Source organism: Evansella vedderi (assembly GCF_030813435.1).
Taxonomy (GTDB): domain Bacteria; phylum Bacillota; class Bacilli; order Bacillales; family Salisediminibacteriaceae; genus Evansella; species Evansella vedderi.
On sequence record NZ_JAUSUG010000006.1, the window covers coordinates 115,343 to 173,013 of the forward strand.

Consider the following 57,671-nt stretch of genomic DNA (forward strand, 5'->3'; position numbering starts at 1 on the left):
AGGATGTATCAGCTGGAAGGTCAAAATTAGGGGCATGGCAAAACCGCCTAGAGCATACTATCAATAACCTTGATAATGCATCTGAAAACTTACAAGCTGCAGAATCACGTATCCGTGACGTTGATATGGCTCGTGAAATGATGGAAATGACTCGTGCGAACATCCTTTCTCAAGCTTCTCAGTCAATGCTTGCACAAGCAAACCAAGCACCACAATCCGTATTACAGTTACTAGGATAATTATTATTTATAAGGAGACCTTAGATGTTCTAGGGTCTCCTTTCTAGTATCATCACAAATTTATTAATTATTCTTTCACATTCTTATATAAAAGTAATATAAGTGAATGGGTATAAATACCCATATTTAACTAGTCCTATTGACACATTTTGCCACTAAGAGTACTATAAAAGTAGAAATATATGACAAAATATCTAGTGAAAAAGGCAAATCATGGGAAACTATGAGACGCAAAGCCAAGGGCCTGTACTACCTATGGTGGATGGCAGCCGGTTACCACAAGGTGATAGATTCCTAGTCTAATTATCTTGTTAGGCTATTTTTATTGCTCTTTTTCCTAGAAAGAGGAGGAAGAATGGATGTCAAAAGTATCAAGTAAGATCGCGTTGATGATGACTTTAGTTCTAGTTCTTCAGATGCTTCTTCCGATTGCCGAGGCATTTGCTTCAGAAGAACCCCTATCTGCACCAACAAATTTGAGTGCTACTCAGTCCTTTCCAGGTGATGTAAGGCTTACATGGAATACTGTTTCCGGTGCTCAAAACTATAATGTTTATCAATTGGTTGATGGGGAAAAAGAATTAGTTGGTAACACAAGCTTAAGTAGATTAATAATAAGAGACTTATCGGAAGGAACTTACATATTTGCATTAACGTCGGTGAGCACTTCTCAGGAATCTGCTTTATCTGAATCGTTGTTAGTGGAAGTGGAATATCCCGTGATGCAAGCCCCAGTGGGATTAAATGAAAGAATAGTCAATGGAAATGATATTCAATTAAGATGGAACGAAGCCGAATTTGTTACGGAATATCGAATTTATCAAGTGAATGATGAGCAGCGAGAATTAGTAGCAATAACAGATCGAACAAACCAATGGTTTAGAAATATGCCAGAAGGTGAGTATGTATTTGAAGTAACATCCTACAGTGACCGCTTTGGTGAGTCGGTAGAAGCGTCACGTTTAGAAATTGATCTAGTTTATCCAGAAATGCAAGCACCAGAAGGTTTAAACGAAAGAATAACAAACGGTAACGATATTCAATTAAGATGGAATGAAGCAGAGTACGTAACAGAATATCGAATTTATCAAGTGAATGATGAGCAACGAGAATTAGTAGCAACAACAGATCGAACAAACCAATGGTTTAGAAATATGCCAGAAGGTGAGTATGTTTATGAAGTAACATCTTATAGTGAACGATTTGGGGAATCTACAGAAGCTTCACGTTTAGAAATCAATTTGATTCATCCAAAAATGCAAGCCCCAGAAGGGTTAAATGAACGTTTAGCAAACGGAAATGACATACAATTAAGATGGAATGAAGCAGAGTATGTCACAGAATACCGAATTTATCAAATAGAAGATAGTCAGCGAGAATTAGTGGCCAAAACGGATCGAACAAATCAATGGTTTAGGGATATGCCAGAAGGAGATTATGTATTTGAAGTAACCTCCTATAGTGATCGTTTTGGTGAATCCGCTGAAGCTTCACGATTAGAAATTAATTTAGTTCACTCCAGTATGGAGTCTCCACAGAATTTACATGAAAGAATAACAAATGGAAATGACATCCAATTAAGGTGGAACGAGGTTGATTACGCAACAGAATATCGTATATATCAATGGATCGAAGGTGAACTTAAGTTAGTAGACACAACCGATCGAACAAACCGATGGTTCAGAGATATGCCAGAAGGAGAATATGTGTACGAAGTTACTTCCTATAGCGACCGTTTTGGTGAATCAAGACCGTCTATTTTAGAAGTAAATTTAGAGCACCCTGTAATGGAAGCTCCTGGTGGATTAAATGAAAGAATCACCAATGGGAATGACATACAGTTAAGATGGAATGAAGCGGAATATGCAACTGAATATAAGATTTATCAGTGGATTGATGGAGAGCGTCAATTAGTTGAAACAACCGACCGTACGAACCAATGGTTTAGAAATATGCCAGAAGGAGAATATAGTTTTGAAGTAACCTCCTATAGCGACCGTTTTGGAGAATCAAAAGCTTCTTCTTTAACAATTAATCATATTCATCCGATTATGGAGCCACCTACTGGATTAAATGAAAGGTTTGCAAATGGAAATGATGTGCAGTTAAGGTGGAATGAAGTGGCATATGCTACTAAATATAAGATTTATCAATGGATTGATGGAGATCGTAAGCTAGTAGCTGAAACAGATCGTACAAATCAATGGTTTAGAGACCTTGACGAAGGATATTATTCATTTGAAATAAACTCTTATAGTGACCGTTTTGGGGAATCTGTAAATGCAAGTGAATTAAATGTTACTGTTAATTTCCCTGAGATGGAAGCTCCAGTAATTCGTATAGGGGCGGAAAATGAAAGTGACATTAGAATCAATTGGAATGCCATTGAATATGTGGAGAAATATAATATTTACGAATTAGTAGGTGCCGAAGCTATTTTATTAGGTTCAACAGATCGAACGAACTTTTGGGTGAGGGACATTACAGATGGTGTTCATGATTATGTTGTTACAGCAGTTAACGAACGATTTGGTGAATCTGTTTTTTCAAATACAGTTACTATTGAAATTATCAGTGACATCACCCCACCAGAGACAATCTCTAACATCGTTGAAAAGTGGGTTAATCATGACTTTACAGTTGAACTAACAGCAACAGATACTGAAAGCGGAGTAGCTGCAACCTACTATTCTGTAAATGGTTCAGACTTCACCGAGGGAACGAACGTTACCATTACAGAAGAAGGGGTAAATGAAGTTTCCTATTATAGTGTAGATAATGCAGGGAATGTAGAAGAGGTTAAAACAGAGAAGGTGAAGATTGATAAGACAGCACCAGAAACAACCTCTAATATCGTCAACGAATGGGTAAAAGATGATTTTACAGTAGAACTAACGGCAACAGATTCAAAAAGCGGAGTATCTGCAACCTACTATTCTGTTAATGGTTCAGACTTTACTGAGGGGACAAACTTTACCATTACAGAAGAAGGGGTAACTCAAGTTTCCTATTATAGTGTAGATAATGCTGGCAATGTAGAAGAGATTAAAACAGAATATGTGAAAATCGACAAAACAGCACCAGAAACGTCTTCTAATATTGAAGAGAAATGGTTTAAGGATGATTTCACTGTAAAATTGACAGTAACAGGTGCCAAAAGCGGAGTAGCTGCAACCTACTATTCTGTAAATGGTTCAGACTTTACTGAGGGGACAAACTTTACCATTACAGAAGAAGGGGTAACTCAAGTTTCCTATTATAGTGTAGATAATGCTGGCAATGTAGAGGAGATTAAAACAGAATATGTGAAAATCGACAAAACAGCACCAGAAACCATCTCTAATATTGAAGGCGATTGGTTAAAGAATAATTTCACTGTGGAACTGGCAGTAACAGATACGAAAAGTGGAGTGGCAGTTACTTACTTTTCTGTAAATGGGTCAGAGTTTAAGGAAGGAACGAACTTTACCATTACAGAAGAAGGAGTAAATGAAGTTTCCTATTATAGTGTAGATAAAGCTGGAAATGTAGAAGAGGTTAAAACGGAATATGTGAAGGTTGACAAAACAGCGCCTATAGTGTCTTGGAACTATAGCGATGAGTACGTGTTAGGTACAGAGCTTCCACTAGTTTATGAAGCTTATGACTCTATTTCTGGAATTAAGTATGAGACACTATTCTTAAATGGGGAAGAAATTAATAATGGAGATGTTGTAACTTTAGAAAACCCAGGAGAATATACCCTTAAAGTTTCTGTAGAAGATCATGCAGGATGGATAACCACTCTTGAACATAAATTTGTCGTATACCTACCAGCTACTATTGAAGTTACACCTGGAATAATACAGGGAAATAATGGGGTATTCACAGTTAGAGTAACAATACTAGAGGCTTTTGATATGAGTAAAATTAAGCTAGAAACTGCTAATTTAAATGGAACAGCAGCTATTGCAGGAAGTAATGGAAACGCAAATCAAGCTAAGCAAGGTCAGTTCAAATTTAATCGTGAAGACTTTGTTTGGGGAGAAAACGAAAAACATTTAGAATTTCGTGGGTATGTTGGAGAACATTTAATTGTTGGTTCTACAACAGTTAAAGTTATAAACAACAATAACCAAAGTAACGGAAAGAGTCTTCAATCCAACAATGGAAATTCCAGAACAAAATAAAAAATATAGAAAACAGAGAGGGTATAGTTAGTACACTCTCTGTTTTTTTGTTTAAATCTATTTTCTATTTAAAATTAATATAAAAAAAATGAATTTTTTACCGATATTAAAAAAAACAATATAGAGGAGTGGATGGCACATGGAAGTGAAGTCCCTTGGTAATTTATCAACCGCACAACAAAACTTTTTTGGCAAAGATTCTCCGAAACCTTCCAATAATGAGGAGAGTAGATTAGAAGAATCTATTCAAAATAATCAAGGACAGAAAAAAGAAGCGTCGAAGGGGCTAGTTAAAGAGAAAGTTAATGCTATGAACGAGCTTGTTGACCTACAATTTACTAGTATAAAATTTCAATTTCATGAACAATTAGATCGTTATTTTGTTCAAGTTGTTAATCGTCATACTGAGGAAATAGTTAAGGAAATTCCTCCCGAGGAATTTTTAGATATGATTTCTTCTATGCTTGAATTTGCAGGAATAATTATTGACAAAAAAATATAATTTTACATGGCATAGCAAAATGAAGCTATGCTTTTTTAATATTACATAATTAAACATTTCTTATATATTGTCGATATAACTAGTAGGTTATCTCTTAAACTAGGGAGTGAAGTAGATATGCGTATCGGTGGACTAGCTACTGGAATGGACACTGAAAATATGATTAAACAATTAATGCAGGCAGAACGTATGCCTGTTAATAAAATGATTCAAGACAGGACTTGGATGGAATGGCAACGGGATGCATTACGTGAAATTAATTTGCAACTTTCTTCTTTTCGGGAATCTTTCAGGGCTTCTGGATTAGGTTTACGTAGTAATTTTAACCAGAAAATAGTTACTAGCTCAGATCCTACAAAAGTAACGGCTACTGGTACATCAAGTGCCCAAAATGCTACTGCAAGAATTGAAGTAACGACTTTAGCAGAAGCATCAACATGGAAATCTTCTGGGTTTGACATTGATAATGAATTTTTTACAAGAAGAATAGGTAATTGGGAAGACGGACCAGATATTCCTTGGGAAAATGATAGGGCAACATTAAAATTTGAAGTGGTAAAACCAGGTGCTACTGAACCAACCACTGTTGAAGTTCAAATTAACAAAACGGATCGTATGAATGATGTCATTAACCGAATGAATCGTTCACAACTAGGTGTTTCTTCCTTTATTGATGATAGAAATGGAAATGGTACGATGATTTTATCAATGAACGATACAGGAAAAGGATCTGATATTCGTTTTGTGGATGAAACAACTAAAAATTTCTTTTCTAGTCTTGGATTTGAAACAGGCGAGAATAATTCAATTAATGGTGAACATCAAACAAATGCTGGTCAAAATGCCCACTTCACGTTCAATGGCCATAACATGGAAAGGGAATCGAATGAATTTACGATAAATGGAGTTCGTTACCAACTACATGGGGTTACAAATGGTACAGTTCGTATCAACACTACTACGGATACGGATGCAATTTTTGATAGGATAATGAAGTTTGTCGAAGATTATAATGCAATTGTTGATAAAATAAACGGTGTGCTTAGGGAAGAACGGCATCGTGGTTATCCACCTTTAACAGAAGAGCAACGGGGGGAAATGAGTGAGAGGGAAATTGAGTTATGGGAGGAAAAAGCTCGCAGTGGTTTGCTTAGAAGTGATCAACAATTAACTTCGGCTTTGAACCAAATGCGGACAGAGTTGTTCAGTAATGTGGAGGGTCTTGATGGAGTTTTTAAGAACTTAAATGAAATAGGGCTTACCACATCACGGGATTTTAGGGACGGTGGAAAAATAGTTTTAGATGATCGACAAGTGACAATGCCTGATGGAACTAGAATGACGGGGGAAGAACGTTTACGAGCTGCTATTGAAAATAATCCTGAAGATCTATTTCAACTATTTAATGCAACTGGTGGTAGAGATGAAAATGGAAGGGTTATTCGTAGTGAGCAAGGTATTTTAGAGAGGCTAAATACACAATTGAGATCAACGATTGATAATATAACCGCTCGTGCAGGACGTGAAGGAAGAACATTACAACAATTTTCTATCGGTAGGAATATCTTGAGTGTTGAGGACCGTATTTCGAATTTTGAGAGACGACTTCAACAAACAGAACAACGGTACTGGGCTCAATTTACTGCAATGGAAAAAGCGATGGCACAGATGAATGCCCAAGCTGATCAAATGTGGTCTATGATGATGGGGATGATGAATTAATAGTTTTGCTTTAAAATTGTTTTTAGGAGGAATTTAATGTGGCAATGAATAATCCATATGCGAATTATAAACAAAATGCAGTTCAAACGAAGTCCCCAGGGGAATTAACGTTGATGCTTTATGAAGGATGTTTAAAATTTATTAAACGTGCAGAAAAAGCTTTGGATGAAAATAAGGTGGAAGAGAAAAATACAAATCTAATAAAAGCGCAAAACATTATTCGTGAGCTTATGGTAACGTTGAAAATGGACGTTGAAGTTGCTCAAAATATGATGCAAATGTATGATTTCATTTTAAACCGTCTTGTTGACGCTAATACAAAAAATGATAAACAAGCACTAAAAGAAGCGGAGGAATTTGTAGTACAGTTTCGTGATACTTGGAAAGAAGTTATTAAGTTAGACCGGCAACGTCGCCACGGAATTAGTGGTGTTGGACAAACTGCTACTGCAGCAGGAGTGACCAACCGTTGAGTAGTTTTAAGAAATTATATGATATAACAGAGCAGCTATTTAAGTTAGTAGGAAGCTCGTCTAATAAAGAAGAACGCGAGATTTATATTGAAAAGTTAACGTCATTAGTGGACGAGAGAGAGATTGTCTTATCTTCCCTTAATGGTGTTGAACCTTCTGAAACGGATAAGGAATTATTGAAGAAGGCTGTAGAATGGAACCAACAAATGGCCCCTAAACTGCAGCAAGAGTTAAACATGATAAAACGGGATATGCTTCAGCTAAAGCAGAAAAAGGAAACAGGCCGCCGTTATGAAAATCCATATGCACATGACCCAGTAGACGGTGCTTTCATAGATAAGAAAAATTAAACAATTGCTAATAGAGGATGTTGTCCGTCGCGGTTCAGCATCTTTTTTTATGTCTAAATTTATTCACATTTTGTTCAAGACCCGGTCTGTGAACAAAATGTGAACAATTGGAATTTTTGTTTACTAGATTCGAATTGGGGAAATGGGTTAAGATTGTAGTAAGAGAATTTAAGTGGGGTGAGATCATGTCTGAGATGAAACTGACAGAAGCTCAACACCAGTTTTTAGTTCAATATTTAGGGTTATTAAATGAAGTGGAATCGACTATTCAGTTTGTCGGGGAGTGTTACCTTCAAGGGGACGCGGATATTGGGGATCGTTTGTTGAAGGATATTATGACTAGTCTCGCACCTTTTAATAGGGATAATATGACTGTTTATTCCATTTTCGGTTCCGATGATTTGGCTTTGAAAACATTAGATAAATTTCAAGCCTCTGTGGATATCTCAATTAATGTGGAGGAGCGCTTTTCGCGAATTTGGGATCGTGCTACTTTTCTTAACGATACACTTGCTCCAAGCTTACAAAGCTGGAGACAGATCATTAAAAAGTATTTAGAAATAAAGCAGGCTGACTAGTTAGGAATTTATCCTAATTTGTCAGCCTGTTTTTTTAATAGCTTAGGAAAAAGTTCACAAAATTGTACGGGACCCGGTAGAGGCTACTGAAAAAGTTCTTTTCCTTTTTCAGTAGCCTTTATGCAATGAGCGAAGCCGTTGCAAGGGTTTAAAAGCCAGTTATGAGTGGTTTTCTCATAACTGGCGTGCAACGAGCAGAGCCATTGCAATTGAACCTCATTTTTACTACATTAACCGTTAACCAATTTTTCGGAGGTCTTCGATTATTTTTTCTCCGTTGGCTGGTTTTTGTGTGAATAGACTTACGACAACGGTGAAGAAGGTTGCTATGATAAATCCTGGTACGGCTTCATAGGTGATCCCAAAGAAATACTTATGGAGAAACTCATGGACGTCGATTATGCTGTACGTCCATTGTGGTTGTTGTTTTACCATAACTACAGTGATCAATCCCGTAATCATTCCAGTAAGTACCCCTGCTCTCGTTAATCCTTTCCAGTAGAAAGAGAGTATCAGTGCTGGTCCGAAGCATGCTCCTAATCCACCGAAGGCAAAGAGTACCATCCAGAAGACAAATTCTTGAGCGGAAGAGGCCAACCAAATAGAGAGACCCATGAGTACAAGAATAACAATACGGCTGTACATGACTAGTCTAGCTTGAGAGATTTCCTTGTCCCTTGCAAAAATTCGTTCGTAAATATCCCTCACAACGGCACTGGCTCCAACAAGTAGTTGGCTGTCTGCGCTACTCATGATCGCTGCAAGAACGGCCACAAGGAGTATCCCAGCAAAAAACGGGTTCATTACTTCGGCACCTAGTGAGGTGAATATTTGTTCGTTATTAGAATTAGGGAGCATATCTACACTCGGGAAGTAAGCGCGTCCTACTAGACCAACCATGATGGCTCCCCAACCCATAATGACGTTCCAGAATGTTGCAATTAATGCAGCCTGACGCATTTCCTTCTCGTCCTTTAAACTCATGTAACGAACAATGATATGTGGGTTACCAGGACTACCAAATCCAATCCCTAGTAAACCAATGATGGCACCGAAGGCAAAGGCAAATGGACTAGTAAACCCTCCTCCTTCTGCGTGCATAGTAGCTAGTATAGGCTCAAAACCACCAAGCTGGATGATGGCTGTAATTGGTAGGATGACGAGTGAGAAAAACATAAACATAATTTGAAGAACGTCTGTTTTACTTACTGCGTGGAATCCACCAAGAATAGTGTATAAGAATATGATTGCAGCAGTAAGGAGCATTCCTTGCGTCTGCGTTATCCCAAGGCTTCCTGAAAATGCGGTAGCTCCACCAACAAGTTGACTACCAACATAAGCAACCATGAAGAACAGAATAATCAGGGAGCTAACGAGACGAAGTATTTTCTTTGGATCCCCTAAACGGTTTTCTAAAATATCTGGAATGGTAATGCTTCCAGTAGATTCACTGAAGCGACGGAATCTACGGGCAACGAAGAAGAACATAAATACTTCAACAGTTATGTATCCTGCAACGGCCCAAACGGCATTCAAGCCAGTTAAATAAGCAGTTCCAGAAACCCCTAAGACTAACCACGAACTACGACCAGAGCTTACAGCAGAGAAAGCAACTGTCCATTTATTAAGGTTTCTCCCTGCTAAATAGAAGTCTGTAAGACCATTGGAGCTTTTTCTAGAACTATAAATTCCAATACCAACTAATAAAATTAAATATAAAATTAATACGGTAACTGTTAGCGGGTGTGCTGTAATATCCATTGTAATTCCCTCCTTATGATGTTTGCTTTTCTACTTTTTTACTTGCTTGTTCCGCTTGTGCCTCCTGTTTGCCGGTAATAAAGTAACAAAGTAAACCAAGCCCTAGAATAGATGATGGGACAACAATCAATCCAAAGAAAATACCTCCAGTCATGTTCTTCACCTCCTCCAATTAAATTGTATTATATTATTTTTGGAAAATGAAGAAAATTCACTCATGGTAGATAGGAAGGTACAAATGAGGAAAAGTTTAGGAGGTTTAACATTTCTTTTTAAAGAAAAAAAGTCCCCGTACCTAAAGGGGTTAAAGGTACGGAGGACTTCTTTTATCGGATATAATATAGTTTTTAGATTAAATACAATCAAGTTTACTGACTTGCTTCATTAGTAGTATTTACTTTATCGGAAATATTAATACCGAAAAATGTCATAAAACTGTCACGGACCGGGTCTGTGACGATTTTTTAATAGGCTCTGTTATCGTTGAATGTTGATTTTAATATTAAAATCGGACTTCCATAAATTTGGAAGTCCGATTATTGCTTATTCGCTTATTCAACTAACGCTTCCCGTTTGTTTAAGTACACCCCTTCACAATTTACTGTAAAACGAAAAACATCGGTTTAGAAGCATTTGGTATCCATATATTAAAAAAGAAAAGGAAAAGTAAGTAAGGAATACGTGTTTACTTTTAAAATTTACTAACTTGTATACCTTGAATTTTTGGAAGATATAGCTGAGCGGATATGAAAGAAGTATATTGGCAATTAAATTAAGGGCAACATATTGCTTGAATTTCCCAAAGGTTAAATGAAAAATCCAGAGTGTTCCAGCAAAGAATGAACCAAATACAAAACTTAAATCATTTAGTATTTTTGTTGTCTTATTACCCTTAATAACCCAAAATTTATATGGTATTGATAAGGCACAGACAATTAAAACAAGTACGGAAGTAAAAATCGAAACAGGTAAATATTTATAAAAAGACTTTCTGGGTAAAAAGATAAGTGAAATCCAAGATATTAATACCGTAGCTAATCGAATTAATGTAGGAGTCATACTACTCTCAGTTCCTTTCTTATATACTATTTGGCGACCAATTAATTTAAAGATAAAATACTTTTTTGAATAATAAAGAGTGAAGTAATACGATAATATTATTGGCTAATACATCTATTGTTATGAAGTTTAGCGTTCTTTTTTAGCATTACTTTTGTTACGTGAATAAGTAAAAAATCTGCTGAGGCAACTTCCGATATTAAACTCTTTCACCCGTTAGTGAAAGTGGAATCCATCACAAATTATTTATATTTTTCTTTAAACTCATCTTTAAAAAACCAACGATAAAACAGCCTTGATGAAAAATATGTTAAACTAATCGTTATAAAGGTCCAATACCACTTCCACTTTACATATTTAATTAGGTTAGTATACCTTTCTAAAATAAATTCTAAAATAGTTATAGCCCCTGAATTAAAGATGTAATAAAAAATTTTTATAAATTTATTCTTATTTTCAGGATAATTAGTGTTAAAGATTGCACATAAAGACGGATAAATAAAATATTCAAATGAAAAACTGGATTTATTTGCCTTTTTAAAAAATCTAACAGGATATTTAATTAGTCCTTTTTCAACTACTAATAAGCCAAATAACCAAGTCACAACCTGTTTATATAAAAATGCTAGGACACCTTGTCTAACCTTATCTTTTGGTATAAATTTAAACAATAGCCCAGCTGTAACGACCCATATCAACCTTAAAATAATATAATCTCTAAATACACTACTTGATTTAAGCATAATCAAAGCCCTCTACTTGTGCATTTATTACACTCTTCCGAAAATCCAACCCCTTCTGTTCTTCTAAAATTTTATTTCCATATTCTAAAAATAACAAAACTTCTTTCTCTGACAAATGATTGATATCAAATGGGAATTTTTTCATTGTTTTAGCTTTCTCCATCAATTGTTCAAGTATAATTCTTCCTTTATCTGTCATGGAAACAACTTTGAAACCTAACTCATTTCTTTTGGTTTTCACATAAATAAATTTCTTTTCTTGGAGTCTATTTAGTAATCTGGTTACTGTCGAATTATGCCAACAACCTAACTCACCAATTTTAGTTGGGGTTAGTTCATTATTATTAGTTGATAGGAGAAATAAGATATGTTGTTGAGCAGGAGTAATATTAAATTCTCTTCCTAATTCATTCCATTTATTTTCTATATCAAAATACAAAGCTCTTGTCATTAAAATCAATTGTTGTCTTTGTAATAAATTCAAAAATATCCCCCTCACTTGTATGTGCAATTGCATGTACAAGTGTTATTATTTTCTGTAAGTATTATCTTATTCATAAAAAAATTACTTTTACTTAACCTCCCCGTTAGTGATATAGCAGAAAAATCAGACAATTCACCTAATATAACCTTAACTTACTTTTCCAATAAAAAGGGTTATAAAAGATAGCTTTATTCTTATTTTGGGATTAAGCGTGCGTCAGTTGAATAAGAAACAAAACTTATATCTCGATATGCGATGTTCTAAGTGTATCATACGTTTCCATATTTGGTATTAAATCCCTTTTAATTATCGAATCTTTTATATTAACGTCATTTCTTTGGTGATGAATGGCTTCCAGTACTTGAAACCAGGTAAGGTAATTATTCAGATACTTTGTTGCAACACCCTTAAATCGTTGTATCCATCCTTTTAGTCTACTGTGATAGCTATTGACGTTTTGAATATGATAAATGCCCTTAGTACGGATTTTTCCATCTGATTTGAATTGATAAATAACCATCCCCTTATCAGCAGCATAGGTTTTAAAGGCACGCCAAGAATCGGTGCATAAGACGTTTTTATTGGAGAGTTTATGTCCGATTGCTTCTTCTAATTGTTCTTTTGTTAATCGTCCCATTCCTAATGCCTGGGAAAACGTCATTTTATCCCGGTCTCTAGCCACTAACACGCACTCTTGTTCATTACTTATTCCGCGTTTTTTAGCAGCTCCTCCTCGTTTACGAGGTTTTCTGTCTTTGATATTTCTAGACCCTTTTTCGGAGTACAGAAAATAGGTCTCGTCCATTTCTTACCACCGTTATAGAACGAGAGTTCGGGTAATTGCAAATATCAACATTAAACGCTAACACAGCGTTTTAATTAAAAAAATGCAGCTGGAGAGTTTTATCTTTAGCTGCATTTTGTTTATATCTTTAATTTAATTAGATTAACCTCAACTCGTCCAATTCCGTTTAAATCAAATTATGCCCGTCTGAGTACTTAATCTAGTATTCCCGGATGGAGCGAAGGAGGATTTCGTCGGCATTGATATTCTCCATATGCTTTATTTCTACGCTCGATTTTAGGTTACCTAATGCATCGTGAATGTTTTCTAAACTTTCTTCATGAATGACGAGCTGCTCCATTATATCTACTAAATCCTTCCTTTTCATCATTTCCTGCTCTATTTTTGCCAAACGGTGAAGGATTACTTTTATTAATTCTTTTTCGTCCAATGTTAGGTCTCCTTTCAAATTATTTTTATTGTGCTGCAATCGATTCGAGTCTGTTCAAAAAGCTCAAATACCAACCTTTTTATATGAAGCTATGCTTTAATACATTTTTTCAAACAAAGTTGATTGAAGCGAAAGGCAGGAGCTGTCTCTTCCTCTACAAGCAAAGCTTCGAAGTGAATCCGTCGAGACAAATCAATGTATATTCAACGAAGTAACGCTCTTTCCTGCGGGAAAAGCAACAACGCTCTTCCATGCGACGAGTAATCGCAGGAGCAGCTGAAGACACCGCAGGGACGAGCGTTTACTTCACGAGTAAGCTACGAGTTGTCTCGACGGATGCAGCTCCGAAGCGAAACTAGTAGAGGAAGAGACACAGTTTTTTCCCGAGGAGGCTGAAGCGTTGCCCGCGGAAAGCGAGTGCCTGAAGCGTAAATCAACTTCCAAATTTAGCACAGTTAAAATAGTTTTCATTTATCGTGGTGTTTTAAAACAGACTCTTTTAAAAAGGAAGATCAGAAGCATCATTGGCTTCGGCTGGTTTACCTGATAGGTTAGTAGTAGAAGCATTACTAGTCCCGCTGGAAACAGTAGGGGCGGCAACTCCGGAATTAGAAGCAACACCCGAACCATTTACGTGGCTTTGATTGGAAACAGCACCATTACCGTTACTAGCACCCTGATTGGAAACAGTCCCATTTCCATTAGATACAAAACCACTTCCGTTTGCTGCCCCTTGATTAACAACTCTACCATTTCCATTTACAGCTCCTTGGTTGGAATAAGGGCCGTTCATTACGCGAGGTTCTTCTCCTGGAATTGGTATCTCATCTGATGGTTGAGCGTTTCGTTTTAGCTGTAGGAAGGTGATATTTTCCGCAATGATTTCTGGAAAACTTAACCGCTTGTTATCTTCAATTTCTTGGGAGCGCATTTGCACTCTCCCTGTTATGCAAACAAGGGACCCCTTCGTGCAATAGTCACTGGACATTTCCGCCGTCTTTCTCCAGGCAACACATGAAATAAAGTCTGTGTCATAATTCCCTTCCTGGTTTTTAAAGGAACGGCGGACGGCTAAGGTAATTCTTGTGAAGGCTCTTCCGTCTTTCGTGTTGGAAATAATCGGGTCTTTCACAATTCTTCCTATTAACATTATTTGGTTTAACATGTCATTCACTCCTAGTTTTCTTTTAATCTTTGATTTGATTTTTGGATTTGTTTTAATTTCCATTCTCGTTCTATATATCTTGAATAATGCTGGTGAAGGGGGACGGGAAAGAGCTGACGAATTCTATCTTTGGAAAAAGCCTTCGGTGGGGATCGTGGTGTAAAATCAGCTGTTAAAAACCTATTCCAGTCGCTTGGATTAGCTTGAAAGTAAAATAGATTTTCTGTTGGCAGTGATAGATTTTTTTCCAGGGAAAGGGAAGGGTATTCTTCCATTGCCGTTCCTGTGAAGATGCTGTTCTGATCTGCGATTAGGTCAGGAGTCACATATTGACTGCAGCTGCTATGCCGGTATTTCGACGGGTCCTCACAAATATTTGCTTCCCTCGGGTTGTTATGAATATAGGCGCTGACAGTCATTAAACCATAATCCGATGGAACTGGGTGAGAGGAGTACCGGTTCTGGAAGAGGGGACCCGTTAACTTGTACTTCTGGTTGAACCAAATGGCGTATGGCGTATTGATGGCATGCATTAATTTTGCTAATGGCTGCTCCTTTGTCTGTATTAATAGATGGTAGTGGTTGGTCATGAGGCAGTAGGCATGGAGCGCATAAGGAGAGTACAGGAATGCATCGTCTAAGATAGAATAGAATTTGTTGTAATCTTCCTCGCAGAGAAAAATAGGCGTTTTACGGATTCCACGGTTAATAACGTGATAAATAGCTCCAGGGTACCATTGTCTTTTACGAACTGGCATCGTTATTTCCTCCTTCGATCATTGCTCTGTTTAGTATTGTGATTAATAAATGGATGAATGGATTGTTCCCTTTGAAAAATAAGTAGTGTCACGGTTAAGTTAAGTTGTGTAAGACGAGAGCCAACCCCACCTAGATCTAATTTCCTTCACCTCCTCTCTGTTTTTTATTACGCTGCAGGTTATAGCAGGGCAGATGTTAATAAATACTGTTTTCAAAACTGGGTTGCTTTTTTTAACAAGCTTGGAGGAGCGGAAGGCGACATTACGCCGTTGCCCACAGGACGTGGGCTGCTTTTAGGCGTAATTGGTCCCCCTGCAGCGTATCCAAGCCACATATATTCATCTAAAACACAACTAGAACATCTATATTTAAAATCTGTGAAAAAAGAAAAAAGTGTGAGGACAGCTGCAAATCCTCGAAAAAAGACCTCATCGAGTAATTGCAGCTGTCCTGCACACTTCGAAATTGGATACTTATTGCAAGGGATTGTAGCCCTTACTGATTATGTATCAAATAAAGATTTATTCTGACCTCTATAGTGGTTAGAGGTGCAATAAGTATATCCGTATCACAGTTGAATGAGGAAACTCCAACAGTGAATCGGTCTTTGGGGAATATTTAATTGTGGTAAAATTTCCATTTATTTAAACCTAGTTTGGGTTCTTCTCAATGTGTGTAAGGCAGGAAGAACGATTTGAAGAGTAATTTGAAGAAAGCTCGATATAGGGCTTCTAGTGAGTGGGAGTTATGACCTATAGCTTTACGAGGAGTAAAATGGCAGAATGTCGAACTATAGGAAATATATGTATCTTATAGGAGCTTATGTCTAATATTATTGTAAGCGTTTTAAAAAGACAATACTATTTTCGTACTTTGACACAAAATGTACACATTTCCAACCAAAAAAATGACAAGGACCGGGTCCCGCACGATTTTGTGAACAATGTTGACAAGGGGTGGTAGTTGCTTCGCTCTTCGCTCGCCCACTGCGACGGCTCCGCAAATACTTAGAGGAGGATCAAAAGGCTAAAAACACGCCTTTTGATCCTCCTCTTATCCAATATTCCACATATATTGTTCGCCTTCGTCGTGGCTGTTTTCCATGTAGTTGTAATGCCAGATCATGTACGTTAAAATGGTCCAAATTTTACGGCTGGCATCGAACTTGCCTTGGCGATGGTCTTCCAGCAGTTGTAGGCATTCTTTTTTATTAAAGAGATGATCTGTTTGGCTGTTGGTGATCCAGCTCCTTGCCCAGTCGTACATCTCATCCTTCAGCCAAATTCGAATGGGTACTGGGAAACCTAATTTTTTCCGGTGTAATACATGGGCTGGTACTACATCCCCTAATGCTTCCCGTAACCATACCTTTGTTTGGTGACCGTGCACCTTTCCGTGCAATGGAATGCGCGATGCCACATCAAACACATCTCGATCTAAAAATGGCACCCGTAATTCTAGGGAATGGGCCATGGTCATTTTATCTGCCTTCACTAAAATATCGCCTCGGAGCCATGTGTGCATATCCACATATTGCATTCTCGTCACATCATCGTATGCCTTTGAGTCCTCATATAAATGTTTAACGATGTCATTGGTCTTCCAGTTTGGTGATCCTGGAATAAGAATTTTATCCTTTTCATCATCTGTAAAGATTTTCGCATTTCCTACAAAACGCTCTTCTAACGGTGTACAACCGCGAATGAGGAAGCTTCGGCCTTTCATTCCCATTGGCAAGCGCTGTGCTAAATTTTTTACAATTGGCTTCAATGGGCTTGGGATTCCTTTGAATACACCTAACGATTGCGGTTCGCGATAGATGTTATAACCTCCGAATAGCTCGTCAGCACCTTCACCGGATAGGACAACCTTTACGTGCTTGCTAGCTTCTTGGGCCACGAAATAGAGTGGAATAGCCGCTGGGTCCGCAACTGGCTCATCCATATGCCAGATGATTTTCGGAAACTCATTCATGACGTCTTCAACGGAAATTTTTACCCGGCGATGGTTAACATCGAGGGCTTCCGCTGTTTCTTCTGCCACATCCCCTTCACTGTATCCTTCCCGGTCAAACTCCGCCGTGAACGTATTTAAGTCAGGGTGATATTGTCTCGCAATGGCAACGATGGCGGAGGAGTCGATTCCTCCTGATAGGAAGGCCCCTACTGGTACATCAGACCGCATATGTCGTTTGACGGAATCGATTAAGGTTTCCCGGATTTCCGTTTGTACATTATTTTTTTCCGCTAGGAGTGCTTTTCGTTTGAAAGGGGCTAACAAGAAGTTAACAGCTTTCTTGGAAAACTCCTCTTTCGGTAAAAACTCTGGCTTCCAGTAGCAACGGAGATGGAGGCTTTCACCGGGACGCCATGACAGGGAGTGTCCAGGTGCAACCTTATCTATTTTCGATGTTGCCGTATGGGGCTCAGGAATATATTGAAACGTTAAATAATGAAAGGCTGCTTCTCCGTCAATATAAGCAGGTTCATTAATAAAGAATAATGATTTTTTCTCCGATGCAAAAACAACGGTTCCGTCTCTTAATGTGCGATAAAATAAAGGCTTGATTCCGAATGGATCCCTTGCTCCAAAGAGCCGCTCTTTATTTTTGTCCCAAATCAAGAAGGAAAACATTCCTTTAAACTTGTTTAAGCATTCTTCACCGTAATAATGGTAGGAAGCTAAAATAACCTCTGTATCCGAATGGGTTTCGAAGGTCGCTCCCATATCCATAAGTTCTTCTCGGAGCTCAGGTGCGTTATAAATTTCTCCGTTAAAAATGATGGTATAGCGGGCATTTAAATAACTCATTGGTTGATGGCCGCCCTCTAAGTCCACAATACTTAAACGTTGAAATCCGAGGCGCACGTATTTGTCCTCGAACACACCGGAATCATCGGGTCCGCGGTGTGTGATCACATCCATCATTTGCTTCATGGGCTGCTCGTATAGTGCCTGTTCATTTGCGGATACGATTCCGATAAATCCACACATTTTCTTTTGCTCCTTTCAAACATGTTCCCTTAGCTGGTACCTATAAAGTAAGTAATCTGCTATTTTTTAAAATTATTACACAAAGTAGATATATTATAGTCTTTTTTTTCTAAAAAAAATAGATGGTTTTGAATTAATTTTTTTGGTCAATGAAGACGTATTATTTATTATTTGAAAAAAATAGTTTGATTAAACCCTTGCTTTAGAAAATGGTTATTTGTTACCACTTTTTTGCTTCATTCAATACGTTAGACGCTGCGATAATTCATAAGGTTTCAACTATGTTACAAATTTATTAAAATTAGTTTAGAAGCTGAAGCCTTACCCGCGAAAAGCGAGCAGGTGGATGGCATATCAACACCTCTTATCAAGGATTCAGGTTAGAAGTTATTATACCAATATGTTAAGCGCTTGCAAAAATTCGACTTTATTTGTCGAAATAATCAGTATAAAAGCAATTGACGGTTTGGAATATCGTTGTTATAGTGAAATTGTGGTAGCCCCACAGGATTTCTTAATATGAAGGGAATGTGTTAGAAACATGCAAGGAAAAGTAAAATGGTTTAATGCAGAAAAAGGATTTGGATTTATCGAGCGCGAAGGTGGAGACGATGTATTCGTACACTACTCCGCAATTGAGCAAGAAGGTTTTAAAACTCTTGAAGAAGGTCAAGAGGTAGAATTTGAAATCGTAGAAGGTGCTCGAGGACCACAAGCTGCAAACGTAGTAAAGCGTTAATTGACATTCCCGGAATATCTGGAAGTTAGATCAAGGCACAGACTCACTCTAATAGAATAAAGTTTGTGAACAATTGAAACTGCTTACATGGGGAATATAATAAACGTTTATCTTAACGTTGAATAGCATGACAAAGGAGGGGATCTCAAAAGGTGTTTAATTTAACCTTATGAGGCTCCCTCTTTTTTTGCAGTTTGAGTTCACGGACCGGGTCTGTGACGTTTTTGTGAACATTCCATATTTAGGTTAAGCTTGGCTAAATATGGATAAGGTAGTAACGAAGAATATTCAGCTGTACCTAAGGAACAATGAGTGGTGTACTAAAAATCTTTCGACAAAATCTTTTCATTTTTTTCTTGGCCTTTAGGAAGGAATATTAAAAGGGTATGGAGAATATTACTTACATAACCGAAAGGAGGAGTTTGCTTATGAATTTCAATATTCGTGGCGAAAACCTTGATATTACACCAGCATTGAGAGATTACGTGGAGAAAAAAGTAGGGAAACTGGAGAAATACTTTGATGGAACCCCTTCATCAGACGTAAATGTCAAAATGAGTGTTCTGAACAATGATCAGAAGGTTGAAATTACGATTCCAATGACTAAGCTCTTATTAAGGGCCGAAGAAAAGCATATAGACATGTATGCGGCTATCGACTTGGTTGTGGAAAAGTTAGAAAGACAAATTAGAAAGCACAAAACAAAAGTTAATAGAAAATACCGCCAAGAAGATAGTTTAAAATATATGTTTAAGAATGATTTAGAGCCGTTAGCGAAAAATGGTGTTACTGCTGTAGCTCATGAAGAGGACGAAGATTTTGAAATTGTCCGTACAAAGCGGTTTGCCTTAAAGCCGATGGATGCGGAAGAAGCCATTTTACAAATGGATATGCTAGGTCACAACTTCTTCGTATTCTCTAATTCCGTAAGTGGTTCAACAAATGTTGTATATAAAAGAAAAGATGGCCGTTACGGCTTAATTGAACCAGAATAAAAAGTACGTTCTAACCAAAATTAAAACGGACGTTAATAATAATGAAAGAAAAGGAGCCTGCAATGAATGCAGGCTCCTTTTTAGGTTGTCACAGACCGGGTCTGTGAACGAAAGTTCGGGGACCGGTTCTGTGACAGTTTTGTGAATTATTTTTTGGCGATTTTTATTCGGTTTGTTTCTCCTGATTTTACAGGGCCTGGATTTTGGATGACGACGTATTCGTCTTCTTTCAAGTTAGTGAATACGATTGGTGTTATTGCAGAAGTAGCTTCGTTTTTCACTTTGGCTAAATCCACTTGGAGTAGCTTTTGACCTTGTTTTACTTCGTCTCCTTGGCTGACGAATGCTTCAAAGCCTTCTCCTTTCATTTTTACCGTATCAATACCAACGTGAACAAGTACTTCTCTTCCGTCTGGTGTCTCGATACCGAGTGCATGCTTTGTTGGGAACAGGTTCACAATTTTTCCGTCTACAGGTGAAACGACCGTTCCATTGGAATCTGTTGGATCAATAGCAAAGCCGTCGCCCATCATTTTTTCCGCAAACATCTTGTCAGGTACTTCTGTAATTGGCATAACCTTACCTGCCATTGGGATAGCTACAACGAAATCCGCTGCAGGAATTGGATCACAAGCTTCAGCACCTTCTCCAGCTTCAGCTTTAGGAGCTGCAGGTGCCTCCGGTGCTTCTTCTGGTACTGGTGTTTTCCCAGCGATAATGTCTTCCATTTGACTCTTAATTGTTTCCGAACGAGGTCCGAAAATAGCCTGGAAGTTTTGATCTACTTGCATAACCCCAGAAGCTCCAAGCTCCTTTAGGCGATTTTTATCTACTTTACCACTATCGGATACGGATACACGTAAACGAGTGATACAAGCATCTAAGTGAGTTAAGTTTTCTTTTCCGCCAAGGGCTTTTAAGATGTTGAAAGGAAGCTCCGTGTTTCCACCGCCACGACGGTTGTTTAAATCTTCATCTGTAGATCCTACATTTTTTTCACGACCTGGTGTCATAAGGTTGAACTTCTTAATCATGTACGTAAATAGGACGTAATAAATCACAGCAAACACTAGACCTACGATGATGACAATCCACCACGGTTCACGGCCAGGGACAACTCCGAATAGGAAGAAGTCGATGGCACCTCCGGAGAAGGTGTAACCCATATTAATATTTAACCAATACAGTATGACGAAGGATATTCCATCTAACACCGCATGGATAAAGAATAATAGCGGTGATAAGAACAAGAAAGAGAATTCGATTGGCTCTGTAATACCAGTTAAGAATGAAGTTAAGGCAGCAGATCCTAATAAACCACCAACAACCTTCTTGTTTTCTGGACGAGCTTGATGATACATGGCAAGTGCCGCAGCTGGAAGACCGAACATCATGATCGGGAATTCCCCAGCCATAAAGTGACCGGCAGTAAGCTCTACACCGTCACGTAACTGCGCGAAGAAAATATTCATATCCCCGCGGACAACATCTCCTGCAAGGGTTGTATACGTTCCGAATTCAAACCAGAACGGTGCATGGAAAATGTGATGAAGTCCGAATGGAATTAATAAACGTTTAATGAAACCGAAGAAGAATACGGCAACAGTCATCGCTTCTTCCATTAAGAATTCTGAGAAATTGTTCATTCCATTTTGAATTGGCGGCCATACAAAGAACATGGCAACCCCAACAAAGAAAGCAGCGAATGCCGTTACAATTGGAACAAATCGCTTCCCTGCAAAGAAACCTAAGAATGCAGGAAGTTCAATTGTATAGTACCTGTTATAAGCCCAGGCAGCGAGGGCACCGATAATAATACCCCCAAATACCCCTGTTTGAAGGGTTGGAATACCAAGGACTAAAGCATAGGCAGGGTCTCCGCCTCCGACGACCATATCAAGGGTTAAGCCACCCATAACACTCATGGTTACATTCATAACAAGGAAACCAACAGCGGCAGCGAGGGCAGCAACCCCTGCTCCATTGGCTAAACCAACGGCAACCCCTAGTGCAAAGATAAGGGCTAGGTTAGCAAAAACAATTCCCCCAGCTTCCTCCATCATGGTGGCTAAGCTGATAAAGAAATCATTCTCTAAAAACGGCATGAGATTAATCATATTTGGATTTCTCATGGCATTACCAAAGGCAAGCAATAAACCAGCAGCTGGCAAAATAGCAACCGGCAGCATTAATGACTTACCGATTCGTTGCAGCTGACCAAAAAGCTTTTTAAACATAAAGTCTTTTCCTCCTTCATTTTTGTATAATTATGATGAAATTAAATGACAACAAAAAAGGCATGAGTGAAAAATGAAAATATCACAAACGTATTTAGGGAATATCATCCCCTAAGACGTTGTGCTATAATCATTTTTTTCACTCATGCCTGCATAATTCAGTAACACGGAAAAAAACGTGTAAAGCGAAAGCTATGAAACTGTTTTGTAAAGCCTTTGCAGATGAAGGGTTAAGTAAACGGCCTCCTCATCCGGGACTGGCTTCTTTAATTTTTGTTGCATGATCTTCATCAATTTCCACGACAAAGTGTAGCATACAGGGTATTCCGATTGCAACACCTTTTTTAAGCTTTCTTGTTCTTCCATATAGTTTTCCGATTGCACCCTGTCAATCGTATGATGGAGGTGACGGACAAGCCTTAAATAGTTCGTATCTTTTTTGTCGATCGTTATGTTTAAATTTTCCTCTATAACATCGATTAACCCACTTACTAGTTGAGTATTTTTATTAATTTCCGCAAGGTTCCTGTTCGAGAGGGCACTATGGATATGAAGAGCAATAAAGCCAATTTCCCCTTCAGGAATGTTGATGTCCAGTTCTGCCTTGAGCCATTCCACCAGCTCTTCCGCCATGGCATATTCCTTCGGGTAGGCCAATTCCGTTTCTTGGCGGAACGGATTTTTTACATCTAAGCCCTGTTTAATTCGTTTTATGGCAAAAAATAAGTGGTCCGTGAGGCCAACATGAATATGCTCATTGAGCTGCATGCCAAAGCGGTTTTCAATTCGCTCAATAAAGTCGTTCATAATGGCAATAAATGATTCATCCACATATTCTAGAAGGTTAATATATTGCTCCTGCTCATGGGCGTCTTTCAGGACAAAGAATTTCTCCGCCTTATCCTTTGCAATCTCATCCCCAGTCTTCTTCCCGAAACCGAGACCTTTCCCAATAAGAACAACTTCATTGTAGTTCGGATGCTCTGCAATGACCACATTGTTGTTCAATATTTTTTTCACATGAATCATGCTTCACACCCCTTTTTGTAAAAAAATGAATAGGGCTGCTTTCGCCCAATTCTTAGTTAGAAAATAGAGATAATAGTGCCACACTCAAGTATAGCTAACAATAGGTCAGTTAATCAATAGGTTTTGTGAAAACAATGTCGAAAATTCTTTTGAGGGTAGACTCACTGAAGCGAAAGTTACCTGATTTTAACGGAGCTGAAAATTGGGGGAAGGTTCCTAGGCGGGAATGTACCCGAAAAAAGATTATGAGGTCGATTTGAGTAACGATAAGAGACTTAATGCTCCCGAAACCAAGTGGGCCGTCACATTTCGGTAACATTTAGAATGGGAATGTTCCCGAAACTAGAGAGTGAGCCCAATTAAGGTAACGATAAACAGCTAAATGTTCTCGAAAACAGGAGTGCGACCACATTTGGGTAACATTTAGAATGCGAATGTTCCCGAAACAAGAGCTAGAGCCCGATTTGGGTAACGATAAACAGCTAAATGTTCTCGAAAACAGGAGAGGGTCCACATTTGGGTAAGATTTCGAATGGAAATGTTCCCGAACCAGAAGCTAGAGCCCGATTTGGGTAACTGAGACCCCTATAAAAAAGGCAGAAGCCGTTATTAAAAAGCGATAAGTTTAAAGCGGCGGCGGCCCAAGTTTTTCCCAAGCTTACTGCAAATTGTTGTAAGGGCCTGTTCAAACTGTTAAAATGTAAGTTAGTCTAAATTGATTTTTTTCACGCAATCGAAAATGTGTTATCAATTAAAAAACCATCCATTCTGAAATAAATGATAAGGGAGCAATGTTCCGATGTTAGGTTTATTGAAAAAGGTTATTGGCGATTCGGATGAAAGGCACATAAAGAAGCTGCAAAAAACAGTGGCTCAAATTGAGGCACTGGCAGATGAAACGAGAAAGCATACGGATGACGGTCTTCGCAAGAAAACGGAAGAGTTTAAGGAGCGTTATCAAAATGGAGAATCTCTTGAAAAGCTTCTTCCGGAGGCGTTCGCCGTTGTTCGAGAAGGTTCTACCCGTGCCCTCGGATTAACACATTACCCGGTTCAGCTTATTGGTGGTATTATTCTTCACCATGGCGATATTCCTGAGATGAAAACAGGGGAAGGTAAAACCCTCGTGGCTACCCTCTCCGTATATTTAAATGCTATCACTGGTAAAGGTGTTCACGTTGTAACGGTGAACGAATACCTTGCTCGTCGTGACGCAGAGGAAATGGGGAAGTTGTACCAATTCCTTGGTTTAACGGTAGGACTTAACGTTTCCGGCATGTCCAAGGATGAAAAAAGGGATGCCTACAACTGTGATGTTACGTATGGGACAAACAATGAGTTCGGGTTCGATTACCTCCGTGACAACATGGTGATTTATAAAGAACAAAAGGTACAACGTGACCTTCACTATGCGATTGTGGACGAGGTTGACTCCATTTTAATTGATGAAGCCCGTACACCGCTTATTATTTCCGGATCCGCGGAAAAATCCACTCAGCTTTATACTGCGGCAAATTCTTTTGTCCGTATGTTAAAAGAGGAGGAGGATTTCACGTACGATGAGAAAACAAAGAATGTTCAGCTCACAGATGAAGGAGTAAGTAAGGCAGAACGCACCTTCAACATTGATAATCTATTTGACTCTGAACATGTACAATTAAACCATCATATCAACCAAGCGTTAAAGGCTTATAAAGTAATGATTCGTGACGAAGACTACGTTGTCCAAGATGGAGAAGTAGTTATCGTTGACCAATTTACAGGCCGTCTTATGGCTGGACGCCGTTACAGCGACGGGCTTCACCAAGCTATTGAGGCGAAGGAAGGCTTAGAAATTAAGCGTGAAAGTATGACAATGGCGTCTATTACATTCCAAAACTACTTCCGTATGTATGAGAAGCTAGCGGGGATGACTGGTACAGCCAAAACAGAGGAAGAGGAATTCCGCAACATTTACAATATGAATGTATATGCTGTTCCTACGAACGAGCCAATAGTTCGTATCGACCAGCCTGACTATATTTATAAGACGATGGATGCGAAGTTCCGTTCCATTGTGGAAAAAATCGGTGAGTTATATGAAAAAGGGCAGCCCGTTCTAGTCGGTACTGTAAACGTAGATACGTCCGAGCTTATTTCCAACATGCTGAAAAAGAAGAAGATTCCACACAATGTTTTAAACGCGAAGAACCATGAGCGTGAAGCGGAAATCATTGAAAATGCTGGTCAGCAAAAATTTGTAACAATCGCTACGAATATGGCCGGTCGTGGAACAGACATTAAACTGGGACCTGGAGTTAAAGAACTGGGCGGTTTATATGTACTTGGTACAGAGCGTCATGAAAGTAGACGTATTGATAACCAGCTCCGAGGACGTTCCGGTCGTCAAGGGGACCCAGGGGAATCGCGATTCTACCTTTCCCTAGAAGACACGTTAATGCGCCGTTTCGGCTCTGACAACATGTCAAAAATGATGGAGCGTCTCGGCATGGATGAGGACCAGCCGATTGAAAGTAAAATGGTTTCCCGTGCAGTGGAGCAGGCGCAAAAACGAGTGGAGGGTAACAACTTCGATGCCCGTAAGCAGTTATTGCAATACGACGACGTTATGCGTGAGCAACGGGACATCATTTATGAGCAACGTAATGAAGTATTAGAATCGGAGAACCTTCGTGATGTTGTGGAAAAAATGATCGAGTCCACGGTCGAACGTCAAGTTTCCTTATACACACCTGCAGATGAGGTACCAGAGGACTGGAACCTTCAAGGTATTGTGGATTATATGAACGCGAATGTTCTTAACGATGAGGAAATTGAGTTGAAGGACATTAACGGTCTTGAGCCAGAGGAAATATCAGAGCTTATTATGGACCGCGTAACAAAAGAGTATGACCGCCGTGAGCAGGAATTCACACCAGAAAGAATGCGTGAATTCGAGAAGGTTATCGTACTACGAACAGTAGATACGAAATGGACGAACCACATTGACCAAATGGAACAATTACGTCAAGGTATCCATTTACGTGCCTACGGTCAAAATGACCCGTTACGTGAATACAAGTTTGAAGGCTTCGAAATGTTCGAGGAAATGGTTGCTTCCATCGAAGAAGACGTCACTCGCTACGTCATGAATGCTCAAATTGAATCTAACCTGGAGCGTAAACAGGTAGCAGAAGGAAAAGCGGTCCACAGAAGCACAACCGAAGCAAACCAAGATAAAAAACGCCGTACACCATACCGCAAGGAAAGCACCGTAGGAAGAAACGACCCATGCCCATGCGGATCCGGCAAAAAATACAAACAGTGCCACGGAAGGTAAAACTTTAAATAAAGGCTTTGTTCGTAAAGTTTGGTGCTTTTTAAAAAAGCTTGGAGAAGCGAAAGGCGGCGACTCCAGCGGGACCTGAGACGCTTCCTTGAGTAGTTTGCGTCGAGTAATCGCAGACGCAGGACGTGGGCTACCTTTAGGCGTAATTGGTCCGCCTGAAGCGTAGCCAAGCTAAATATTTTCTCATAAAAAACAATAATTTTTAGAAAACAGCTTAAATAAAAGAAAGAACGAGAAGGCGCTTATAACAAGCACCTTCTCCTTTCTGTTAAAAAACTTTCTTACTTTCCTGCAGGAGTCGCCGCCTTCCACTCCATCGAGAGGTGAACGGCAACACGAATGTCGTATTTTCAGGGTAGAGATGTAAAAAAATAGTTACAAAATTATATGAGGTGAAGGTAATGGAACTAGTAGAGATAAAGAATGAATTGGCTTCAATGGCAAAACGATTAACAGCATTTAGGGGGTCTCTTTGACTTAGAAGAGAAGGAGACACGAATTGCTGAATTAGAAGATTTAATGTCCGACCCTTCTTTTTGGGATAATCAAGAGCAAGCCCAAAAGGTTATTTCTGAAAACAATGCCTTAAAGGCATCAGTCAATACGTACCGGGAATTAGAGTCTACCCATGAAGATTTAGAAGTGTCTTATGAGCTTGTAAAAGAAGAAGGGGATAAGGAGCTTGCAGACGAACTACTCGCTGGAGTGAAGGAGCTGCAAAAAAAGCTGAATGATTTCGAACTTCAGTTACTTTTAAGCGAGCCATATGATAAAAACAATGCCATCCTTGAACTGCATCCAGGTGCAGGGGGGACCGAATCCCAAGACTGGGCTTCCATGCTTCTTCGTATGTACACTCGCTGGGCAGAGGATAAGGGCTTTAAAGTGGAAACGTTGGATTACCTTCCTGGTGATGAAGCAGGAGTAAAAAGTGTTACCTTATTGATTACCGGACACAATGCTTACGGATACTTGAAGGCGGAAAAAGGGGTACATCGTCTTGTGCGAATTTCCCCATTCGACTCCTCAGGACGTCGTCATACATCCTTCGTATCCTGTGAGGTTATGCCGGAACTCGATGAGAATGTGGAAATTGAAATTTCTCCAGACCAGCTAAAAATTGATACGTACCGTGCTAGCGGGGCTGGTGGTCAGCACATCAATACAACGGACTCGGCAGTAAGGATTACCCACATTCCAACGAACACCGTGGTCACGTGCCAATCGGAACGATCTCAGATTAAAAACCGGGAAAAAGCCATGAAAATGTTGAAGGCGAAATTATTCCAGCTGGAGCTCGAAAAGCAAAAGGCAGAATTAGATGAAATTCGCGGGGAGCAGTCCGATATCGGCTGGGGAAGTCAAATTCGTTCCTACGTATTCCACCCGTATAATATGGTAAAGGACCACCGAACCAATTATGAAACGGGTAACACCCAATCGGTTATGGACGGCGAATTAGATCCGTTTATCGATGCATATTTACGTTCACAAATTAAATAAATGAGTTAGATACCACACCTTCTAACGGCGGTGTGGTATTTTTCTTTTTTGGGAAAAAAATTAGACGTGCTGCTTTTAGTCGAATTTTATCGAATCGCACATAGAGGCTGCATAATCGCACATAGAAACAGGAAAATCGCACATAGAAGCTGAAGAACCGCACATATGAGCTGCAGAATCGCACATACAAACAAAAACCAACTTCGAACTTCTTATTTTTGCTACCATATCACCTCGTTAAAGCGTTAATTTACTGGCATTTACAGACAAAATAGGGTGGTGTTATACTACGTAAGGTTGTCCGAGATGTACTTTTACCCTAATAAAAAATTATTTCCCGATTAAAACTTAGATAAATGTTGAAATTATAACTAACTATTATTAAAGGTAACGGGTAACTGTTCAACATCTTTGCGCTTCTGTACATATTTTTTAAGGAAACAGGTGATCCTTTATGATGAAAGAAATATCCCGACGAATGGAAAGGGAACCATTAAGTCCTATGCAGAGAATCGTTTTTGAATTTGGACATGTTCTCGTTGGATCCGCCATTGTAGCCATAGCTTTTAATATATTCCTGCTTCCGAATCAAATTGCTTCCGGCGGGGTTTCTGGTATTTCCACGATTTTTCGTTTTGCATTTGGTTTTGAGCCTGCTTATACGCAATGGGCATTTAATATTCCCTTATTTTTTGCAGGAGTTCTCTTACTTGGGGGAAGCCTGGTAGGCAGTATTATGTACGGCTTGAAAACATTAGTGGGAACCATTTTTCTCCCATTCGTTGTATTTTTAACAAGAGATTTTGAACCGGCAACTTCAGATCCTTTACTTGCTGCCATCTTCGGTGGTATCGGAGTTGGACTAGGGTTAGGAATCGTATTTAGGTCAAATTCCTCTACAGGAGGAACGGACTTAGCGGCACAAATCATTAACAAATATACGGGCCTGTCGTTAGGGGCTTGTATCTTTATCATGGATGGTATGGTCGTTGCCGCATCAGGATTTGTGTTTGGTTTTGAGTATGCTTTATATGCTCTTATAGGTTTATTTACAACTGGTAAGGTGATAGACCTTGTTCAAAGTGGGTTAGGCTACTCGAAAATGGCCATTATCATTTCTGATTATGAGGAAGAAATGAAGCAGGGCATCCTTACAAAGGTAGACCGTGGTGTGACGAAGCTGGTTGGCTACGGTGGATACACCAATCATGAGAGGCCAGTGCTTATGTGTGTCGTAGGGAGAAATGAAGTCACAAAATTGACACAAATAGTCAAAACCATTGACCCGACAGCGTTTGTCATAGTTAGTAACGCTTCTGAAGTACTTGGGAAAGGTTTCAAAAGTAAGTAATTAGGTTATAATGGCATAGGGAGTTTAGCAAAACTTACCAATATCAAAAGGAAATTTGAGGAGGTAAACAAAATGAAAAAGTTGCTAGTTGCAATGTTGGGGGCAGTGCTACTACTAGGAGCTTGTGGTGGCAACGGGGACGAGCCTGAAGCACCAGTGGATGATACTACTGACACAGAGGAAACTGCTGGAGGAGACGACGTTGAACTTACCTATGACGCTTCCAATGGTGAAGCCGTATACCAAGGCCGTTGTGCCGGCTGTCACGGTGGAACCTTTGAAGGGGCCTCTGCACCTGGTATCATAGGACTTTCCTATGAAGAAATTATGACAGCAATTGAAACAGGACCAGGAACAATGCCACCGGACTTAGTTACAGGCGAGGACGCAACAGATGTAGCCGCATGGATTGCAGACAATAACTAATATACTTAAGAAAACAACAATGAAGCAGTGCTTAGCTTTTTTTTGAAAAAGCGAGCACTGCTTTTTTTATGGATCCAGTTTTTGTTATCTTTTTTATAAGCTTGGAGAAGGGGAAAGCGGCGACTCGAGCGGGAAAAGCAACATTCTTTTCTTGCGTCGAGTAATCGCAGACGCAGATGTTGGCTGTCTTTAAGCGTCATTGGTCCGCCTGTAGCATATCCAAGCCAATTTATTGTTAGAAAACAGCCAATATTGAAATAACCAGTAAATAAAAAGAATCTCCCAACAAAATTTACCAAAACATTACAATAAAGGTTATAATATCTTAACTTTGAAATGAAATTGTAAAATAAATTCCCTTAACTAGTTATTTAATGATGTTATAATGTTGTATAGTGAAAGAAATATGTAGAAATTTAGCATACTTCATATTTTCTTTACATTTATCTGACAATATCATACATAGGAGTACAAGTATATACTCCTTATCTTTGAATCTGACAAATAAATACGGAAATTTAAGTAGTAGGATATAAAAATAAAAGTTACTAGCAATCACAACACCTTATTAGTCGAACATCTTTGGAAAACAAAAATTAGGAAGTGATGTAATTGATATCAATGAAGGAAGTTTGGAAAAAATATCCAAATGGCGTAATGGCTGTTAACGGTATAGATATTGAAATTGAAAAAGGGGAATTTGTTTATGTTGTTGGGCCAAGTGGTGCCGGTAAATCTACCTTTATTAAGCTAATGTATCGTGAAGAAAAACCAACCCGGGGAGACATCCTTATCGGTGGCAAGAATTTGGCGAAGATTAAGGAGCGTCAAATTCCGTTAATTCGCAGAAATATGGGAGTAATCTTCCAGGACTTTAAATTACTTCCGTCCCTATCAGTCTATGAAAATGTGGCCTTTGCCATGGAAGTAATTGAAGAAAGTAAAGCCAATATTCGTCGCAGAGTAATGAATGTATTAGAGATTGTTGGCCTGAAAAATAAAGCTCGTTTTTATCCCCATGAGATTTCTGGTGGGGAGCAGCAGCGTGTTTCCATTGCTCGCGCAATTGTAAACAATCCATCTGTTTTAATAGCGGACGAGCCTACAGGAAATCTTGACCCAGATACATCCTGGGAAATTATGAACATCTTAGAGGATATTAATAACCGTGGAACAACAATTGTTATGGCAACCCACAATAAAGAAATTGTAAACACAATCCGTAAACGGGTTATTGCCATTGAAGGCGGCAGGATCGTCCGTGATGAAGCAAAGGGGGATTACGGCTATGAAAAGTAGAACCCTCGTACGCCACGTTAAAGAGGGCGGGAAAAACCTTATCCGTAACGGTTGGATGACATTTGCTTCCATTAGTGCCGTAACGGTTATGTTACTTGTTGTAGGAGCTTTCCTCCTCCTAATTATGAATGTTAATCACTTTGCTACCTCCTTAGAAGAAGATGTAGAGGTACGAGTTTTCATAGATTTAATTGCAACGGAAGAAAATCAGGATGAATTATACTCTCAAATAGAAAGCATTGAAGGAGTAGATTCCATTCAATTTGTACCAAAAGACGAAGGATTAGATTCTTTAATAGCTAGTTTAGGAGAACAGGGAGATATCTTTGAAACATTAAGGGATGAAAATCCATTAAATGATGTTTTTGTTGTACAGGCTGAAAATCCAGCGGAAACGGAAATCCTTGCTAATGAAATAGTGGATTTACCCTATGTTGACACAGTGGAATACGGAAGAGACATTTTTGAACAGCTATTTGCTGCAACTGACTTTGTTCGTAACGTTGGTTTGGCTTTAATCTTAGGATTAATGTTTACGGCCATGTTCTTAATTGCAAATACAATAAAGCTTACGATCATTGCTAGAAAGCGAGAGATTCAGATTATGAAGTTAGTAGGGGCAACGAACGGGTTCATACGTTGGCCATTCTTCGTGGAAGGTCTTTTACTGGGTGTTCTTGGAGCGATTATTCCAATTGTGATACTTTCCTACAGCTATCGAAGCTTCTATGGAAGTATGGGAGAACAAACAGGACTCGACTTCTTTACTTTCCTAACGCCTAATCCAATACTAATGCAAATGACAGGCCTGTTGCTTGCCATTGGGGCCTTTGTAGGTGTTTGGGGAAGCATGATGAGCGTAAGAAAATTCTTGAAGATTTAATTTTAAATTGGAGTAAACCATGTCGGAAAATGTATTTCCGAGGAAATAAAACAACAGTTGTGGCAGAGGAGGTTATTTTTTAATGGACAGAAGAATTATTTTAGTATGCTTAGCATTACTATTAACTTTTTCCACTTTTATCGGGACAAATCCGTTCTCTGTTGCAGAGGCGAATACAGGGGAAGAGTTAAAGGAAGAGATAAGATCCAATCAAGAACAGCAAGGGGAATTAGAAGGCGAAGCAGAAGAAACACATGAACAAATCCAGAAAGTGGAATCGGAAATTCAAGAGGCTGCCGCAGAGATTCGCAGATTAGATGAAGAGACGGCACGTACGAACGCTGCTATTGATGAGCAACAGGATGAAATAGATGGAACGAAAGAACGAATCGATATACTTCATGAAGAAATAATAGAGTTAGAGGAAAGAATTGCTCAACGGGATGAATTATTGAAGGACCGGGTCCGTCATATGTATCAGAACGGCGGGGTTATTAATTTTATTGAGGTTGTATTAGGGGCACAAAACTTTGGTGACTTAATCGAAAGAATTTCTGCCTTAAATACGATTGCTGTACAGGATAGAAACATTTTAGAACAGCATATTGCTGATAAAGAAGCATTAGAAATTGCTAAGGAGCAATTGGAAATAGAGTTAACGAGTTTAGAAGAGCAAATGGCAGAGTTGGAAGCACTGCGTGCTCAATTAGATGAACAGCGTCAGGAAAAAGACCGTCTTTTACAGCAGCTAGAAGAAAGACAAATTTCTTTAGAAGACTATTTAGTTAGTATTGAAGAGGAACAAGCTATTCTGAGAGCACAGGAAGCGGCTGTGAAGGCAGAATTAGAGCGTTGGGAAGAAGAGCAACGCCGCTTAGAAGAGGAACGAAAGCGTCAAGAGGAAGAGAGGAAACGTCAGGAGGAAGAGGAACGTAAACGTCAGGAAGAAGCAGCAAGAGCTTCATCCGGTTCAAATTCAAATAACAACAACAGTTCCCCTTCCTCTACACAATCTACACAAGCAACTGCCCCAACTGATAATGGCTCAGGTATTTTAATGAGACCAGCAACGGGAAGGATTACTTCTGGTTATGGCATGCGTTGGGGGAGAATGCACCATGGTATTGATATTGGACAAGGTGGTCGATCTAACGTACCGATCGTAGCTGCAGAGTCAGGAACAGTTACATTTGCTGGTTGGATGAATGGATATGGAAATACGATCCTCATTACTCATGTTATTGAGGGAAGACAAATTACTACCTTATATGCACATTTGGATTCCTTCAATGTATCCAATGGAAATCGAGTGAATCGAGGACAACAAATCGGTATTATGGGGAACACGGGTCAATCTACTGGACCTCACCTTCATTTCGAGGTTCATGAAGGGGATTGGAATGGTGCGAAATCAAATTCCGTTGACCCGATGAATTATATTAACTAGAACATGACTATATTATTATAAAAATTATTGGGACACCTTTATCTATGGATCATACATAAATAAGGTGTCTTTTTTATTCACCTCATCATTTTTAGGTGGAAAAATTTAAGGAACTCGAATATGAATGAAGAGCAACTAAACATGTTCTTAAAACAGTTTAAGGGACGCAAATAATAGTGAGGAGGAGTTAAATGCGTTCCTAGAATAGTTTAAGTACGCAAATAGACCTGAGGAAGGGCAAAATGTGGTGACTCCAGTGGAAAGAGCATCATGGTCTTCCTTCAACGAGTAATTGCAAACACAGGACTTGGGCTGCCTTTAGGTGTAATTGGTCCCCAGGTAGTTTATCCAAGATACACTATTTAAGAAAACAGTCTTCAGCTAAAACTAAATTTTCCAGGCATGTACTCATAATCTATAAGAGAAAGCATATAATAAGCCAAGTTTTTCTAATAAAGATTTAAGGGAAGATGTTTCTTTTATGCACTATTTTTTGATATGATGATAATTAATACGTGTTATGTAGAAACGATTCCCCTATCCTTTATGGAGAGATGGAATTTATGGAACCACTATATGATTTTTTTCAGCTAGAAAAAGATAAGAGAGGATTAAAGAGGTGAGACGATGAACGTAAATAAAGCTTTACTCCCAGTAATCATTGCCTTCTCCATTTTAATAGGGGCGGGGGGAATGTATGCTGGTATGATGATTGTCTCCGGGGATTCGGCCAGTCCAGTAGTGGATCAAAACGGTGAACCGGCACAAGAAGTAAATGGTAGCATAATGGAAACATCTAACGATCACGTTGAAAAATTTAATGCAGCATATAATTTAATCCTCGAAAGGTATTATAGAGAAGTGGAAGGGGACAAGTTATTAGAGGGTGCCATTTCAGGCATGCTTGAAACACTAGAGGACCCTTACTCTGTTTATATGGACGAACAAACAGCACGAGAATTCATGGAATCCTTAGATGCCTCATTTGAAGGTATTGGTGCTGAAGTGAGTATGACAAATGGAAGGGTAACCATTGTTGCACCGTTCCGCGATTCTCCTGCGGAAAAAGCAGGGCTCCGTCCAAATGACCAAATTCTAATGGTGGATGGAGAGGATGTGGAAGGACTTTCCCTCTATGAGGCTGTTTTAAAGATCCGTGGAGAAAAGGGCACAACGGTTACGCTGACGATACATCGTCCCGGTGTATCGGACCCAATTGATTTCGATGTTGTCCGAGATGAAATTCCGATTGAGACAGTTTATAGTGATCTTGTAGAAGAGAATGGAAAACGAATTGGAGTAATCGAACTCCGTTCCTTCTCTGAAAATACAGCACAACGTTTCCAAGAAGAGCTAGCAAGCCTAGAGGAAGAGGGCATTGATGGGTTAATTATTGATGTTCGTGGAAATCCAGGGGGATATTTAAATAGCGTTCAGGCCATTGGAAACTTAATTATTCCTGGCGGGCAACCAATCGTTCAAATTGAAGATCGTTCTGGAAACCGAGAACGTCATTTATCTAATTTAAGTGAAGAAAAGCCTTACCCAATTGTAGGCTTAATCAATGAAGGTAGTGCATCAGCTTCAGAAATTTTAGCTGCAGCCCTGATGGAAGCCGGGGGCCATGAAATTGTTGGAACACCTACCTTTGGTAAAGGAACTGTTCAACAAAGCTTACGGATGGGCGATGGCAGTGAGATTAAGCTTACGCTGTATAAATGGTTAACTTCTGGCGGGAATTTCATTAATGAAACAGGAGTGGAGCCAACAATTGAAGTTACTCAGCCTGAGTTTTTCTATGTCTCACCTATTAACTTAGAGGAACCATACACCTATGACATGAATAATGAGAATATCGCAACAGCACAAATCATTCTCGATGGTCTAGGTTATGATCCAGGACGAGTAGACGGTTATTTTGACCAAAATACGGAAGCCGCTATTCGAACATTCCAAGAAGCCATGGATATTGACGTGACAGGTGAGCTTGACAGTACTACTGCCGAGGTTCTCCAAGCAGAAGTCATTAACTCTATTCAAAACCGTGAACTGGATAATCAATTTAATAAAGCTTTAGAAATTTTAACGAGATAAAATAATTTAGAGGGTGACTAAAAAGGTATAAACATACCTATTTAGTCACCCTTTTTGGTTGAATTTGGTATAGCTAATTCCACCTAAATAGTCAAAAAGTTCTTTTCTTTTTGTATAATTGTTTTACAATGAAAGGAAGGGATGTAAAGGACAAGCCTTATCCATTTATTTTTTCAACCTTTTTTAAAGGCTTTTTTCTAAAAGATTGTTGTTTAAGGAAATATATTTTTGGCTTGGATACACTACAGGCGGACGCCTTCCGCTTCTCCAATGCCTTATAAATTAAGTAAAGTTTTCGAAAACAACTTTTTAAATTGACATAAAATTATTTTATACATATTACAGTTAGACTTATTGTAAAGGGGGATTTCATTTGGATGTGATTGCATTAGAAATAGCGAAAGCCTTCGGGCGGTTATGGTTACATCCGTTAACCTATATCTTTATTCTTACTGCCCTTTGGTTTGGGATAAGCAGGGTAAAGCGGGAACGGAAGGATTTTCATACACGGGTACATGATGTTATTCATGAATTGACTTTCCCATTAGCAATAGGACTTATTTTTGGGTTAATTCTATCGGTTGGCTTATCTGTTGCGGGGGTTCAAGTACCTGTAGGAATGATGGTCCTTCTAGTTATCCTATGGATGCTCTTTTTGCCGTTTCGAAATGCTAGGCTTTTAAGTATGACCTTTATTGGGTCTATAGCCTTGCTGATTGCTTACTTTTTACCAGAAGTACATACAAATTATGCCCTTATTAATAGCTGGATAGGGGATATCCGCAGTATCAATCTCCAAGGGTTTGCTTGGTTACTGGCAGCCTTGTTTATTACAGAAGGTGCTTTAGTTTTACGTAATGGCTGGAAAAAAACATCGCCGAAGCTTACCACAAGTAAACGTGGAAAAACGGTAGGGACCCACGAAGGAAACCGCTTATGGCCCGTTCCAATCATGTTGCTGTTTCCTGTAGGTGCTGTCAGCTTTGATGGCTGGTGGCCACTGTTTTCCACGGCAGGGGAAGGCATCGGCTTTATGTTCGTACCCTTTATTTTAGGGTTTACGTTGACTGTTCAGAGGGATTATCCTGCGGAGGGAATTAATATATTCGGGAAACGCCTTCTATTGTTAGGATTGTTTGTGGTAGCTACAGCAGGTTTAGCTACGTACTGGGCTATGTTGGTACCCCTTGTGGCTGCAGTAGGCTTCCTTGGTAGAGAGCTTATCTATATTTTTCACCGTTCAGCAGAAAAACGCAGCACAAGTCTCTATACCAATCGTGCCTCAGGCTTGACTGTATTAGGAATCCTTCCTTTTTCTACTGCAGAAAAAATGGGTATTGAAGTTGGTGAAATCGTTACAAAGGTAAATGGCTGGGAAGTGTATAGCCAGCGTGATCTGTATGAAGCATTACAAATCAATCCTGCATTTTGTAAATTAGAGGTTGTGGATAGAGCAGGGGAAGTTCGTTTTGTCCAATCCTCTGTATACGAAGGGGATCATTATCATGTCGGCCTTTTATTCGTACCGGACGGTGACATGACAAATAATCTATCTGAGCGGGGCCTGCGTTCCTCTGTCGTTATTCACAAAGACCGAGCTGGAGACCAATTGGTAGAAGGGAAAGAGGATACCTTTGCGCCTGCTAGTGAAGCAGTCGAGCAAGTAAAGGAAGAGGTAGCTCCAACAGTTGAAAGTGACCACCTGCAACCTGTTGTGGAAAACTCCGGTGAAACTGTGGAGGATAAAGTGGAGAAAGAAGGGGAGACAATCGACTTAGCCTCTATTCGCCAAAAATATGTGAAAGAAGCTAAAATTAAGCAGGACAAACCGGTGGAAAAGGATCTATCCCCTTTAAAGGAATCCACAACCTCCCATGAAGTAGAGGAGGAAGTAGCGGCCACGGCAACAGAGCGAATGGAAGCTTCCACTATGTCAGAAGTGAACAAACTACCGGATAGTACAGAAGAGGAAGTAGTTGAAACTGATGAACCAAAGCAGGCAGCTGATCCTCTTGATCACCAGGAAGCAGATAATAACCCTACTGTGAAAGAGACGAAAAAAAACGTGGAGCCAGAGGTGGAACCATACGGCCAAGCATCTGGGTTATCCGCCTTCTACGAAGAATTCCGAAAAACAGCTACAGAACGAACAAAGTGGCGACCAAAATTGGAAGAGGAAGAAGAAGACGGTGATAAAAAAGGGAAACCACAAAATAGAAACGAAGAATAATAAAAAGCCTCGGTCTAAGCTATAGCAACCGAGGCTTTTTTGTCCACAAAAAGTTCACAGACCAAAAAGTTCACAGACCGGGTCTCGTACATTTTGTTACGAGACCCGGTCTGTGAACTTTTTGAACGAATATACGTTCGCTTTTGGTCGGTTTTGTGTTATAATAGGTTAGATCTGTTAAGAATGTATGAAGGAGCTTTTATTTTGGTTTTTTCGCATAGTTTTTCTGGTAATAACTAGAAGGATTGAAAGGCGGTGACTTCAGCGTTGCCCGCGGAACCAGGATGGTGACATTACGCCGTTACCCACAAGCGGGACCTGAGACGCAAACTACTCGAGGAAGCGCAGACGCAGGACGTGGGCTGCCTTTAGGTGTAATTGTTCCGCCTGTAACGGATTCGTGTAATAACTTTATTTTAGCAAGAGTAAAAAATCAATTTTTAATAAAGAATGATGTGGAAAACATTACATATCCGTAAAGGCTGTTTTTCTATGCATGTTAGTTGCATTTCTTTCTTAATTTCGTAATTATATAGGATAGCAGTAAAAGAAGTAAGGAGGGGACCGCGGTGTTACCTGAAACAGGACAAAAATTTGAACTGGTTTCAAAGTATGATCCACAAGGGGATCAGCCTGAAGCCATAAGACAGTTAGTGAAAGGCATAAACGAAGGGAAGAAGTTTCAAACCCTTCTAGGGGCAACGGGAACGGGAAAGACCTTCACCATTTCCAACGTCATAAAAGAAGTCAACAAACCAACCTTAGTGATCGCCCACAACAAGACTTTAGCAGGACAGCTTTACAGCGAATTCAAAGAATTTTTTCCAAACAATGCTGTTGAATACTTCGTTAGCTACTACGACTACTATCAGCCAGAGGCTTATATCCCACAATCGGACACGTACATTGAAAAGGATGCCAGCATCAATGATGAAATAGATAAATTAAGACACTCTGCTACAAGCGCCCTGTTCGAACGGAAGGACGTCATTATTGTCGCCAGTGTGTCATGTATTTACGGTTTAGGTTCGCCGACGGAATATAGTGAACTAGTAGTTTCCTTACGTACGGGTATGGAGATTGAACGGAATCAGCTTCTCCGGCAGCTAGTAGACATTCAATATGATCGAAATGATATTAATTTTACCCGGGGAACCTTCCGGGTCCGTGGTGATGTGGTGGAAATCTTCCCAGCTTCACGGGATGAGCATTGTCTTCGTGTGGAGTTCTTTGGGGATGAAATTGACCGAATTACAGAGGTAGATTCCTTGACTGGTGAAATTCTCGGGGAGAGAAATCATGCGGCCATCTTCCCTGCATCCCACTTCGTTACCCGTGAGGAAAAATTGAAGCGAGCGATCGTACACATTGAAAAGGAATTGGAAGAAACGCTGAAGGAAATGAACGAAAAGGGTAAATTACTAGAGGCGCAACGGTTGGAGCAGCGTACTCGCTATGACATTGAAATGATGCAGGAAATGGGCTACTGCTCTGGAATTGAGAACTACTCACGGCACCTTACTTTCCGGGAAGCAGGGGCAACTCCTTATACGTTACTCGATTATTTTCCTGAGGACTTCCTGATTGTTGTGGACGAGTCCCATGTGACGTTACCACAGGTTCGCGGCATGTATAACGGGGACCAAGCGCGAAAAGGGGTGCTAGTGGATCATGGCTTCCGCCTCCCTTCAGCGAAAGATAACCGACCATTGAAATTTGATGAATTTGAAAAGCATATTCACCAAACGATCTTTGTTTCTGCCACACCGGGGCCATATGAACTGGAACAATGTCCAGAGGTCATCGAACAAATTATCCGACCAACAGGACTGTTGGATCCTACCGTGGATGTACGGCCAATTGATGGGCAGATTGATGACTTGCTGGAGGAAATTCGTCTCCGTATTGAACGGAACGAAAGAGTGCTTGTCACCACCTTGACAAAAAAGATGTCGGAGGATCTTACGGATTACTTGAAGGAAGTGGGCATTAAAGTAAATTACCTCCATTCTGATATTAAAACATTAGAACGGATTCAAATTATTCGGGAACTGCGTCTCGGTCATTTTGATGTTCTAGTGGGAATTAACCTCCTCAGAGAAGGACTGGATATCCCAGAGGTATCTCTCGTGGCTATCCTCGATGCGGACAAAGAAGGATTTCTACGAGCAGAACGATCCCTCATTCAAACGATGGGACGTGCCGCCCGTAACGCAAACGGACATGTTATTATGTATGCGGACAAAATGACGAAATCAATGGAAATAGCCATTGAGGAAACGAAACGTCGTAGGGAAATTCAAAAGGAACACAATGAAAAGCACGGCATTACGCCGCAAACCATACAAAAAGCAGTACCAGAGTTAATTCAGGCAACGTATGCTGCAGAAGACGAGGAAGCATACGAAGTAAAAGAGGTGGCCAAGGCTCCAACGCAAAAGCTGAGCAAGAAAGAGCGGGAGAAGGTTATCGAACGTATGGAGAAAGAAATGAAAGAAGCAGCGAAGAACCTCAATTTCGAGCGTGCTGCTGAGCTTCGTGACGTCATCATGGAGCTGAAAGGGGAAGGGTGACCAAAGCAATGGCATTAGATAATATAGTTGTAAAAGGAGCACGTTCACACAATTTAAAAAACATCGACGTGACCATTCCAAGAAATAAATTGGTTGTGTTAACTGGTTTGTCAGGCTCAGGGAAGTCCTCCCTGGCCTTTGACACCATTTATGCAGAAGGACAGCGCCGTTATGTGGAATCCCTATCCGCTTACGCCCGCCAGTTTTTAGGGCAAATGGATAAACCGGATGTAGACACGATCGAAGGGTTGTCACCAGCCATTTCTATCGACCAGAAGACGACAAGCAGAAATCCTCGCTCAACCGTAGGAACGGTAACGGAAATCTATGATTACCTGCGACTTCTATTTGCACGAGTGGGACGTCCTATCTGTCCGAAGCACGGTGTAGAAATCAGTTCCCAAACGGTACAGCAAATGGTGGACCGGATGATGGCATATCCGGAGCGAACGAAAATGCAAATTCTCGCTCCTATCGTTTCTGGGCGAAAAGGAACCCATGTAAAGATTCTAGAAGATATGAAAAAACAAGGCTTCGTCCGTATCCGCGTGGATGGGGAAATGCGTGAAGTTGCTGAAGAAATTGAGCTGGAGAAAAACAAGAAACACAATATTGAAGTGGTCATTGACCGAGTCGTAGTCAAGGCTGGGGTGGAATCACGGTTAGCCGATTCGTTGGAAACGGCGCTAGAGCTCGCTGACGGCCGGGTTATTGTGGACGTTATTGGAGACCAGGAGCTTCTTTTCAGCCAAAAGCATTCCTGTCCCCATTGTGATTTTTCCATCGGGGAATTAGAGCCTCGCATGTTCTCCTTTAACAGTCCATTCGGTGCTTGCTCCGCCTGTGATGGGCTGGGTACAAAGCTGGAGGTAGACTTGGATTTACTTGTTCCTGATTGGGATAAGTCCTTAAATGAACATGCCATTGCCGCTTGGGAACCAACAAGCTCACAATATTATCCACAGCTGTTGAAGAGTGTTTGTGATCATTTCGGGATCGACATGGATGTCCCATTGAACAAGCTACCAAAGCATCAGGTGGAAAAAATTCTTGGCGGTAGTGGAAATGAAAAGATTTACTTCCGTTATGAAAATGAGTTTGGTAACGTCCGTGAGAAGGAAATCTATTTCGAAGGGGTAATCCACAATGTGGCTCGCCGTTATTCGGAAACGAGCTCAGATTGGATCCGGGAGCAGATGGAAGGCTATATGGCCCAGAAGCCTTGCCCAAAATGTAAAGGCAACCGCCTCCGTGAGGAATCCCTTGCCGTAAAGGTTGGGGGCAAACACATTGGGGAAGTAACTCGCTTTTCTATAAAGGAAGCGAAACAGTATTTTCAAAATCTGGAACTTACGAATAAAGAAATGACTATCGCCAGGATGATCCTCCGTGAAATCGATGAGCGCTTAGGATTTCTTATTAACGTAGGATTGGATTATTTATCCATGTCCAGATCTGCTGGAACCTTGTCTGGAGGAGAGGCACAGCGTATTCGTTTAGCAACACAAATAGGCTCTTCCTTAATGGGCGTGCTCTATATTTTAGACGAACCGTCCATCGGTCTTCATCAGCGGGATAATAACCGATTGATTCAGACGTTGGAAAAAATGCGTGACCTGGGTAATACGTTGATTGTCGTGGAGCATGATGAGGATACAATGCTTGCCGCGGACCATATCATTGATATTGGACCAGGTGCAGGGGTCCACGGAGGGCAAGTTACGGCCGAAGGAACTCCTGAGGAAATTTGTAATAATGATAATTCCTTAACAGGGCAATATTTAGCGGGGAAAAAGTTCATTCCATTGCCAACGGAGCGCCGTAAGCCTGACGGACGAAAATTGTCCATCGTCGGTGCCAAGGAAAACAACCTAAAGGGCACTAGTGTAGATATTCCCCTAGGGATGATGGTGGCTGTTACTGGCGTTTCCGGTTCGGGAAAAAGTACATTAATAAACGATATTCTTTATAAGTCGTTAGCTCAAAAATTGACTGTAGCGAAGGAAAAGCCCGGTGAGCATAAAGAGATTAAAGGAGTCGAGCATCTTGACAAAGTAGTAGATATTGACCAATCTCCCATTGGCCGAACGCCTCGCTCTAATCCTGCCACTTATACGGGTGTGTTTGATCAAATTCGTGATGTATTTGCCATGACCAATGAAGCGAAGGTACGTGGTTACAAGAAAGGTCGCTTTAGTTTTAACGTCAAAGGCGGACGATGTGAAGCTTGTCGCGGAGACGGGATCATTAAGATTGAAATGCATTTCCTCCCTGATGTTTACGTTCCATGTGAGGAGTGTCACGGCAAGCGATACAATCGAGAAACGTTAGAAGTGAAGTATAAAGGGAAGACCATTGCGGATGTATTGGATATGACGGTGGAAGATTCTTTAGCGTTTTTTGAAAATATCCCAAGGATCCATCGAAAAATAGAGACACTTTTTGATGTAGGTCTTGGTTATATGAAGCTAGGTCAGCCTGCCACCACGTTGTCTGGTGGAGAAGCTCAGCGGGTGAAACTCGCCTCCCAGCTTCATCGACGTTCAACAGGACGAACGCTCTATATTTTAGATGAACCAACGACCGGACTACATGTAGCCGATATAGACCGATTGTTGAAGGTGCTGCACCGCCTTGTGGAAAACGGTGATACGGTTCTCGTCATTGAGCATAATTTAGATGTCATTAAGACGGTGGATCATATTATCGACCTCGGCCCTGAAGGGGGAGATAAAGGTGGAACCATTGTAGCCCAAGGAACCCCTGAGGAAGTTGCAAAAACAAAGGGATCCTATACAGGACAATTCTTAAGTCCAATTTTGGAACGGGAACGACTGCGTATGGAAAAACGAATGCAGGAAAAAGAGAAAGTAGGATCGACGAGTTAAATTGGATCAAGTTGGAACAAGGTTTAAAATATAAAATAGTTTAGCTAATAGTAAAGACTTAGGCCCACTGTGAGATGAAAATCACTCATAGTGGGCCTAATTCTATTGGGGCACTTCCTTTTACGGTGTTTTTTAGTTAAAGGAAATTTTCATTAGAGTAGGTGATATCGCGACAGGTTGACTTAGTGGTGGTCCTCTGTTAAGAAAGTGGACAATTTATTAGAGAATTTATTACTTATCCTAACCTTTGACACTTCACCAATTTAGAACCACTCAAGTGTCAATACTTCCCCTAAGCTTTGACACTTCAACGTTTTACAACCGCTCAATTGTCAATACTTCCCCTAAGCTTTGACACTTCAACGTTTTACAACCACTCAACTGTCAATACTTCCCTTAACCTTTGACACATCAATCTTTTACAACTGCTAAACTGTTAATACTTGGCCCGAAGTGCTGGGAAAGCATCCGTATCGCGACAAATGTAAATAACATCTTCTTTGCAAAGGTAAAAAATTCTAGTAAAGTGGATAATGAAAAGGTGAAACATGAAAATAAGACTTAAGGCGTAGATAGAAACGGTCCGCCGTACGATTTAACAATGAATGAAACTTTGTAAAATAATTACTGTAGAAGCAAATACATTTTATTTTTTACAAAAATAACAATGTGAAACTTTTTACCTAGTTTTACCGTAAATAATTATAGTGATAACCGAGTGAAAATGTATGTCTACCCATAAAAATGAAACGAAACGGAGGCTGGTTTTGCCAATGCAAGAGGAACGTAAAATGATTTTGAAGATGATTGAGGATGGAAAAATTACCGCGGAGGAAGGATTGCAGCTCCTTAATGCTTTAAAGGACCCAGCAACTGCGGAAAAGAAGGAAGAAAGTAAAAAGGTTATGGAAAGGTCTTTATCTAGGGATGTGGATTGGGAAAATAGCAGAAGAAGAGGGTACACGGAACACAAGGGGCCTTCCTTTGCTACAAGGTTTACAGAGTTTATAGAGGATGCCATTCAAAAGATAAAGGAGTTTGACCTGGATTTTAACTTTGGATCTTCCGTGGAAATTGAACATATTTTTCAGCACCGAGATGCAAAGGTAAGAAGGGCTGATATTCATTTAGAAAACGGCAGTATCACTTTCCGTCCATGGGAGGAACAGGATGTCCGCATTGAATGTAATGTGAAGGTGTATAAGGTGAAGGATGGAGATGAAGCTAGACGGACATTTTTAGATGAGGTTGTCTTTGATGTTACTGATGACAAACTGCGCTTTGAATCCCGTCGAAAGTCCTTTAAAGTGAACACTGTTATTTACTTACCTAAGAAGGATCTTGAGAAAATTAAGTTGTATACCTTTAATGGTAGAATCAATGGATCCGAAGTTGTTGCTGATAAATTTGAAGCACAAACAGTTAATGGAAGAATCTCTTTTGATAAAATTAAAGGGGATGATGTTCGATTAGAAACAGTAAATGGCACTATCTCCGTTTCCAAGCTTGATGTGGAAAACTGTGATGCCCAAACGGTAAATGGAACCATTGCCATCAGTGCCGTGAAAGGGAAGCTCGATGCGGAGACGTTAAACGGGACGATTAACTATACCTTATTGAATTCAGTTGACAGCCGTGCTTATATGAAAACGACGACTGGAAGTGTCACTGTAACCGTGCCTTCTGAGGTAAAAACAGAGGGTGAATTGAAAACAACGGTCGGAGGCATTCACTGTGACTTGCCGAAGCTGACAGTGATTGAAGAAAAGAAAGAATTTGCTAATAAAAAAATGTCGTTTTTAGCTAACCGAGATGGGGAACAAGCTTTTTATATAGAAGCGGAAGCTACTACAGGCTCCATTACTGTTCGAAATTAATAGGATCCTATTTCGGAAGCAGGGATAAATTTTTTAATGGGGCAAATGGTAATGAGGAAGAAAGGAGCGTGATCATATGAAGCGCTTATACCGAGCGGTGGATGACCGTAAAATTGCAGGTGTTTGCGGGGGCTTAGCTAAATATTTTAACATCGACCCGACCCTTGTGAGGATATTAGTGGTGGTGATCTGGATCATGTCAGCGGGGTTTCCAGTGATACTTGCTTATTTAATCGCCGTCTTTGTCATTCCAAATGAAACGGAAGTAAGGTAAGATGAGTTGGCTCATCCAGCTTGTAGTTAACGCAATTGTTTTATTGATAATTGCCCATTTTTTCAATGGGGTTCATGTGGCCGGCTTTGGAGCAGCATTAATGGCAAGTTTTATTTTGGCAGTGGTTAACGTGATCGTTAAACCGATTTTAGTTATTTTCACCCTGCCAATTACCATTTTGACATTAGGGTTATTTATGTTTGTCATTAATGCCATCACCTTAATGCTTACATCGGCGATTATGGGGAGCAGCTTTGTGATTGACGGCTTCGGCATGGCTATTGTGGCTGCCGTCATATTTGCTTTGTTAAGTGCCATTATTCATTCCTTTGTGGTGGACCCGGTGACGAAGCGTTAGTTTGGAGGAGAGAGCTTAGGGAATCATTTCCCCGAGCTTTTTTTATTGTAAAAAAATTCGTGGATAACGCTACTGTATAGGGTCTACCCTGAAAATACGAAATCCGTGTTGCCGTTCGCCCTCTCGAAGTAGTGAAAGGCGGCGACTCCAGCGGGAAAAGCAATAGGCGAAGACACCGCAGGGTGCACTTCCCGAGGAGACTGAGGCATTGCCCGCGGAAAGGGCCCGCCTGTAACGAATTCGAGAGACAATGTACAATTTTCATTCTCCATGGTGCAAAATTACTATTGCATGGGGGTCGTCCCAAAAATATTTTTGGTACCTTCGAATCGGTATGATAAAATAAAAAATGCCTTGCTATTAACTAAAGATGTGGGTTAATAATGTTAATATACTTATTGGCACTATTTTATGAGTACATACCTTAAGGAGGTCTTTCCTGATGAAAGTAACTGCTAAACATATAATGGACGAGTTCAATCTTGAATTGTTAAATAACGAAGAAGATGTGGCCTTTCGTCCGATTACGACGAGTGATTTGTCCCGTCCTGGTATGGAGATGGCTGGATTTTTCACTTACTACCCTGCAAAACGAATTCAACTGTTAGGAAAAACGGAAATGTCGTTCTTCTCACAGTTGTCAGATGTAGAAAAGAAGGAGCGTATGGAGCGTTTATGTACCTATGATACGCCGGCAATTGTCCTTTCCCGTGGAATGGATGCGCCACCGGAGTTGATTGAAGCTGGGAATGAAGTTGGGGTGCCTATTTTACGTTCGGATGTGACGACAACACGGCTTAGTTCTCAGTTGACGAACTTTTTAGAGGGGCAGCTTGCGCCTATGACGGCGGTTCATGGGGTTCTTGTGGATATTTACGGGGTAGGCGTTCTAATTACAGGATCCAGTGGGGTTGGTAAAAGTGAGACGGCGCTGGACCTTGTTCGCAGGGGACACCGTTTGGTAGCCGATGACTCGGTGGAAATTCGCCAGGAATCAGAAGGTGTGTTAGTTGGACGAGCTCCAGATTTAATTAAGCATCTTCTGGAAATCCGTGGATTAGGGATTATAAATGTAATGACTCTTTTCGGTGCCGGTTCCGTTCGGAATTTTAAGAGAATCGCTATGTCCATTCATTTAGAGCTTTGGGATCAGAAAAAACAATATGATCGTTTAGGACTAGATGAGGATCATGTACAAATTTTTGATACGGATTTACCAAAGATGACGGTTCCCGTTCGTCCTGGACGTAACTTAGCAGTTATTATTGAAGTAGCAGCGATGAATTTCCGTTTAAAGAGAATGGGAATTAATGCGGCTCAGCAGTTTTCAGAACAGCTTGCTAACGTGATTGAGGAAGGGGACAAGGATGAGTTTTAAACACTCCTAAGCTTCCCTGAAAAAACGTAAGTGCAGATAGCCGCAACTTCATGTTTTCTTCAAAAATATATGAGAAACTCAGATTACGGAATTAGACTTCTAGCACTCTCTAGGGAAAATTTAGTATGTGTTCGGCTTGACTATTTTTTTCACAGTTTGAAAGTGCTTAAAGAAAGAGAATTTCGGTTTGGTGTGGTACAGTTAGAAGATGGAGAGAGGGGAAGTTTCCCTTGAATGAAAAAGAGGTGGAAGCATGTTTGTGACGATACAACCATTGAATCCGGTTGCCTTTGAGTTTGGTCCTTTAACGGTTCATTGGTATGGTTTGTTGATTATGATGGGGGCGTTTTTAGGATATTTGTTGGCGAATCATGAGGCGAAGAGGCGTGGTTTGCCGAAGGATACTTTTGCGGATTTACTGTTGTTTGCGATTCCTGCTGCGATTATTGGGGCGCGGCTATATTATGTTATTTTCCGCTGGGAGCATTTTGCTCATAATCCTATCAGTGCTTTTTACATATGGGAGGGCGGTTTAGCGATTCACGGTGCATTAATTGCTGCGGTGATTACGGCTGTTATTTTTGCGAAAAAACGAGGGTTGTCCTTCTGGAAGATTGCGGATATTGCGGCACCGAGTATTTTGCTTGGGCAGGCGATTGGTCGTTGGGGAAATTTCATGAACCAAGAGGTTTATGGGAATGAGGTATCCCGCAGTGTTCTGGAAAGCATGATGATCCCGGAATTTATTATTAATAATATGTACATTAATGGGACGTACTATCATCCGACGTTCTTGTACGAGTCCTTGTGGAATTTATTAGGGGTTGCCATTCTCCTTTACTTAAGGAGGGTGAACCTGCGACGTGGGGAAATGTTTATCACGTATGCTATCTGGTATTCCGTTGGGCGTTTATACATTGAAGGGATCCGATCGGATTACTTATTAATTTTCGGAGTGTTAAAAACGGCACAGGTCGTCTCCATTATTACGATTATTGCTGGAATTGCCATCATTATTTACCGCCGAAAAAAAGGTTTGGCAGATAAACGATATTTGGATGAAGAGCCTTCCCCTGCAGGAAATAAAGGGCAGGCAGGGAAAAAATCCGGAAAGAAAAAGAAGAAGAAAAAGTGATTTGATTAGAAGGGATGGAAGTCCATTCCGTGGTGGAAAAAGGCCACTGAAAAAGGAAAAAAACGAAGGCCACTGAAAAAGATAAAAAGCGATCTTTTTCAGTGGCCTCTGTGGAAATAAATGGTGTCTTAAGGTGGAAGCCTTGACGCCATCTTTTTTTTCCAGAATAATGACTAATAGGGACTTTTCAAAAGACTGTATTTTTAAACTTTGGTGCTTTTTTGGTTAGCTTGGAGATGTGGAAGGGCGCGACTACAGCGACGAGCATAGCTTCAAGAGTTTGCTCCTGCGCCACTTCGTTTGCTCGTCGCAGGTAAAGAGTGCTACGAGTTGTCTCGACGCATATGCTTCGAAGCGGTGCTTATATAGGAAGAGACAGGTTATCGGCCGAATACCCCGGACGGCTTTTTTCCAGAGAAGGCTGAAGCGTTGCCCGCGGAAAGGGTCCGCCTGTAGCGTATCCAAGCCTAATTATATTCTTAAAAAAACAATTTTTTAAAATAGAGTTTCAAAAAGGGAGGTGAGCCGGGATGGTGAAATCATGGAAGGAAGGTCTCAAGGTGGGACTCCAAACCACATGGACCTTGGGGAAAATTATTTTTCCTATCACATTAATTGTTACTATATTAGGCCATACACCGGTAATGGATTGGCTGACGCGGGTCCTGTCACCGTTGATGGGATATATTGGATTGTCCGGGGAAGCAGCAATTCCTCTCGTGTTAGGGAATGTGTTGAACTTATATGCGGCTATTGGGGCTATTTTGACGATGGAACTTACCGTAAAGGAAGTATTTATCTTGGCTGTGATGCTGTCCTTTTCCCATAACCTGTTTGTGGAATCGGCTGTTGCGAAGCAGGTTGGGGTTAAAATTTGGATCATGCTTGTGGTTCGGATTGGCTTAGCGTTGTTTTCCGCTTGGGTTATTAACCTCTTCTGGCAAGGTGGAGGAGAGATAGCAAAGTATGGATTGGTTCCTAGCGGAGGCGGAGAAACGGTATCAGGCTTTGGGGCTATTGTATTTCAAGGAGTAGAGAGTGCTTTCTTCGGTATTCTTCAATTGGCATTCATTGTTATTCCTATTATGATTTTCATTCAATTTATGAAAGATTTAAAGTGGCTTGATGTTTTTTCGAAGTGGATGTCGCCATTTACCCGAGTTCTAGGTGTTCGTGAAAATACATCTACTACGTTGGCTGCGGGATTGGTGTTTGGTTTAGCTTACGGTGCTGGCGTAATGATTCAAGCGGTGAAGGAAGATGGGGTTTCGAAGAAGGATATTTATTTAGTGATGATTTTCTTGGTGGCCTGTCACGCCGTCATTGAGGATACATTATTGTTTGCACCATTGGGAATTCCATTATGGCCTCTGCTGCTTATCCGTCTCGTTACGGCAATTGTCTTGACGATAGCAGTAGCTATAATCTGGAATCGAATAGAGAAGAATAAGGGTGATAGGAAAGAATCTGTGGAAGAAAGAGACCAAATTCCACAAGAACGAACCTCTTAACCCTATTGGTTGTTCACATTTTTGTCACAGACCCGGTCCCTGAACTTTTGTTCACGGACCGGGTTCCGCACAATTTTTAAAAAGGAGATAGATAGCATGACAGCGAAGAACGAGGAAAGGGTACAGGCCCTGAAGAAGGTTGATACGATTTTATTTGATTTGGATGGAACATTGATTAATACGATTGATCTCATTTTGGAATCCTTTTTACATACGATGGAGACGTATTATCCGGGGAAGTATACGAGGGAGGACGTGATCTCCTTTATTGGACCGCCACTATCGGAAACGTTCGAAAAATTAGATCCTATGAAAATGGAGGAAATGACCCAGACGTATCGAACCTTTAATCATGCCAAGCATGATGAATTGGTGAAAGAATACGAGGGTGTATACGAAACCCTTGAGGTTTTGGCAGAGAAGGGCTATAAAATGGCCATTGTGACAACAAAGCGCGGCGACACGGCTGTAAAGGGCATGAAGCTGATGGGCATTGATAAGTTTTTTGACGTAGTAGTTTCATTAGATGAAGTAACCAACTATAAGCCCGACCCGGAGCCGTTGGAGAAAGCTTTGGAGGCACTTGGGTCAACTCCGGAGAAGGCATTAATGGTTGGTGACAGCAAGCATGATATTTTAGGTGGTAAAAACACTGGAACGTACACCGCTGGAGTGGCTTGGACCATACAAGGAAAAGAGGCACTTGCGGTGTATGAACCGGATATTATGCTTGAAACGATGGAAGAGTTATTAGATTACCTTGGGGTTAATAAATAATATTAAAAGCAGATAGGTTTTTTTGAAGGGAAGGGGACTTATTTAATCAGCTGGAGCGAGGGCATCATTCGTCCAGCCCCTTCTTACAATCGAGGGGGTGAAGGAATGAGGAGGACGACAAGGTATCCTGTGCAGGAAGCTAACTCCTTATGGCAGGTGTATAAGACCGTATCCTTTTGGAAGGTAGTCAAAAACTTTATTGTTATTCAGGTCGCCAGGTATACCCCATTTTTATCCGTGAAAAATTTGCTGTACCGTCGTTTTTTACGAATGAAGGTAGGGGATAAGGCAGCCGTTGCCCTGATGGTCATGATGGACATTATGTTTCCGGAAAAAATCAGCATTGGGAAAAATTCTGTCGTTGGTTACAACACGACAATTTTGGCCCATGAATACTTAATTAAGGAATATCGGTTAGGGGAAGTACATATTGGAGATAACGTCATGGTTGGTGCCAATACAACTATTTTGCCTGGGGTAATGATAGGAGATGGTGCCATTGTCTCTGCTGGAACCCTCGTCCATAAGGATGTACCAGCAGGCTCATTCGTAGGGGGAAACCCCATGCGTGTGATAAAAACAAAGGAACAACGAGAAATGGAAGAAAAGGAAAACTCCTAATGGGCAGACTGCTGTTCAATAGGAGTTTTTTGTCGTCTTTAACGATTATTTGTGGATGTGAATAGTTTGAAGGTTGAGGACTATTGGAGATAGGATGCATGAAAAGGTGCTGGACTTGGAGCGGTAGAAGGGCTGAGTAGTGCACGAGAAGAGAAGTAGCAAAGAATTTCGAGCAGTGGCCACCAGCTCTTCTCCAGTTACCATCGTATCACTAAGGGATACAGAAAATTTAAAAAGAACAAAATAAATGTGAACTAATCTGTTGACGTTCTCACTAATGCACTGTAGACTACTAATTAATAACTTTAATAATTTATCACGTTAGCAAACTAAAGCAAAAGTGAAAGTAAAAGCGAAAGCAAAAAACAGATTCAAACTATGATATATATCTTACGGGACCGGGTCTGTGACAAAATTGTGACAAAATAGTGAAATTTGAGGTGTTTTGGGAATGACGAAGTTGTTTATGTTTGAGAAACCGGTGGGGATGCGTGATACGCTCCCAGAATTATATCAACTGAAAAAGCAGGTGAGGGATGCCATTTCGGAGGAGGTGGCCCGTTGGGGATATGCTCCAATTGAAACGCCTACATTAGAGTTTTCGGAAACGATTGGTGCTGCATCGGCGATCCTTGACCAGCAGCTGTTTAAACTCTTAGATCAAGAGGGGAATACATTAGTGCTGCGCCCAGATATGACGGCACCTATTGCCCGTATTGCGGCGTCTACCTTAAGCACAGCAGAGAGGCCTCTCCGCCTCACGTACGATGCACCCGTTTTCCGCTCCCAGCAGCGCGAAGGGGGAAAGTCAGCGGAATTTGAACAAATTGGTGTGGAACTTATTGGGGATCATTCCAACAGTGCCGATGGGGAGATCATTGCTCTCATGATGGCTTCCTTGGAAAAATCTGGATTAGAAAACTACCAAATTGCCGTGGGGCATCTCGGCTTTGTGAACGCCTTTCTACTTGAGGTTCTAGGGAATGAATCCCGCGTGGCCACTTTCCGCAGGTATTTATATGAAAAAAATTATGTTGGTTTCCGTAAAGCGGTGGATCAGCTCGCCCTGTCTTCCATCGACCAACGTCGCCTGAAGAATCTCCTTGGTCTTAAAGGTGGCACAGAGGTTTTGGAAAAGGCAAATGATATTGTGGAGAGCAGCGAAGGGAAGGCAGCATTAAGCCAGCTGTATCAATTAATTGATGTATTAGAGGCGTACAATTTATCTGATAAAATCATCATCGATTTAAATCTAGTCATGCACATGAGCTACTACACGGGAACGGTTTTTGAAGCCTATAGTGAAGGGCTAGGGTACCCACTAGGCAGCGGCGGTCGTTATGATGAATTGCTCGCTAAATTCGATCATCCGGAGCCGGCTACTGGTTTTGGCCTAAGGCTGGATCGTTTAACAGAAGCCCTTGGAAAAACGAAGGAAACGATTATTAACGATGTGTGCATTATTTTTAGCAATGAGCGAAGGAAAGAGGCTATGGAGAAGGCCACAGAGTTTCGCCAGGAAAACCGTACCGTTGTCATGCAGGATGTGACTGGGGTGAACAATGTGGATGCGTACTCGGCTCAGTTTTCGGAAGTTATTTATTTAGTAGGGTCCAACGGAAATGGAGGGGGAGCGAGATGACAGAAACAACAAATAGAAGAGAGCTTTTAACCGTTGCCATGCCGAAGGGACGAATTTTTGACGAAGCGGTAGCCCTCCTCCGCAAGGCCAACTATCCACTACCGCCGGAATTCGATGAGTCTAGAAAGCTAATTATCGAATCCCCTGAAGCGGGCATGCGCTTTATTTTGGCAAAACCAATGGATGTTCCCACCTATGTGGAGCACGGGGTAGCGGATGTGGGAGTAGCTGGGAAAGATGTGCTCATTGAGGAAAAACGGGATGTCTATGAGGTGCTGGACCTAAAAATTAGTGAATGCTACATGGCAGTGGCGGCACTTCCTACCTATAACCCGAAGGCGGATATTGCGCCGAAGATAGCGACCAAGTATCCCAACCTTGCCTCCAGTTACTTCAGGGAGCAGGGGGAGCAGGTGGAAATTATCAAGCTAAATGGCTCCATTGAGCTGGCCCCAATTATCGGGCTGGCGGACCGAATTGTGGACATTGTCTCCACTGGCCGAACGTTAAAGGAAAACGGCTTGGTGGAAGTGGAAACGATGATGCCTATCACTTCCCGATTTATTGTGAATCCTGTAAGTTATCGAACGAAATCGGTGCAAATAGATGATATGGTGGAACGGATCTCTGCGATCATTGAAGGGGGAGAAGAGGTATGAGGATCATCCCACTCACAAAGGATGTGACCTTAAAGCGCTCCATCGACCAAGGAACAGACGCACAGCGAGAAGCTGTTAGGGAAATTATCACTTCTGTGAAAAATGAGGGAGATCAGGCCGTCGAGCTTTTTACGAAAAAATTCGATGGGGTTGCCTTATCTAGTTCCCAGTTCCTCGTTTCTAAGGATGAAATTGCTTCTGCCTATAACAGGGTGGATGACAAAACAATCGAAATTATCCGAGAAGCTCGTGATAATATACGGGATTTCCACGGAAGACAGGTGCAGCAATCGTGGATGACGACGAAAGCCGATGGTACGATCCTCGGGCAAAAGGTTACTCCTTTAGATGCTGTTGGTGTTTATGTACCTGGAGGGCGAGCTGCCTATCCTTCCACGATCTTAATGAATGTGGTTCCTGCCCAGGTGGCGGGGGTAGAACGTATAGTAATGGTATCTCCACCGCAAAAGGACGGTACCTTAAATGATGTGGTTCTTGTAACGGCCAACGAGCTTGGGGTAGAGGAAATCTATAAGGTAGGGGGAGCGCAAGGGGTTGCAGCCCTTGCCTATGGGACCGAGACGATTGCCCCCGTAGATAAGATTGTTGGACCAGGTAACATATATGTGGCGCTGGCAAAACAGCAAGTGTTCGGAACAGTGGCTATTGATATGATTGCTGGACCAAGTGAAATTGTCGTCCTCGCAGATGCGACGGCAGAGCCTTCTTATGTGGCAGCGGACCTCCTTTCCCAAGCAGAACATGACCCAATGGCTTCTGCGGTGTTAGTAACGAATAGTTCGAAGCTAGCGGAGGCAGTATCCGAGGAAGTAGCAGATCAATTACAGTCCCTTCCGAAAAAAGACATTGCCGAGGCGTCCATTAACGATTATGGTGCCATTTATGTGGCTGACTCATGGAACGAAGCTATTGCTGCTGTTAACGAGCTTGCCCCAGAGCATTTGGAATTAATGGTGGAAGGACCTTGGGATGTACTGCCGCAGATCCGTCATGCTGGTGCCATTTTCTTAGGAAAATACAGCAGCGAACCGGTTGGGGACTATTTCGCTGGACCAAACCATGTACTCCCAACAAATGGAACAGCCCGTTTTTCCAGTCCCCTAAATGTGGAAGATTTCACGAAGAAATCAAGTATTATCTCCTACAGTAAACAAGCAATCGAGGATAACGGTAAAAAAATCAGTGCCTTTGCAAGATTAGAAGGATTAGAAGCCCATGCAAGGGCAGTAGAATACAGATTACAAACACAATCACAGCAAAAAAACCAATAAAGTTCACAAAATTGTCACGGACCCGGTCCGTGAAAAGGAGGGCCATATCATGACTACAAAGCGTGAAGCTACTATACACAGAAAAACGAATGAAACAGAAATGGAAGTTTCTTTTAACATAGACGGAACAGGGGACGTTACGATTGATACGAATGTACCCTTTATGTCTCACATGCTCGACCTACTAACGAGACACGGCCTTTTTGATGCTACTATTAAAGCAAATGGGGACGTGGAAATTGACGACCACCACACAACGGAGGATGTTGGGATCGTCCTTGGGGAAGCCCTCAAACAAGCCCTTGGGGATAAGAAGGGAATTCGCCGTTACGGCAATGCTTTTGTACCAATGGACGACGCCCTTGCACAAGTGGTTGTAGATTTAAGCAACCGCCCCCACTTGGAGTTCCGCGGAGAGCTCCCTGCGCAAAAGGTCGGCACCTTTGATACGGAGCTTGTCCATGAATTCCTATGGAAGCTCGCTTTAGAAGCAAGAATGAACCTTCACGTTATCGTTCATTATGGTCATAACACTCATCACATCATTGAAGCTATATTTAAAGCGTTAGGTAGAGCACTAGATGAAGCCACACAACTTGACCCACGCGTTAAGGGAGTTCCATCAACGAAAGGAAGCTTATCATGATTGGTATTGTCGATTACGGAATGGGAAACCTTCATAGCGTTACGAAAGGATTGGAGCGAATCGGCCACACTTCCTACGTAAGCGAAAACCCAGAAGAGCTGGCAAAGGCAGACCGCCTACTTCTCCCTGGAGTTGGCTCCTTTCGTGATGGGATGGAGGAACTGAAAAAAAGAGGTCTTGATACCTTTTTGCAACAGTGGGCACAAGATGGGCGTCAGCTTCTCGGTATTTGCTTAGGAATGCAATTACTATTTGAAGAAAGCGAAGAAAATGGTCCAACGAAGGGGCTTGGCCTTCTTCCAGGGCAGGTCCTTCGTTTTCCCGGAAAAAGAGAAGATGGTAGCTTGTATAAGGTGCCGCACATGGGGTGGAATCGTCTTACGTTTCATCAGCCGAGCCATCCGATCTTAACGGATGTTCCATCGGGGCATGTTTACTTCGTCCATTCTTATGTGGTGCGGACGGAGGATCCCGATGTGCTTGTGGCTTCGAGTCAATATGGGGAGCTTGTTCCGGCGGTGGTGGCCCGTGAGAATGTGTGGGGAACGCAATTTCACCCGGAAAAAAGTAGTGTGTTAGGTATGCAAATGTTAAAGAATTTCGCTGAACAGAATGGGGGGCGCGGTTAATATGTTTACAATATATCCGGCAATTGATATTCGTGGAGGTAAATGTGTCCGCCTTTTGCAAGGGGATTACGATAAAGAGACGGTATATGGGGATTCTCCCTTTGAAATGGCGAAGGGATTCGGGGAAAAGGGTGCAAATTGGATTCACATGGTCGATCTTGATGGGGCAAAGGCAGGGGAGCCAGTGAATCATGAGGTAGTCCTGCGAACGGCACAGGAGCTAGAAGCTCAAGTTCAAGTTGGTGGAGGAATTCGTACCAGGGAGTCAGTGGAAAAATACTTATCCGGTGGCGTCAGCAGGGTCATTTTAGGTAGTGCTGCCATTTCAGATCCGCAGTTTGTAAAAGAAATGCTAGCAGAATACGGTGGGAAACGAATTGCCATTGGTATTGATGCAAGGGATGGCTATGTGGCTACACATGGTTGGTTAGAAACTTCCGAAGTAAAGGCCGAGGAACTGGCTCAGCAGTTAGTTTCTTTTGGGGCAGAAACGTTCATTATGACAGATATCTCCCGCGACGGCATGCTCACTGGTCCGAACACAGAAGCGATTGCCAGCCTTGGGGATGTCACTGGCAAGGAAGTAATTGCTTCTGGCGGTGTGTCGGAGTTAGCTGACTTGAAGGAGCTTGCTAGGCGTTCAGGAGAAGGAATCTCTGGAGCGATCGTTGGTAAAGCCCTTTATACTGGACGCTTCAGCTTAGAGGAAGCTCTGCGGGAGGTGCAGTCGTAAATGCTGACAAAACGTATTATTCCTTGTCTTGATGTAAAGGAAGGGCGAGTCGTGAAGGGTGTGCAGTTTGTGGACCTCCGCGATGCTGGAGACCCTGTGGAGCTGGCTGCCTTCTACGATGAGCAAGGGGCCGACGAGCTAGTGTTTCTCGATATTTCCGCCTCCCATGAGGGGCGTGAAACAATGGTAGACGTGGTGGAGGAGGTGGCTGGTAAGCTGGCCATTCCTTTTACCGTTGGCGGGGGAATCAATTCAGTGGATGACATGAAGCGAATTCTCCGTGCGGGGGCCGACAAGGTGAGCGTGAACACAGCCGCCTTGCTTCGTCCAGAACTTATTCGTGAAGGGGCAGATTTCTTCGGTTCTCAGTGCATAGTATTAGCCGTAGATGCAAAGTGGGATGAGGAGCTAGGATCCTGGCGAGTATATACGCACGGGGGACGCCGCTCTACGGAACGTGAAGTTGTGGAATGGGTAAAAGAAGCGGTCGAGCTTGGTGCTGGGGAGATTCTTCTCACAAGCATGGATCAGGATGGGGAAAAATCAGGTTTCAACGTTTCCTTAACAAAGGCTGTATCGGAAGCGGTGACCGTTCCTGTCATTGCCTCAGGAGGAGCAGGTTCCTCCGAGGATTTTTATGAGATATTTGAAGAGGGTTTAGCGGATGCGGCACTTGCAGCATCGATTTTCCACTATAAAGAGACTTCTGTGGCAGAAGTGAAAGGGTATTTGAAGGAAAAGGGGCTGGAAATACGATGAATTTAGAAAATATAAAGTTTGATGAAAAGGGACTAATTCCAGCTATTGTTCAGGATTATGGTTCAAAGGAAGTATTAACCTTAGCATATATGAACGAAGAGTCTTTGAAAAAAAGTTTAGAAACG

The 57,671-nt window shown here is 41.0% G+C and carries 47 protein-coding genes, 1 pseudogene and 1 riboswitch (2 of these 49 running past the window's edge); of the genes and pseudogenes, 37 read left to right on the forward strand and 11 right to left on the reverse strand.

The genetic code is table 11. The annotated features are described in order from the left end of the window. From J2S74_RS09320 to J2S74_RS09350, 7 genes are all read left to right on the forward strand, one after another. On the forward strand, positions 1-239 hold the end of the coding sequence (locus tag J2S74_RS09320; protein ID WP_307324613.1) for a flagellin N-terminal helical domain-containing protein. The gene continues 601 nt to the left of window position 1, outside the view; only the last 239 of its 840 coding nucleotides appear in the window; its start codon lies beyond the left edge, outside the window; the stop codon is at positions 237-239. A gap of 195 nt (positions 240-434) precedes the next feature. Further along, positions 435-520, forward strand: a riboswitch (cyclic di-GMP riboswitch). Between the two features lie 78 nt (positions 521-598). Then, a complete protein-coding gene (locus J2S74_RS09325) occupies positions 599-4,408 on the forward strand; it encodes an OmpL47-type beta-barrel domain-containing protein (RefSeq protein WP_307324615.1) in 3,810 nt (1,269 codons plus the stop codon). A gap of 139 nt (positions 4,409-4,547) precedes the next feature. Continuing rightward, entirely contained in the window at positions 4,548-4,910 is a 363-nt protein-coding gene (locus J2S74_RS09330) for a flagellar protein FlaG (RefSeq protein ID WP_307324617.1), read from the forward strand. 117 nt (positions 4,911-5,027) lie between these two features. Next, positions 5,028-6,632 (forward strand): flagellar hook-associated protein 2, encoded by a 1,605-nt coding sequence (locus J2S74_RS09335; RefSeq protein ID WP_307324619.1) that lies wholly within the window; start codon positions 5,028-5,030, stop codon positions 6,630-6,632. 38 nt (positions 6,633-6,670) lie between these two features. Then, positions 6,671-7,105, forward strand: coding sequence for a flagellar export chaperone FliS (fliS, locus tag J2S74_RS09340; protein ID WP_307324621.1), 435 nt, complete (start codon positions 6,671-6,673; stop codon positions 7,103-7,105). Beyond that, a complete protein-coding gene (fliT, locus tag J2S74_RS09345) occupies positions 7,102-7,455 on the forward strand; it encodes a flagellar protein FliT (protein WP_307324623.1) in 354 nt (117 codons plus the stop codon). The genes fliS and fliT overlap by 4 nt, the downstream gene beginning before the upstream one ends. A 185-nt stretch (positions 7,456-7,640) precedes the next feature. After that, entirely contained in the window at positions 7,641-8,033 is a 393-nt protein-coding gene (locus J2S74_RS09350; protein ID WP_307324625.1) for a DUF8042 domain-containing protein, read from the forward strand. Between the two features lie 237 nt (positions 8,034-8,270). On the opposite strand, the gene J2S74_RS09355 is transcribed toward J2S74_RS09350, so the two are convergent. From J2S74_RS09355 to asnB, 9 genes and pseudogenes are all read right to left on the reverse strand, one after another. Beyond that, on the reverse strand, positions 8,271-9,794 hold the full coding sequence (locus J2S74_RS09355; protein WP_307324627.1) for a sodium/proline symporter: 1,524 nt from the start codon (positions 9,792-9,794) through the stop codon (positions 8,271-8,273). Positions 9,795-9,807: 13 nt separating this feature from the next. Then, on the reverse strand, positions 9,808-9,948 hold the full coding sequence (locus J2S74_RS09360; RefSeq protein WP_307324630.1) for a hypothetical protein: 141 nt from the start codon (positions 9,946-9,948) through the stop codon (positions 9,808-9,810). Positions 9,949-11,095: 1,147 nt separating this feature from the next. Next, entirely contained in the window at positions 11,096-11,596 is a 501-nt protein-coding gene (locus J2S74_RS09365) for a CBO0543 family protein (protein ID WP_307324632.1), read from the reverse strand. After that, positions 11,589-12,080 carry a MarR family transcriptional regulator gene (locus J2S74_RS09370; RefSeq protein ID WP_307324636.1) on the reverse strand — a complete coding sequence of 164 codons (492 nt, stop codon included), beginning with the start codon at positions 12,078-12,080 and terminating at the stop codon, positions 11,589-11,591. Before J2S74_RS09370 ends, J2S74_RS09365 begins: the two co-directional genes overlap by 8 nt. Before the next feature lie 238 nt (positions 12,081-12,318). Next, positions 12,319-12,888 (reverse strand): annotated as a pseudogene (locus tag J2S74_RS09375) (IS1595 family transposase); the annotation flags it as partial. A 196-nt stretch (positions 12,889-13,084) separates the two neighbouring features. After that, the gene (locus J2S74_RS09380) at positions 13,085-13,315 is read right to left on the reverse strand and encodes a hypothetical protein (RefSeq protein ID WP_307324640.1); all 231 of its coding nucleotides are present in this window, start codon (positions 13,313-13,315) and stop codon (positions 13,085-13,087) included. Positions 13,316-13,814: 499 nt separating this feature from the next. Beyond that, the gene (locus J2S74_RS09385) at positions 13,815-14,480 is read right to left on the reverse strand and encodes a single-stranded DNA-binding protein (RefSeq protein ID WP_307324643.1); all 666 of its coding nucleotides are present in this window, start codon (positions 14,478-14,480) and stop codon (positions 13,815-13,817) included. 11 nt (positions 14,481-14,491) lie between these two features. Further along, the gene (locus tag J2S74_RS09390; RefSeq protein WP_307324645.1) at positions 14,492-15,238 is read right to left on the reverse strand and encodes a transposase; all 747 of its coding nucleotides are present in this window, start codon (positions 15,236-15,238) and stop codon (positions 14,492-14,494) included. A gap of 1,054 nt (positions 15,239-16,292) precedes the next feature. Beyond that, positions 16,293-18,233 carry an asparagine synthase (glutamine-hydrolyzing) gene (asnB, locus tag J2S74_RS09395; RefSeq protein ID WP_307324647.1) on the reverse strand — a complete coding sequence of 647 codons (1,941 nt, stop codon included), beginning with the start codon at positions 18,231-18,233 and terminating at the stop codon, positions 16,293-16,295. A gap of 541 nt (positions 18,234-18,774) precedes the next feature. Between asnB and cspD the strand changes: the two genes are divergently transcribed. Both cspD and hpf read left to right on the forward strand, forming a co-directional pair. Further along, positions 18,775-18,972 carry a cold-shock protein CspD gene (cspD, locus tag J2S74_RS09400; RefSeq protein ID WP_307324650.1) on the forward strand — a complete coding sequence of 66 codons (198 nt, stop codon included), beginning with the start codon at positions 18,775-18,777 and terminating at the stop codon, positions 18,970-18,972. A gap of 428 nt (positions 18,973-19,400) precedes the next feature. Next, positions 19,401-19,967, forward strand: a complete 567-nt coding sequence (gene hpf / locus J2S74_RS09405) for a ribosome hibernation-promoting factor, HPF/YfiA family (protein ID WP_307324653.1) — start codon at positions 19,401-19,403, stop codon at positions 19,965-19,967. Positions 19,968-20,113: 146 nt separating this feature from the next. Here hpf and ptsG read toward each other — a convergent pair whose 3' ends face one another. After that, positions 20,114-22,204 (reverse strand): glucose-specific PTS transporter subunit IIBC, encoded by a 2,091-nt coding sequence (gene ptsG, locus J2S74_RS09410; RefSeq protein ID WP_307324654.1) that lies wholly within the window; start codon positions 22,202-22,204, stop codon positions 20,114-20,116. Between the two features lie 192 nt (positions 22,205-22,396). Then, positions 22,397-23,233, reverse strand: a complete 837-nt coding sequence (glcT, locus tag J2S74_RS09415) for a glucose PTS transporter transcription antiterminator GlcT (RefSeq protein ID WP_307324657.1) — start codon at positions 23,231-23,233, stop codon at positions 22,397-22,399. Between the two features lie 799 nt (positions 23,234-24,032). Here glcT and secA point away from each other — a divergent pair. The 28 genes from secA to hisIE form a co-directional block, all read left to right on the forward strand. Next, entirely contained in the window at positions 24,033-26,552 is a 2,520-nt protein-coding gene (gene secA / locus J2S74_RS09420) for a preprotein translocase subunit SecA (RefSeq protein WP_307324660.1), read from the forward strand. Between the two features lie 410 nt (positions 26,553-26,962). Continuing rightward, positions 26,963-28,064, forward strand: a protein-coding gene (gene prfB / locus J2S74_RS09425) for a peptide chain release factor 2 (protein WP_307324663.1) whose coding sequence is annotated in 2 segments (ribosomal slippage) — positions 26,963-27,034 and positions 27,036-28,064 — 1,101 coding nt in all. Because the reading frame shifts where the segments join, the coding sequence is not laid out codon by codon here. A gap of 454 nt (positions 28,065-28,518) precedes the next feature. Continuing rightward, the gene (locus J2S74_RS09430) at positions 28,519-29,415 is read left to right on the forward strand and encodes a YitT family protein (RefSeq protein ID WP_370875995.1); all 897 of its coding nucleotides are present in this window, start codon (positions 28,519-28,521) and stop codon (positions 29,413-29,415) included. Between the two features lie 72 nt (positions 29,416-29,487). Continuing rightward, complete coding sequence (locus tag J2S74_RS09435; protein ID WP_307324666.1) at positions 29,488-29,841, forward strand: c-type cytochrome; 354 nt, start codon at positions 29,488-29,490, stop codon at positions 29,839-29,841. Positions 29,842-30,453: 612 nt separating this feature from the next. Beyond that, positions 30,454-31,140 (forward strand): cell division ATP-binding protein FtsE, encoded by a 687-nt coding sequence (ftsE, locus tag J2S74_RS09440; RefSeq protein WP_307324668.1) that lies wholly within the window; start codon positions 30,454-30,456, stop codon positions 31,138-31,140. Continuing rightward, positions 31,130-32,023, forward strand: coding sequence for a permease-like cell division protein FtsX (gene ftsX, locus J2S74_RS09445; RefSeq protein WP_307324670.1), 894 nt, complete (start codon positions 31,130-31,132; stop codon positions 32,021-32,023). Before ftsE ends, ftsX begins: the two co-directional genes overlap by 11 nt. An 82-nt stretch (positions 32,024-32,105) precedes the next feature. Further along, positions 32,106-33,470, forward strand: a complete 1,365-nt coding sequence (locus J2S74_RS09450; RefSeq protein ID WP_307324672.1) for a murein hydrolase activator EnvC family protein — start codon at positions 32,106-32,108, stop codon at positions 33,468-33,470. A gap of 627 nt (positions 33,471-34,097) precedes the next feature. Then, positions 34,098-35,564, forward strand: a complete 1,467-nt coding sequence (locus J2S74_RS09455; protein WP_307324674.1) for a S41 family peptidase — start codon at positions 34,098-34,100, stop codon at positions 35,562-35,564. A gap of 373 nt (positions 35,565-35,937) precedes the next feature. Beyond that, positions 35,938-37,794 carry a hypothetical protein gene (locus J2S74_RS09460; RefSeq protein ID WP_307324677.1) on the forward strand — a complete coding sequence of 619 codons (1,857 nt, stop codon included), beginning with the start codon at positions 35,938-35,940 and terminating at the stop codon, positions 37,792-37,794. Between the two features lie 284 nt (positions 37,795-38,078). After that, positions 38,079-38,273 (forward strand): hypothetical protein, encoded by a 195-nt coding sequence (locus J2S74_RS09465; protein WP_307324678.1) that lies wholly within the window; start codon positions 38,079-38,081, stop codon positions 38,271-38,273. A gap of 90 nt (positions 38,274-38,363) precedes the next feature. Then, a complete protein-coding gene (gene uvrB / locus J2S74_RS09470) occupies positions 38,364-40,367 on the forward strand; it encodes an excinuclease ABC subunit UvrB (protein ID WP_307324680.1) in 2,004 nt (667 codons plus the stop codon). Positions 40,368-40,375: 8 nt separating this feature from the next. Beyond that, a complete protein-coding gene (gene uvrA / locus J2S74_RS09475) occupies positions 40,376-43,255 on the forward strand; it encodes an excinuclease ABC subunit UvrA (RefSeq protein ID WP_307324682.1) in 2,880 nt (959 codons plus the stop codon). A 773-nt stretch (positions 43,256-44,028) separates the two neighbouring features. Further along, positions 44,029-45,132: a DUF4097 family beta strand repeat-containing protein gene (locus J2S74_RS09480; protein WP_307324873.1), complete on the forward strand. Its 1,104-nt coding sequence runs from the start codon at positions 44,029-44,031 to the stop codon at positions 45,130-45,132. A 76-nt stretch (positions 45,133-45,208) separates the two neighbouring features. Further along, entirely contained in the window at positions 45,209-45,406 is a 198-nt protein-coding gene (locus tag J2S74_RS09485; RefSeq protein WP_307324684.1) for a PspC domain-containing protein, read from the forward strand. A 1-nt stretch (position 45,407) separates the two neighbouring features. After that, positions 45,408-45,764 (forward strand): phage holin family protein, encoded by a 357-nt coding sequence (locus J2S74_RS09490; protein WP_307324686.1) that lies wholly within the window; start codon positions 45,408-45,410, stop codon positions 45,762-45,764. A 439-nt stretch (positions 45,765-46,203) separates the two neighbouring features. Continuing rightward, positions 46,204-47,142 carry an HPr(Ser) kinase/phosphatase gene (gene hprK, locus J2S74_RS09495; protein ID WP_307324877.1) on the forward strand — a complete coding sequence of 313 codons (939 nt, stop codon included), beginning with the start codon at positions 46,204-46,206 and terminating at the stop codon, positions 47,140-47,142. A 253-nt stretch (positions 47,143-47,395) separates the two neighbouring features. Continuing rightward, positions 47,396-48,277, forward strand: a complete 882-nt coding sequence (lgt, locus tag J2S74_RS09500) for a prolipoprotein diacylglyceryl transferase (RefSeq protein ID WP_307324688.1) — start codon at positions 47,396-47,398, stop codon at positions 48,275-48,277. Between the two features lie 530 nt (positions 48,278-48,807). Beyond that, positions 48,808-49,788 carry a nucleoside recognition domain-containing protein gene (locus J2S74_RS09505; protein WP_307324691.1) on the forward strand — a complete coding sequence of 327 codons (981 nt, stop codon included), beginning with the start codon at positions 48,808-48,810 and terminating at the stop codon, positions 49,786-49,788. 96 nt (positions 49,789-49,884) lie between these two features. Beyond that, entirely contained in the window at positions 49,885-50,565 is a 681-nt protein-coding gene (ppaX, locus tag J2S74_RS09510) for a pyrophosphatase PpaX (protein WP_307324693.1), read from the forward strand. A gap of 105 nt (positions 50,566-50,670) precedes the next feature. Continuing rightward, positions 50,671-51,186 (forward strand): acyltransferase, encoded by a 516-nt coding sequence (locus J2S74_RS09515; RefSeq protein ID WP_307324695.1) that lies wholly within the window; start codon positions 50,671-50,673, stop codon positions 51,184-51,186. 451 nt (positions 51,187-51,637) lie between these two features. After that, complete coding sequence (locus J2S74_RS09520) at positions 51,638-52,828, forward strand: ATP phosphoribosyltransferase regulatory subunit (protein ID WP_307324697.1); 1,191 nt, start codon at positions 51,638-51,640, stop codon at positions 52,826-52,828. Continuing rightward, a complete protein-coding gene (gene hisG, locus J2S74_RS09525) occupies positions 52,825-53,487 on the forward strand; it encodes an ATP phosphoribosyltransferase (protein ID WP_307324700.1) in 663 nt (220 codons plus the stop codon). The genes J2S74_RS09520 and hisG overlap by 4 nt, the downstream gene beginning before the upstream one ends. Then, complete coding sequence (hisD, locus tag J2S74_RS09530) at positions 53,484-54,779, forward strand: histidinol dehydrogenase (RefSeq protein WP_307324702.1); 1,296 nt, start codon at positions 53,484-53,486, stop codon at positions 54,777-54,779. The genes hisG and hisD overlap by 4 nt, the downstream gene beginning before the upstream one ends. A gap of 49 nt (positions 54,780-54,828) precedes the next feature. Then, positions 54,829-55,425: an imidazoleglycerol-phosphate dehydratase HisB gene (gene hisB / locus J2S74_RS09535; RefSeq protein ID WP_307324704.1), complete on the forward strand. Its 597-nt coding sequence runs from the start codon at positions 54,829-54,831 to the stop codon at positions 55,423-55,425. Beyond that, on the forward strand, positions 55,422-56,054 hold the full coding sequence (gene hisH / locus J2S74_RS09540) for an imidazole glycerol phosphate synthase subunit HisH (RefSeq protein ID WP_307324706.1): 633 nt from the start codon (positions 55,422-55,424) through the stop codon (positions 56,052-56,054). The genes hisB and hisH overlap by 4 nt, the downstream gene beginning before the upstream one ends. Position 56,055: 1 nt before the next feature. Continuing rightward, entirely contained in the window at positions 56,056-56,787 is a 732-nt protein-coding gene (gene hisA / locus J2S74_RS09545) for a 1-(5-phosphoribosyl)-5-[(5-phosphoribosylamino)methylideneamino]imidazole-4-carboxamide isomerase (RefSeq protein WP_307324708.1), read from the forward strand. After that, positions 56,788-57,546, forward strand: coding sequence for an imidazole glycerol phosphate synthase subunit HisF (gene hisF, locus J2S74_RS09550; protein ID WP_307324710.1), 759 nt, complete (start codon positions 56,788-56,790; stop codon positions 57,544-57,546). Beyond that, a protein-coding gene (gene hisIE / locus J2S74_RS09555; RefSeq protein WP_307324712.1) for a bifunctional phosphoribosyl-AMP cyclohydrolase/phosphoribosyl-ATP diphosphatase HisIE crosses the window boundary here: on the forward strand, positions 57,543-57,671 show its start. The gene runs 528 nt beyond the window's last position; the window shows 129 of its 657 coding nt (coding positions 1-129); the start codon lies at positions 57,543-57,545; its stop codon lies beyond the right edge, outside the window. Before hisF ends, hisIE begins: the two co-directional genes overlap by 4 nt.

What these genes read in the sequence shown, in the direction of transcription:
- secA (WP_307324660.1), top strand. Translation starts at nt 24,033, where the DNA reads ATGTTAGGTTTATTGAAAAAGGTTATTGGCGATTCGGATGAAAGGCAC.
- hisH (WP_307324706.1), top strand. Translation starts at nt 55,422, where the DNA reads ATGATTGGTATTGTCGATTACGGAATGGGAAACCTTCATAGCGTTACG.
- ftsX (WP_307324670.1), top strand. Translation starts at nt 31,130, where the DNA reads ATGAAAAGTAGAACCCTCGTACGCCACGTTAAAGAGGGCGGGAAAAAC.
- J2S74_RS09515 (WP_307324695.1), top strand. Translation starts at nt 50,671, where the DNA reads ATGAGGAGGACGACAAGGTATCCTGTGCAGGAAGCTAACTCCTTATGG.
- J2S74_RS09430 (WP_370875995.1), top strand. Translation starts at nt 28,519, where the DNA reads ATGATGAAAGAAATATCCCGACGAATGGAAAGGGAACCATTAAGTCCT.
- J2S74_RS09450 (WP_307324672.1), top strand. Translation starts at nt 32,106, where the DNA reads ATGGACAGAAGAATTATTTTAGTATGCTTAGCATTACTATTAACTTTT.
- lgt (WP_307324688.1), top strand. Translation starts at nt 47,396, where the DNA reads ATGTTTGTGACGATACAACCATTGAATCCGGTTGCCTTTGAGTTTGGT.
- J2S74_RS09485 (WP_307324684.1), top strand. Translation starts at nt 45,209, where the DNA reads ATGAAGCGCTTATACCGAGCGGTGGATGACCGTAAAATTGCAGGTGTT.
- cspD (WP_307324650.1), top strand. Translation starts at nt 18,775, where the DNA reads ATGCAAGGAAAAGTAAAATGGTTTAATGCAGAAAAAGGATTTGGATTT.
- hpf (WP_307324653.1), top strand. Translation starts at nt 19,401, where the DNA reads ATGAATTTCAATATTCGTGGCGAAAACCTTGATATTACACCAGCATTG.
- J2S74_RS09505 (WP_307324691.1), top strand. Translation starts at nt 48,808, where the DNA reads ATGGTGAAATCATGGAAGGAAGGTCTCAAGGTGGGACTCCAAACCACA.
- J2S74_RS09365 (WP_307324632.1), bottom strand. Translation starts at nt 11,596, where the DNA reads ATGCTTAAATCAAGTAGTGTATTTAGAGATTATATTATTTTAAGGTTG.
- J2S74_RS09325 (WP_307324615.1), top strand. Translation starts at nt 599, where the DNA reads ATGTCAAAAGTATCAAGTAAGATCGCGTTGATGATGACTTTAGTTCTA.
- hisB (WP_307324704.1), top strand. Translation starts at nt 54,829, where the DNA reads ATGACTACAAAGCGTGAAGCTACTATACACAGAAAAACGAATGAAACA.
- hisA (WP_307324708.1), top strand. Translation starts at nt 56,056, where the DNA reads ATGTTTACAATATATCCGGCAATTGATATTCGTGGAGGTAAATGTGTC.
- ptsG (WP_307324654.1), bottom strand. Translation starts at nt 22,204, where the DNA reads ATGTTTAAAAAGCTTTTTGGTCAGCTGCAACGAATCGGTAAGTCATTA.
- uvrA (WP_307324682.1), top strand. Translation starts at nt 40,376, where the DNA reads ATGGCATTAGATAATATAGTTGTAAAAGGAGCACGTTCACACAATTTA.
- J2S74_RS09355 (WP_307324627.1), bottom strand. Translation starts at nt 9,794, where the DNA reads ATGGATATTACAGCACACCCGCTAACAGTTACCGTATTAATTTTATAT.
- J2S74_RS09455 (WP_307324674.1), top strand. Translation starts at nt 34,098, where the DNA reads ATGAACGTAAATAAAGCTTTACTCCCAGTAATCATTGCCTTCTCCATT.
- glcT (WP_307324657.1), bottom strand. Translation starts at nt 23,233, where the DNA reads ATGATTCATGTGAAAAAAATATTGAACAACAATGTGGTCATTGCAGAG.
- J2S74_RS09520 (WP_307324697.1), top strand. Translation starts at nt 51,638, where the DNA reads ATGACGAAGTTGTTTATGTTTGAGAAACCGGTGGGGATGCGTGATACG.
- asnB (WP_307324647.1), bottom strand. Translation starts at nt 18,233, where the DNA reads ATGTGTGGATTTATCGGAATCGTATCCGCAAATGAACAGGCACTATAC.
- J2S74_RS09335 (WP_307324619.1), top strand. Translation starts at nt 5,028, where the DNA reads ATGCGTATCGGTGGACTAGCTACTGGAATGGACACTGAAAATATGATT.
- J2S74_RS09330 (WP_307324617.1), top strand. Translation starts at nt 4,548, where the DNA reads ATGGAAGTGAAGTCCCTTGGTAATTTATCAACCGCACAACAAAACTTT.
- hisF (WP_307324710.1), top strand. Translation starts at nt 56,788, where the DNA reads ATGCTGACAAAACGTATTATTCCTTGTCTTGATGTAAAGGAAGGGCGA.
- hisG (WP_307324700.1), top strand. Translation starts at nt 52,825, where the DNA reads ATGACAGAAACAACAAATAGAAGAGAGCTTTTAACCGTTGCCATGCCG.
- J2S74_RS09360 (WP_307324630.1), bottom strand. Translation starts at nt 9,948, where the DNA reads ATGACTGGAGGTATTTTCTTTGGATTGATTGTTGTCCCATCATCTATT.
- J2S74_RS09480 (WP_307324873.1), top strand. Translation starts at nt 44,029, where the DNA reads ATGCAAGAGGAACGTAAAATGATTTTGAAGATGATTGAGGATGGAAAA.
- J2S74_RS09435 (WP_307324666.1), top strand. Translation starts at nt 29,488, where the DNA reads ATGAAAAAGTTGCTAGTTGCAATGTTGGGGGCAGTGCTACTACTAGGA.
- J2S74_RS09490 (WP_307324686.1), top strand. Translation starts at nt 45,408, where the DNA reads ATGAGTTGGCTCATCCAGCTTGTAGTTAACGCAATTGTTTTATTGATA.
- hisD (WP_307324702.1), top strand. Translation starts at nt 53,484, where the DNA reads ATGAGGATCATCCCACTCACAAAGGATGTGACCTTAAAGCGCTCCATC.
- J2S74_RS09350 (WP_307324625.1), top strand. Translation starts at nt 7,641, where the DNA reads ATGTCTGAGATGAAACTGACAGAAGCTCAACACCAGTTTTTAGTTCAA.
- J2S74_RS09465 (WP_307324678.1), top strand. Translation starts at nt 38,079, where the DNA reads ATGGTGACATTACGCCGTTACCCACAAGCGGGACCTGAGACGCAAACT.
- J2S74_RS09390 (WP_307324645.1), bottom strand. Translation starts at nt 15,238, where the DNA reads ATGCCAGTTCGTAAAAGACAATGGTACCCTGGAGCTATTTATCACGTT.
- J2S74_RS09385 (WP_307324643.1), bottom strand. Translation starts at nt 14,480, where the DNA reads ATGTTAAACCAAATAATGTTAATAGGAAGAATTGTGAAAGACCCGATT.
- ppaX (WP_307324693.1), top strand. Translation starts at nt 49,885, where the DNA reads ATGACAGCGAAGAACGAGGAAAGGGTACAGGCCCTGAAGAAGGTTGAT.